The organism is Streptomyces sp. NPDC051104 (assembly GCF_040682835.1).
Lineage (GTDB): Bacteria > Actinomycetota > Actinomycetes > Streptomycetales > Streptomycetaceae > Streptomyces > Streptomyces cynarae.
The window spans coordinates 1-57,671 of the sequence record NZ_JBFBBS010000031.1 but is presented as its reverse complement, the minus strand read 5'-3'; the positions used below and the strand labels follow the sequence as shown (position 1 = coordinate 57,671).

General features: G+C 70.1%; 40 protein-coding genes, 1 pseudogene and 1 riboswitch (1 of these 42 running past the window's edge). Of the genes and pseudogenes, 30 read left to right on the top strand and 11 right to left on the bottom strand.

Annotated features, from left to right (window positions below; all coding sequences use genetic code 11):
- From AB0N14_RS30285 to AB0N14_RS30265, 5 genes are all read left to right on the top strand, one after another.
- On the top strand, nt 1-731 hold the 3' portion of the coding sequence (locus AB0N14_RS30285; RefSeq protein WP_366028880.1) for an Ig-like domain-containing protein. It extends 499 nt beyond the left edge of the window; the window shows 731 of its 1,230 coding nt (coding positions 500-1,230); the start codon falls outside the window, past its left edge; the stop codon is at nt 729-731.
- Between the two features lie 87 nt (nt 732-818).
- On the top strand, nt 819-1,586 hold the full coding sequence (locus AB0N14_RS30280) for an enoyl-CoA hydratase-related protein (protein ID WP_366028879.1): 768 nt from the start codon (nt 819-821) through the stop codon (nt 1,584-1,586).
- Nucleotides 1,587-1,898: 312 nt separating this feature from the next.
- Complete coding sequence (locus AB0N14_RS30275; RefSeq protein ID WP_366028877.1) at nt 1,899-2,402, top strand: ATP-binding protein; 504 nt, start codon at nt 1,899-1,901, stop codon at nt 2,400-2,402.
- Between the two features lie 62 nt (nt 2,403-2,464).
- Nucleotides 2,465-3,343: a polysaccharide deacetylase family protein gene (locus AB0N14_RS30270; protein WP_366028876.1), complete on the top strand. Its 879-nt coding sequence runs from the start codon at nt 2,465-2,467 to the stop codon at nt 3,341-3,343.
- The gene (locus tag AB0N14_RS30265) at nt 3,343-4,515 is read left to right on the top strand and encodes a beta-propeller fold lactonase family protein (RefSeq protein ID WP_366028875.1); all 1,173 of its coding nucleotides are present in this window, start codon (nt 3,343-3,345) and stop codon (nt 4,513-4,515) included. Before AB0N14_RS30270 ends, AB0N14_RS30265 begins: the two co-directional genes overlap by 1 nt.
- Nucleotides 4,516-4,725: 210 nt before the next feature.
- Here the strand turns inward: AB0N14_RS30265 and AB0N14_RS30260 are convergent, their stop codons facing one another.
- Entirely contained in the window at nt 4,726-5,361 is a 636-nt protein-coding gene (locus AB0N14_RS30260) for a GNAT family N-acetyltransferase (protein WP_366028898.1), read from the bottom strand.
- 54 nt (nt 5,362-5,415) lie between these two features.
- Between AB0N14_RS30260 and AB0N14_RS30255 the strand changes: the two genes are divergently transcribed.
- From AB0N14_RS30255 to AB0N14_RS30245, 3 genes are all read left to right on the top strand, one after another.
- Nucleotides 5,416-6,327, top strand: a complete 912-nt coding sequence (locus AB0N14_RS30255) for a MerR family transcriptional regulator (RefSeq protein ID WP_366028874.1) — start codon at nt 5,416-5,418, stop codon at nt 6,325-6,327.
- A 60-nt stretch (nt 6,328-6,387) separates the two neighbouring features.
- Nucleotides 6,388-6,600: an EF-hand domain-containing protein gene (locus AB0N14_RS30250; RefSeq protein ID WP_366028872.1), complete on the top strand. Its 213-nt coding sequence runs from the start codon at nt 6,388-6,390 to the stop codon at nt 6,598-6,600.
- A 173-nt stretch (nt 6,601-6,773) separates the two neighbouring features.
- Nucleotides 6,774-7,436, top strand: coding sequence for an NAD(P)-binding domain-containing protein (locus tag AB0N14_RS30245; RefSeq protein WP_366028871.1), 663 nt, complete (start codon nt 6,774-6,776; stop codon nt 7,434-7,436).
- Between the two features lie 31 nt (nt 7,437-7,467).
- Here the strand turns inward: AB0N14_RS30245 and AB0N14_RS30240 are convergent, their stop codons facing one another.
- The 6 genes from AB0N14_RS30240 to gcvT form a co-directional block, all read right to left on the bottom strand.
- Entirely contained in the window at nt 7,468-8,025 is a 558-nt protein-coding gene (locus tag AB0N14_RS30240) for a GH25 family lysozyme (protein ID WP_366028870.1), read from the bottom strand.
- Between the two features lie 98 nt (nt 8,026-8,123).
- On the bottom strand, nt 8,124-9,155 hold the full coding sequence (locus tag AB0N14_RS30235) for a phosphatidylinositol-specific phospholipase C domain-containing protein (protein WP_366028869.1): 1,032 nt from the start codon (nt 9,153-9,155) through the stop codon (nt 8,124-8,126).
- Nucleotides 9,156-9,280: 125 nt separating this feature from the next.
- Nucleotides 9,281-10,648: an L-serine ammonia-lyase gene (locus AB0N14_RS30230; RefSeq protein ID WP_366028868.1), complete on the bottom strand. Its 1,368-nt coding sequence runs from the start codon at nt 10,646-10,648 to the stop codon at nt 9,281-9,283.
- 105 nt (nt 10,649-10,753) lie between these two features.
- On the bottom strand, nt 10,754-12,016 hold the full coding sequence (gene glyA / locus AB0N14_RS30225; RefSeq protein WP_366028867.1) for a serine hydroxymethyltransferase: 1,263 nt from the start codon (nt 12,014-12,016) through the stop codon (nt 10,754-10,756).
- Between the two features lie 15 nt (nt 12,017-12,031).
- Nucleotides 12,032-12,409 (bottom strand): glycine cleavage system protein GcvH, encoded by a 378-nt coding sequence (gene gcvH, locus AB0N14_RS30220; RefSeq protein WP_103837998.1) that lies wholly within the window; start codon nt 12,407-12,409, stop codon nt 12,032-12,034.
- Nucleotides 12,410-12,518: 109 nt separating this feature from the next.
- Complete coding sequence (gene gcvT, locus AB0N14_RS30215; RefSeq protein WP_366028866.1) at nt 12,519-13,676, bottom strand: glycine cleavage system aminomethyltransferase GcvT; 1,158 nt, start codon at nt 13,674-13,676, stop codon at nt 12,519-12,521.
- Nucleotides 13,677-13,860: 184 nt separating this feature from the next.
- Nucleotides 13,861-13,972, bottom strand: a riboswitch (glycine riboswitch).
- A gap of 214 nt (nt 13,973-14,186) precedes the next feature.
- Here gcvT and AB0N14_RS30210 point away from each other — a divergent pair.
- From AB0N14_RS30210 to AB0N14_RS30170, 9 genes and pseudogenes are all read left to right on the top strand, one after another.
- On the top strand, nt 14,187-14,879 hold the full coding sequence (locus tag AB0N14_RS30210) for an AAA family ATPase (RefSeq protein WP_366028896.1): 693 nt from the start codon (nt 14,187-14,189) through the stop codon (nt 14,877-14,879).
- 66 nt (nt 14,880-14,945) lie between these two features.
- Entirely contained in the window at nt 14,946-15,737 is a 792-nt protein-coding gene (locus tag AB0N14_RS30205) for an enhanced serine sensitivity protein SseB (protein WP_366028865.1), read from the top strand.
- A 214-nt stretch (nt 15,738-15,951) separates the two neighbouring features.
- Nucleotides 15,952-16,746: an enhanced serine sensitivity protein SseB C-terminal domain-containing protein gene (locus AB0N14_RS30200; RefSeq protein ID WP_366028895.1), complete on the top strand. Its 795-nt coding sequence runs from the start codon at nt 15,952-15,954 to the stop codon at nt 16,744-16,746.
- A 326-nt stretch (nt 16,747-17,072) separates the two neighbouring features.
- The gene (locus AB0N14_RS30195; RefSeq protein WP_366028864.1) at nt 17,073-18,071 is read left to right on the top strand and encodes an ABC transporter permease; all 999 of its coding nucleotides are present in this window, start codon (nt 17,073-17,075) and stop codon (nt 18,069-18,071) included.
- 52 nt (nt 18,072-18,123) lie between these two features.
- Complete coding sequence (locus tag AB0N14_RS30190; protein ID WP_366028863.1) at nt 18,124-19,872, top strand: ABC transporter substrate-binding protein; 1,749 nt, start codon at nt 18,124-18,126, stop codon at nt 19,870-19,872.
- 71 nt (nt 19,873-19,943) lie between these two features.
- Nucleotides 19,944-20,951, top strand: coding sequence for an ABC transporter permease (locus AB0N14_RS30185; protein WP_366028862.1), 1,008 nt, complete (start codon nt 19,944-19,946; stop codon nt 20,949-20,951).
- Nucleotides 20,948-22,042 carry an ABC transporter ATP-binding protein gene (locus AB0N14_RS30180; RefSeq protein ID WP_366028861.1) on the top strand — a complete coding sequence of 365 codons (1,095 nt, stop codon included), beginning with the start codon at nt 20,948-20,950 and terminating at the stop codon, nt 22,040-22,042. Before AB0N14_RS30185 ends, AB0N14_RS30180 begins: the two co-directional genes overlap by 4 nt.
- Nucleotides 22,039-23,373, top strand: a complete 1,335-nt coding sequence (locus tag AB0N14_RS30175) for a dipeptide ABC transporter ATP-binding protein (RefSeq protein ID WP_366028860.1) — start codon at nt 22,039-22,041, stop codon at nt 23,371-23,373. The genes AB0N14_RS30180 and AB0N14_RS30175 overlap by 4 nt, the downstream gene beginning before the upstream one ends.
- Nucleotides 23,374-23,635: 262 nt before the next feature.
- A pseudogene (locus tag AB0N14_RS30170) lies at nt 23,636-24,427 on the top strand (AfsR/SARP family transcriptional regulator).
- A 90-nt stretch (nt 24,428-24,517) separates the two neighbouring features.
- Here AB0N14_RS30170 and AB0N14_RS30165 read toward each other — a convergent pair.
- Genes AB0N14_RS30165 through hppD form a run of 3 tightly spaced genes read right to left on the bottom strand, consistent with a single transcriptional unit; the run spans nt 24,518 to nt 29,279 of the window.
- Nucleotides 24,518-25,603: a prephenate dehydrogenase gene (locus AB0N14_RS30165; RefSeq protein ID WP_366028859.1), complete on the bottom strand. Its 1,086-nt coding sequence runs from the start codon at nt 25,601-25,603 to the stop codon at nt 24,518-24,520.
- The gene (locus AB0N14_RS30160; protein WP_366028858.1) at nt 25,600-28,098 is read right to left on the bottom strand and encodes an aminotransferase class I/II-fold pyridoxal phosphate-dependent enzyme; all 2,499 of its coding nucleotides are present in this window, start codon (nt 28,096-28,098) and stop codon (nt 25,600-25,602) included. The genes AB0N14_RS30165 and AB0N14_RS30160 overlap by 4 nt, the downstream gene beginning before the upstream one ends.
- Nucleotides 28,095-29,279, bottom strand: coding sequence for a 4-hydroxyphenylpyruvate dioxygenase (gene hppD / locus AB0N14_RS30155; protein ID WP_366028857.1), 1,185 nt, complete (start codon nt 29,277-29,279; stop codon nt 28,095-28,097). The genes AB0N14_RS30160 and hppD overlap by 4 nt, the downstream gene beginning before the upstream one ends.
- Before the next feature lie 72 nt (nt 29,280-29,351).
- Between hppD and AB0N14_RS30150 the strand changes: the two genes are divergently transcribed.
- From AB0N14_RS30150 to AB0N14_RS30090, 13 genes are all read left to right on the top strand, one after another.
- The gene (locus tag AB0N14_RS30150; protein WP_366028856.1) at nt 29,352-31,757 is read left to right on the top strand and encodes a non-ribosomal peptide synthetase; all 2,406 of its coding nucleotides are present in this window, start codon (nt 29,352-29,354) and stop codon (nt 31,755-31,757) included.
- Nucleotides 31,754-34,828, top strand: coding sequence for a type I polyketide synthase (locus AB0N14_RS30145; RefSeq protein WP_366028855.1), 3,075 nt, complete (start codon nt 31,754-31,756; stop codon nt 34,826-34,828). The genes AB0N14_RS30150 and AB0N14_RS30145 overlap by 4 nt, the downstream gene beginning before the upstream one ends.
- Nucleotides 34,821-41,801, top strand: coding sequence for an amino acid adenylation domain-containing protein (locus AB0N14_RS30140; RefSeq protein WP_366028853.1), 6,981 nt, complete (start codon nt 34,821-34,823; stop codon nt 41,799-41,801). Before AB0N14_RS30145 ends, AB0N14_RS30140 begins: the two co-directional genes overlap by 8 nt.
- A complete protein-coding gene (locus AB0N14_RS30135; protein ID WP_366028852.1) occupies nt 41,798-42,583 on the top strand; it encodes an alpha/beta fold hydrolase in 786 nt (261 codons plus the stop codon). Before AB0N14_RS30140 ends, AB0N14_RS30135 begins: the two co-directional genes overlap by 4 nt.
- Nucleotides 42,576-48,782, top strand: coding sequence for a condensation domain-containing protein (locus tag AB0N14_RS30130; RefSeq protein ID WP_366028851.1), 6,207 nt, complete (start codon nt 42,576-42,578; stop codon nt 48,780-48,782). Before AB0N14_RS30135 ends, AB0N14_RS30130 begins: the two co-directional genes overlap by 8 nt.
- Before the next feature lie 28 nt (nt 48,783-48,810).
- A complete protein-coding gene (locus AB0N14_RS30125; RefSeq protein ID WP_366028850.1) occupies nt 48,811-50,142 on the top strand; it encodes an MFS transporter in 1,332 nt (443 codons plus the stop codon).
- A gap of 69 nt (nt 50,143-50,211) precedes the next feature.
- On the top strand, nt 50,212-50,412 hold the full coding sequence (locus tag AB0N14_RS30120; RefSeq protein WP_366028849.1) for an MbtH family protein: 201 nt from the start codon (nt 50,212-50,214) through the stop codon (nt 50,410-50,412).
- The gene (locus AB0N14_RS30115; protein WP_366028848.1) at nt 50,409-50,657 is read left to right on the top strand and encodes an acyl carrier protein; all 249 of its coding nucleotides are present in this window, start codon (nt 50,409-50,411) and stop codon (nt 50,655-50,657) included. Before AB0N14_RS30120 ends, AB0N14_RS30115 begins: the two co-directional genes overlap by 4 nt.
- A gap of 8 nt (nt 50,658-50,665) precedes the next feature.
- Nucleotides 50,666-51,589, top strand: coding sequence for a thiamine pyrophosphate-dependent dehydrogenase E1 component subunit alpha (locus AB0N14_RS30110; protein WP_366028894.1), 924 nt, complete (start codon nt 50,666-50,668; stop codon nt 51,587-51,589).
- Nucleotides 51,586-52,599, top strand: a complete 1,014-nt coding sequence (locus AB0N14_RS30105; protein WP_366028847.1) for a transketolase C-terminal domain-containing protein — start codon at nt 51,586-51,588, stop codon at nt 52,597-52,599. The genes AB0N14_RS30110 and AB0N14_RS30105 overlap by 4 nt, the downstream gene beginning before the upstream one ends.
- On the top strand, nt 52,596-53,726 hold the full coding sequence (locus tag AB0N14_RS30100) for a 2-oxo acid dehydrogenase subunit E2 (protein ID WP_366028846.1): 1,131 nt from the start codon (nt 52,596-52,598) through the stop codon (nt 53,724-53,726). Before AB0N14_RS30105 ends, AB0N14_RS30100 begins: the two co-directional genes overlap by 4 nt.
- The gene (locus tag AB0N14_RS30095) at nt 53,723-55,345 is read left to right on the top strand and encodes a hypothetical protein (RefSeq protein WP_366028845.1); all 1,623 of its coding nucleotides are present in this window, start codon (nt 53,723-53,725) and stop codon (nt 55,343-55,345) included. The genes AB0N14_RS30100 and AB0N14_RS30095 overlap by 4 nt, the downstream gene beginning before the upstream one ends.
- The gene (locus AB0N14_RS30090; RefSeq protein ID WP_366028844.1) at nt 55,342-56,358 is read left to right on the top strand and encodes a 3-oxoacyl-[acyl-carrier-protein] synthase III C-terminal domain-containing protein; all 1,017 of its coding nucleotides are present in this window, start codon (nt 55,342-55,344) and stop codon (nt 56,356-56,358) included. Before AB0N14_RS30095 ends, AB0N14_RS30090 begins: the two co-directional genes overlap by 4 nt.
- Before the next feature lie 323 nt (nt 56,359-56,681).
- On the opposite strand, the gene AB0N14_RS30085 is transcribed toward AB0N14_RS30090, so the two are convergent.
- Nucleotides 56,682-57,554 carry an IS701 family transposase gene (locus AB0N14_RS30085; protein ID WP_366028893.1) on the bottom strand — a complete coding sequence of 291 codons (873 nt, stop codon included), beginning with the start codon at nt 57,552-57,554 and terminating at the stop codon, nt 56,682-56,684.
- Between the last annotated feature and the right edge of the window lie 117 nt (nt 57,555-57,671).

The window sequence follows — 57,671 nt, the reverse complement described above, 5'->3', positions numbered from 1 at the left end:
TCGGCATGCCGTTCTCGGTCCGGTTCAGCCGGGGCATCACCCACCAGGCCGACGTCGAGAAGGCCATCACCATCAAGACCGAGCCCGCCGTCGAGGTCCGCGGTCACTGGTTCGGCAACGACCGCCTCGACTTCCGGCCCGAGGACTACTGGAAGCCCGGCACCAAGGTCACCGTGAACCTGAACCTCGACGGCGTCGAGGGCCGCCCCGGTGTCTACGGCGAGCAGGCCAGGACGGTGAGCTTCACCATCGGCCGCAGCCAGGTCTCCACCGTGGACGCCAAGGCGCACACGATGGTCGTCAAGCAGGACGGCAAGGTGGTCAAGACCCTCGCGGTCACCACGGGCAAGCCCGGCTACGAGACCTGGAACGGCCAGATGGTCATCAGCGAGCGCCAGGTGGTGACCCGGATGAACGGCGAAACGGTCGGCTACGGCGGCGAGTACGACATCAAGGACGTACCGCACGCCCAGCGCCTGACCGACTCCGGCACCTTCATCCACGGCAACTACTGGGGCGGCGACGCCTTCGGCAACTACAACGCCAGCCACGGCTGCGTCGGCCTGCGCGATGTGAAGGGCGGCTACGACAGCTCGGTGGCGGCCGCCTGGTTCTACAACCACTCGATGCTCGGTGACGTCGTCGTCGTGAAGAACTCCCACGACGCCACGGTCGCGCCCGACAACGGGCTCAACGGCTGGAACATGCCCTGGGACCAGTGGATCAAGTAACGGCCGATCCGCAGTGACCGGGCTCGGTGTGCCGCTGTGAGCGAGCACACCGGGCCCGCAGTCGTTAGTCACCGTTAACCTCCTCCCATGACTGTGCATCTCGAAGTCGCCGAGGGCGTGGGCACCCTCCGCCTGGACCGCCCGCCGATGAACGCGCTGGACGTCGCCACCCAGGACCGGCTCAAGGAGCTCGCCGAGGAGGTCACGCGCCGCGAGGACGTGCGCGCCGTGGTCCTCTACGGCGGGGAGAAGGTGTTCGCCGCCGGCGCGGACATCAAGGAGATGCAGGGCATGGACCACACCGCGATGGTCCTGCGCTCCCGCGCCCTGCAGGACTCCTTCACCGCCGTCGCCCGCATCCCCAAGCCCGTCGTCGCCGCCGTCACCGGCTACGCCCTGGGCGGTGGCTGCGAGCTGGCGCTGTGCGCGGACTACCGCATCGCCGGCGAGAACGCCAAGCTGGGGCAGCCGGAGATCCTGCTCGGCCTCATCCCGGGCGCGGGCGGCACGCAGCGGCTGGCCCGGCTGATCGGCCCGTCCAAGGCCAAGGACCTGATCTTCACGGGACGGCAGGTGAAGGCTGACGAGGCGCTGACGCTGGGTCTGGTCGACCGGGTCGTCCCGGCCGAGCAGGTGTACGCCGAGGCGCACGCCTGGGCCGCGAAGCTCGCCCAGGGTCCGGCGATCGCGCTGCGCGCCGCCAAGGAGTCGATCGACACGGGTCTCGAAACGGACATCGAGACCGGTCTCGCGGTCGAACGCAACTGGTTCGCGGGCCTGTTCGCGACGGAGGACCGCGAGCGCGGAATGCGCAGCTTCGTGGAGGAGGGGCCGGGCAAGGCGAAGTTCCTCTGAGGACCCGCCTGGAGGGCATAACCTGAGAATTGTTCAGCAAGTCCCGCTGATCCACTCGCAGTTGACGCTGCGTCCCTTTTCGTGTCCCCCGATGGGACGGATTATGGAAGCCTTAAGGCAACCTTAAGGCTGTCGCGCCGACCTCACCCGGCGATTGCCCCAACTGGCCCGTTTCTCTAGGCCAGTTGGGGTGCGACAGCCCTCGGATTGCGGGTGGCATATGCCAGTCGAATGGTGAGGAATGTGTGCTTCCGGGGGGCGTATTCCGTCGTAACGACCCCGAGCCCCCTTCGGGACGGCCATGATGGGTCCATGGCGGGGCTGGAGGGTATGGAGCCGCCGCGGCGGCACGGGGGTGCCACCGCGGCACGCTGGTCGCCTGCGGTCGAGGACGAACAGGCGCTCAAGGCACTGGAGTTGTACGGCAACCCCGCCGAGGCCGATGTGCCGCTGCCGTCCCGGCCCGAATCCGCCGCCATCGCGCGCAGGCTCGCCCAGGTCGTGATCCTGCGGCAGTGGGGGCTCGGACCGCGCATGACCGAGGACGCCGTCCTGCTCGTCTCCGAACTCGTCGGGAACGCCGTACGCCACACCGGCGCACGTGTCTTCGGGTTACGGATGCGGCGGCGCCGCGGCTGGATCCGCATCGAGGTCCGCGACCCCTCCCGCGGACTGCCGTGCCTGATGCCCGTACAGGAACTGGACCTCAGCGGCCGCGGCCTGTTCCTCGTCGACAAACTCGCCGACCGCTGGGGCGTCGACCTGCTGCCGCGCGGCAAGACCACCTGGTTCGAGATGCGGGTCGCCGACCGGTGACCGCGACCCGCCCCTTCCAGGAAAAGGTCAAATCGTCGATTTCGGCATCGACCCGTCCTTAAATGGGGAGAGTGACCACCCCCGTCCCTCCCCCCTCGTCCGACCCTGAGACCGACCGCGAGACCGACCGCGAGACCGACACCGCGCGAACGGTGCCCGGCCGCCGCGCGGCTCTGCGCGCGGGCGCGGGGCTCGCCGCCGCCGGTGCCCTCGCCGCCGCCTGTTCCCCCGGCGACACCGTCGTCCACCGGCCCCTCCCGTCCCGCGCCACCGGAACCCCGCGCTCCGCCACCGGATCCCGCGTCCCGGTCGCCGCACCCGTCCCGCGCTCCTTCCCGGGGCAGCCCGCCCAGATCGCGAGCGGTCCACGCGACCGCCCCGCGGTCGCGCTCACCTTCCACGGCCAGGGCGACCCCTCCTACGCCAAGGCGATCCTCGAGGCGGCCGAGAAGGCGGGCGCCAAGGTCACCGTCCTCGCGGTCGGCACCTGGCTCGACGAGCACCCCGAGGTCGCCGGCCGCATCATCGAGGGCGGTCACGACCTCGGCAACCACACCCTGCGCCACCTCAACATCAACACCATGTCCGAGCCGCAGGCGTTCGCCGAGATCAAGGGATGCGCCGAGCGGCTGCGGCACCTCACCGGAGGCATCGGCGCCTGGTTCCGCCCGTCCCAGGCGCAGCGCGCCACGCCGCTCGTCGAACGCCTGGCCCGCCGCGCCGGCTATCCGCACATCCTGTCCTACGACGTCGACTCGCTCGACTACACCTCACCGGGCGCCGCCGCCGTCACCCGCAAGGTCACCGACGACATCCACAACGGATCGGTGGTGAGCCTGCACTTCGGGTACCCGGACACGGTCGCCGCCGTCCCCGACATCCTGCACGCCCTCAAAGACCGCGGCCTGGCCGCGGTGACCACCACGGAGCTGCTGAGCTGATGCATCCCTCGACCGTCACGCGTGTACTGATCGCCGGCGCCGCCCTCGCCGTGCTGGCCGGCTGCAGCAGCGGATCCCCCCACAAGAAGGACGAGGACACCGCCTCCAAGGCCCCCGTCCGGCGCGCCCAGCCGCAGGCCCCCGGACTGCCGGGCATGCCGCCCGTCCTGGACCCCAAGGACGTCTATGCCGCCGACCGCCCGGGGCAGCTCTCCCCGGTGGTCAAGGGCTTCCGGTCCCGGGTCTACGTACCCAACACCAACTCCGACACCGTCTCCGTCATCGACCCGAAGACCTACAAGGTCATCGAGACCATCCGGGTCGGCCGCCAGCCCCAGCACGTGGTGCCCTCCTGGGACCTGAAGACGCTGTGGGTCAACAACGACCTCGGCAACTCCCTCACCCCCATCGACCCGAGGACCGGCGAGGCGGGCAAGCCGGTCGCCGTGCACGACCCCTACAACCTGTACTTCACACCGGACGGCAAGTACGCGGTGGTGATGGCCTCCAAGGACCGCCAGTTGGTCTTCCGCGACGCGCACTCCATGAAGGTGAAGAAGGCCGTCCCGGTGAGCTGTTACGGCGTCAACCACGCCGACTTCTCGCTGGACGGACGCTACTTCATCGTCTCCTGCGAGTTCAGCGGGGAACTGCTCAAGGTCGACACCGAGAAGATGAAGGTGATCGGCCAGCAGAGGCTGCCCCACCGCGGTGCCATGCCGCAGGACGTCAAGATCTCCCCGGACGGCAGGAAGTTCTACATCGCCGACATGGTCGCCGACGGCATGTGGACCCTGGACGGCGACACCTTCGCCAAGCCGTCCTTCCTGCCCACCGGCAAGGGTACGCACGGGCTCTACGTCAGCCGCGACTCCCGCGAGATGTACATCTCCAACCGGGGCGAGGGCACCATCTCCGTCTTCGACTTCAAGGAGAACCGGCTGACCAAGAAGTGGCGCCTGCCGGGCGGCGGCAGCCCCGACATGGGTGGTGTCTCGACGGACGGCAAGGTGCTGTGGCTGTCCGGCCGCTACAACTCCGAGGTGTACGCCATCGACACGGAGACCGGCCGGGAGCTGGCCCGGATCAGGGTGGGCAGCGGCCCGCACGGCCTCGCCGTCTACCCCCAGCCGGGCCGTTACTCGCTCGGCCACACGGGCGTCTTCCGCTGACGCCGCCCCCTAAGGGTCCTTGCACTATGCCCGCCCGGGTCGCGCGTCCTGGCACCGCACCTCGCCGCCTTGCCGAAAAGCCCTGGTAGCTCCTCCCCCCAGCTCTCGGCTTCGCTCGAGCAGGGGGACCCCACCGAGGGCTCTCCGGCGCCTTGCGATGCACGGCACCGGACCACGCGACCTCATCGGGCGCTCATAGTGCAAGGACCCCTAAGGCGCGAGGAGCAGCGCCTCCGCGCCGACCGGCAGGTACCCCGCTGCCTGGAACGCCCGCATGCTGCGGGCGTTCCCCGGCGCGATCTGCGCCCACACCGGCTCGGCGGCCAACTGCCGGGCCGCACCCACCAGCCGCCGTCCCAGCCCCCGCTGCCGTACGCCCTCGTCCACCTCGACCGAGACCTCCAGCCGCCCGGCGACCCCGCGCCCCAGCACGAGGACGCCGCCGTCCGCCGCCCAGGCACGCACGTCGTCGCGCCGCCGGCGGGCGTAGACGACCCGGGGGTGGTCGGGCTCCTTGATCTCCTCCAGCGCGAGCGACGGCTCGCCCGGCAGGGGAGCCCCGACGAGGAGCGCGTCGATGGCCTCGGCCCCGCGTCCCGTCCGCTCCATGAGGGCGGCCAGGAACCGGGCGTTCATGGCGGCGGCCAGGGGGTCGCACTCGGCACGCCGCAACGTCTCCCGCACCCATCGCGGATCCTCGTCCGTGAACACGACGGAGTGCGCGGTGAAGGCGACGACCCCCGCGTCCCGGGAGGAGGGCTGCGGCACGACGGTCGTCCGGCCGTCCGGCGGCGGGAAGACGCCCCGTGCCGCCGCGTCCAGGATGCCCCGCAGACTCTCCGCCACCGCCACCGTACGCTCCTTGAGTCTCCACCCACTGGAAGGCCCAGACTCGCAGACGTGATCGACGAGGGCACCGGCCTTTTCACCATCGGCGACCTGGCCCGCGCCACCGGACTGACCGTGCGCACCATCCGCTACTGGTCGGACGAGGGCGTCCTGCCCCCGGTGGCCCGCTCCACGGGCGGCTACCGGCTGTACGACGCCGCGTCCGTGGCGCGCCTGGAGCTGATCCGGTCCCTGCGTGAACTGGGCCTCGGCCTGGCAGACGTGCGCGGAGTGCTGGCGGGCGAGCGGACGGTCGCGGAGGTGGCGGCCGCGCACGTGGCGGCCCTGGACGCGCAGATCCGGGCTCTGAAGGTGACCAGGGCGGTGCTGTCGACCGTGGCGCGACGGGGTTCGAGTGCGGAGGAGATGACTCTGATGAACAAACTGGCGCGGCTGTCGGCGGCCGAGCGGCAGAGGATCGTGAAGGAGTTCGTGGACGAGATGCTCCACGGGCTGGACACCGTGGACCCGGAGATCCGGGAGCGGATGCGCCGTACGGCGGCCGACCTGCCCGACGACCCGACGCCCGAGCAGGTCGACGCCTGGGTGGAGCTGGCCGAGATGATGCAGGACCCGCAGTTCCGGGCGCAGATGCGGAGGGCGGCCGAGTTCAACGCGGCCGACCGGGGGCCCGACGTCCCCGCCGGAGCGTCCCTGTGGTTCGCCAAACGACTCGTCGAACGGGCGGGCGGCGCCCGGGAGCGGGGCATCTCGCCCGAGGCGCCCGAGGCCGACGCCGTGCTGCGGGACCTGCTCGGCGACACCGACCGGGCCGCTGTGCTGGAACGCATGGAGGCGGCCTTCGACGAGCGGGTCGCGCGCTACCGCGAACTGCTGTCCATCGTCAACGACCAGCCCCAGCCTCCACACCAGGAGGAGTTCGCGTGGGTGGTCGCCGCACTGAGGGCTCGCGCGGGCCGTTAGTCTGACCTGCGTCAGTACGACGACACGACAGAACGAACGCGACACAAAAGGGGCGGACCGGTGGCGGACATCGAGGAAGCACGCAAGCACTTCGCACGGATCGACGCGGACGGTGACGGTTTCATCACCGCCGCCGAGTTCAAGACCGCCCTGGCTCAGGAGGGCGACTGGAACGTCACCGAGGCGGTGGCCGACGCCATCATCAAGTCCCGCGACCTCGACGGCGACAAGGTCCTGTCCTTCGACGAGTTCTGGGCGCACCTGAGCAAGTGACGCGACACGGGGCGCCGGCCGTGCGGGCCGGCACCCCCTTCGTCGTCCCGGGTCTCACCGACGGACGTCACCCGTTCGCCCGCGGACCGGAACAGTCCGCCGTGTCCGGTGGTTGGGGACAGCCGAAAGAGGCTGTGCACGAACACCGATCCCCGGAAGGGGCGAGACGAGTCATGAAGATCGGCATCATCGGCGCGGGCAACATCGGCGGCAACCTCACCCGGCGGCTCACCGCCCTCGGCCACGACGTCTCCGTCGCCAACTCCCGCGGCCCGCACACGCTCACCGAACTCGCCGAGGAGACGGGCGCGACCCCCGTCACGGTCGACGAGGCGGCCCGCGGCGCCGAGGCCGTCGTGATCACGATCCCGGTGAAGGCCGTACCGGACCTGCCGTCCGGGCTGCTGGACGGCGCGGCGGAGGGCGTCGCCGTGATCGACACCGGCAACTACTACCCGCAGCAGCGGGACGGGAGGATCGCGGCGATCGAGGACGAGGGCCTCACCGAGAGCCGCTGGACCGAACGGCAGATCGGCCACCCCGTGATCAAGGCCTTCAACGGCACCTACGCCCAGGACCTCCTGGAGCGCCCCCGCCCGGCCGGCGCCCCCGACCGCATGGCCCTCCCGGTGGCGGGTGACGACGAGTCGGCGAAGGCGAAGGTCAGGGGCCTGATCGAGGAGCTCGGCTTCGACACGGTGGACGCGGGCGGCATCGACGACTCCTGGCGCCAGCAGCCCGGCACCCCGGTGTACGGTCTGCGCGCCGGCGTCGACGAGGTCACCAAGGCGCTGGAGCAGGCGTCGCCCGAGCGCCCTGCGGAGTTCCGCGCGTAGGCGTCGCCTCATGGAAGCGGGCCGGTGGCGATCAGGCGTCCCCGGCCCACTCCTTGAGCGCCGCCTTGCTGGAGAAGTTCGCCACGTTCCGGTCCACCGGGTCCGATGTGTACTGGTGGAAACGCCACGGTGCCTCGATACGGGGCTTGCCCGCTGTGACGTAGTCGGCGATCCACAGGCCGTCCCCGGCGTAGGACGTGGTGTCGACGGTCAGCCAGAAGTGGCGGTTGGCGTAGAGGAGCACGCGGTTGTCCGGGCGGAGCTGCTTCACCTTGCGGATGAAGGCGTCCTTCTCCGCGTTGCTCGCGTGCGTCCCGTCGCCGGTGGTCTCCCAGTCCACGGCGAGCAGATCGCCCGCCCTCTCCGGAGCCTTGCCGACGAAGTACTCGGCCTGGGCGGTGATGTCACCCGGCCACAGGAAGTGGTAGAAGCCGACCACGCAGCCGGCGTCCCGGGCGGTCTTCGTCTGGGCGGAGAGTTTCGGGTTCACATACGAACGCCCCTCCGTCGCCTTGATGAAGACGAAGGAGAGGTCGTCCGTGTCGTACGCGGAGGACTGGTACGCGCTGACGTCGATGCCTCGCAGCATGGGGGCTCCCTGAAGAGGTAGTGGGGGGAACAGACATCGACACGGATCGATGCCTGTTGTCACCTTTGTACGGGTGGTATGCCCCCTGCGTTCGGACGTCAGCCCCGGTCGGCCGCCGAACTGAGGACCGACGCCGACTTCGCCGCCCAGTCGGAGGTGATCACACTGGCGTGGTCGTGGGCGAGCAGCGACAGGCGTGCCGCGACCTCGGCGTCCGTCGGGTTGGTGGACGAGATCGCCGGGGCGACGCCGGCCGCGTCGGTCATGATCAGGATGTAGTGGTCGGTGTCGTACCAGGACGTGTCGTAGCCGTTGTTGACGTACGTCGCCGCGTCCCCGTCGAAGAACACGAACCACGGGCGGATGGAGGCGTCGTAGCGGCTGGTGCGCGGGTCGCCGGACGCCGCGCCGAGGGCCGCGGGGAAGGCCTGAGCCTTGGAGATGCTGCCGGCGGCGTACAGGTCGCGCAGGTAGTCGCCGTACTCCCGGTCGGTCCAGTAGTGGTCGAACGGGTTGTTCATCTCGACCGTGCCGGGGATGAGTTCGAAGACGACCTTGCCCTTGAGGGAGTCCCGGGACGGCCAGGCGTTCGCCTTCGCGGCGGCGTCGAGCGTGGAATAGGAGGAGCCGAGCAGGTCGGACGGCTTGTAGACGATGCTGCCGAGCTTCTGCTGCACCAGCGCGTCGAATTCGTCGGGTCCGAGGCCGCCGTTGTTGTTGAAGCCGTTCTTCATCTCCACCTTGAAGACGATCGGCCGGTGGTCGGGGTGCAACTGGTGCCAGGCCGCGATGTTGTCGAGGCAGCTGCCGAGGTCCTGGTTGCGGTTCTTGCTGTACAGCTCGCTCGGGCTCTTCGCGGCCTCGCAGTTGTTGTCGTCGCCGAACGGATTGCTGTGACTGACCCGCCAGCGCTTGCTGATGCTGTCGGTGTAGACGTCCAGTTCCAGAAGTGAGGCCCCCGAGTCGAGGGCCTGAGCGAAGTAGGTGTACTTGTCCTTCTCGTACGCGTTGTGCGTCCCGATCGTGGTCGCGTCCGCGAACGTGGGCGACGCCGCGTGGGCGTTCCCCGGCACCACCATCAGCATCGCGGCGGCACCCAGCAGCGCCGCCGACCGTCTCACCACACGCATGGGCCAACTTCCCTTCGCTGTCGCCGAGTTGGCGGCAGCGTAAGAGAGAGTGGTTACCGTGTGGTAGCCCCTGGAGGAACCGCAGGGACTGGAAAAACAAGAATCACGTCAGATCGGATGGCGCCTCAGCACTCGATGATGTTGACCGCCAGCCCGCCCCGCGCCGTCTCCTTGTACTTGACGCTCATGTCCGCGCCGGTCTCCTTCATCGTCTTGATGACCTTGTCGAGGGAGACCTTGTGCGAGCCGTCGCCGCGCATCGCCATCCGGGCCGCCGTGACCGCCTTCACCGCGGCCATGCCGTTGCGTTCGATGCACGGGATCTGGACCAGACCGCCGACCGGGTCGCAGGTCAGGCCGAGGTTGTGCTCCATGCCGATCTCGGCCGCGTTCTCCACCTGCTCGGGGGTGCCGCCCAGCACCTCCGCCAGCGCGCCCGCCGCCATGGAGCAGGCCGAGCCGACCTCGCCCTGGCAGCCGACCTCCGCGCCGGAGATCGACGCGTTCTCCTTGAAGAGCATGCCGATCGCTCCGGCGGCCAGCAGGAAGCGCACGACCCCGTCCTCGTCCGCGCCGGGCACGAAGTTGATGTAGTAGTGCAGGACCGCCGGGATGATGCCCGCGGCACCGTTCGTGGGGGCGGTCACGACCCGGCCGCCGGCCGCGTTCTCCTCGTTCACCGCCATCGCGTAGAGCGTGATCCACTCCATCGCGCGGGCCGTCGCGTCGCCCTCGGCGCGCAGCTGGCGCGCGGTGACGGCCGCGCGGCGGCGCACCTTCAGGCCGCCGGGGAGGATGCCCTCCCGGGACATGCCCCGCGCCACGCACGCCTCCATGACCCGCCAGATGTCCAGCAGTCCGGAGCGGATCTCCTCCTCCGAACGCCACGCCCGCTCGTTCTCCAGCATCAGTGAGGAGATCGACAGTCCCGTTTCCTTCGTCAGCCGCAGCAGCTCGTCGCCCGTGCGGAAGGGGTACTTCAGGACCGTGTCGTCGAGCTTGATGCGGTCGGCGCCCACCGCGTCCTCGTCCACGACGAAGCCGCCGCCGACCGAGTAGTACGTCTTGGAGAGCAGCTCCTTGCCCTCGGCGTCGTACGCCCAGATCGTCATGCCGTTGGCGTGGTACGGCAGCGCCTTGCGGCGGTGCAGGATCAGGTCGTCCTCGAAGGAGAACGGGATCTCGTGCTCGCCGAGGAGCTTCAGACGGCCCTTCGCCTTGATCGCCTCCACCCGCTCGTCGGCCGTCTCGACGTCCACCGTGCGCGGGGAGGCGCCCTCCAGGCCGAGCAGGACCGCCTTCGGGGTGCCGTGACCGTGGCCGGTCGCGCCGAGGGAGCCGTACAGCTCGCAGCGCAGGGACGCCACCGACGCCAGCAGGTCCTCGTTGCCCAGCCGGAGGGCGAACATGCGGGCCGCGCGCATCGGGCCGACCGTGTGGGAGCTGGACGGGCCGATGCCGATCGAGAACAAGTCGAAGACCGAGACGGCCACGGGTGACTCCTCACTACGGGGGTGGTGCAAAAGGGGGTGGTACAGGTGTGCGGGCACCGCGCACGCAGGTACTCCCAGTGTGCGCGGTGCCCCGCAAAAGGTGACTTACTTGTTCAGCCCCGGGTACAGCGGGTGCTTCTCGGCCAGGGCCTTGACCCGGGCCTTGAGCCCCTCCGCGTCGCAGGACGGCTTCAGCGTCTCGGCGATGACGTCCGCGACCTCCGCGAAGTCCTCGGCCGTGAAGCCGCGGGTCGCCAGGGCCGGCGTGCCGATGCGCAGGCCCGAGGTGACCATCGGCGGGCGCGGGTCGTTCGGGACCGCGTTGCGGTTGACCGTGATGCCGACCTCGTGCAGGCGGTCCTCGGCCTGCTGCCCGTCCAGCTCCGAGTCGCGCAGGTCGACCAGGATCAGATGCACGTCCGTGCCACCGGTCAGGACGTTCACGCCGGCCTCGCGCGCGTCGGCGGCCGTCAGCCGCTCGGCGAGGATCTTCGCGCCCTCGACCGTACGGCGCTGGCGCTCGCGGAACTCCTCCGACGCGGCGACCTTGAAGGACACCGCCTTGGCCGCGATCACGTGCTCCAGGGGGCCGCCCTGGAAGCCAGGGAAGACGGAAGAGTTCAGCTTCTTCGCGAAGTCCTTCTTCGCGAGGATGATGCCGCCGCGGGGACCGCCCAGCGTCTTGTGGGTGGTGGAGGTGACGACATCGGCGTACTCCACCGGGTTCGGGTGCAGGCCCGCCGCGACCAGACCGGCGAAGTGCGCCATGTCCACCCACAGGTACGCCTCGACCTCGTCAGCGATCCGGCGGAACTCGGCGAAGTCCAGCTGCCGCGGGTACGCCGACCAGCCCGCGATGATCACCTTCGGGCGGTGCTCCTTGGCGAGCCGCTCGACCTCGGCCATGTCGACCAGGCCGGTCTCGTCCACGTGGTAGGCGACCACGTCGAACTGCCTGCCCGAGAAGTTCAGCCGCATCCCGTGGGTCAGGTGGCCGCCGTGCGCCAGGTCCAGGCCGAGGATGGTGTCGCCGGGCTGGGCCAGCGCGAACAGGGCGGCCTGGTTGGCGGAGGCGCCGGAGTGGGGCTGCACATTGGCGTATTCGGCGCCGAACAGCTCCTTGATCCGGTCGATGGCGATCTGCTCGGTGACGTCGACGTGCTCGCAGCCGCCGTAGTAGCGGCGGCCGGGGTAGCCCTCGGCGTACTTGTTGGTGAGGACCGAGCCCTGCGCCTCCATGACCGCCAGCGGGGCGAAGTTCTCGGAGGCGATCATCTCGAGGGTGGACTGCTGGCGGTGCAGCTCGGCGTCGACCGCTGCGGCGACCTCAGGGTCGAGCTCGTGCAGGGACGTGTTCAGAAGGGTCATCTGCGGGTGCGCTCCTCAGCCGGCGATGTGGGCGTCGTACTCGTCGGCGGACAGCAGGTCGGCCGGCTCCTCGGACACGCGCACCTTGAACAGCCAGCCGCCCTCGAACGGCTCGGAGTTCACCAGCGACGGGTCGTTGACCACGTCCTCGTTGACCTCCGTGATCTCGCCGGTGACCGGGGAGTACAGGTCGCTGACCGACTTGGTCGACTCCAGCTCGCCGCAGGTCTCGCCCGCGGTCACCGTGTCACCGACCTCCGGGAGCTGGACGAAGACGACGTCGCCGAGCGCGTTGGCCGCGTGCTCCGTGATGCCGACCGTCGCGACGCCGTCCTCGGCGTCCGACAGCCACTCGTGCTCCTTGCTGTAGCGCAGCTGCTGGGGGTTGCTCATGGCCTGAATTCTCCTGTACGCGGGGGAGTGGTGGTGAAGGGAGTACTGCTGGAGACGTGCGTGAGCACGGCGGAGGTGCGCGGGATCACGCCACCTGTCCGCCGAGTGCCTACTTCTGGCGCTTGTAGAACGGCAGCGCCACGACCTCGTGCGGCTCGTGGCTGCCCCGGATGTCCACCCCGACCCCGGGCGTGCCCGGCGCGGAGTGCGCGGCGTCGACGTACGCCATCGCGATCGGCCTGCCCAGCGTCGGGGAGGGCGCCCCGGAGGTGACCTCGCCGATCACCTCGCCGCCCGCGACGACCGGGTACCCGGCCCGCGGCACGCGGCGGCCCTCGGCGACCAGGCCGACGAGGACGCGCGGCGGGTTCTCCTCAGCACGGGCCGCGGCCTCCTCCAGCGCGGCACGCCCCACGAAGTCGCCCTCCTTGTCGAACTTCACCACCCGGCCGAGCCCAGCGTCGAAGGGCGTCAGCGAGGTGCTCAGCTCGTGCCCGTACAGCGGCATGCCCGCCTCCAGGCGCAGCGTGTCCCGGCAGGAGAGCCCGCAGGGGGTCAGACCGGCGGGCGCGCCCGCCTCGGTCAGCGCCTGCCACAGCTTCTCGGCGTGCTCCGGCGCGACGAACAGCTCGAAGCCGTCCTCGCCGGTGTAGCCGGTGCGCGCGATGAGGGCGGGGACGCCCGCCACCGTGCCGGGCAGGCCCGCGTAGTACTTCAGGCCGTCGAGATCGGCGATGGGGGCACCTCCCTGGTCGAGCGAAGTCGAGACCTTGGGGGAGAGGGACTTCAGGATGCCGGGGGACTCCGGGCCCTGGACGGCGATCAGCGCGTACGCGTCCCGGTCGTCGCGCACCGCGGCGGCGAAGCCCGCTGCACGCTCGGTCAGCGCGTCGAGGACCACCTGGGCGTTGGAGGCGTTGGCGACGACCATGTACTCGGCCTCGGCCAGCCGGTAGACGATCAGGTCGTCCAGGATGCCGCCGTCCTCCTGGCAGATCATGGTGTAGCGGGCGCGGCCCACGCGGACGGAGGCGATGTCGCCGGCGAGCGCGTGGTTGAGGAACCGGTCCGCCTCCGGCCCGGTCACCGTGATCTCGCCCATGTGCGAGAGGTCGAACAGCCCCGCCTTGGTACGGACGGCGACGTGCTCGTCGCGCTCGGAGCCGTACCTGAGGGGCATGTCCCAGCCGGCGAAGTCGGTCATCGTCGCGCCGAGCGAACGATGCAGGGCATCGAGCGCGGTGCGGCGCAGGGGGCTACTGCTCATCGGTTGTGCTCCCAGGGCGTGGGTCCCCCCGCGCGAGCGAATTCGAGCGTGGGGGAGGGCGAGGTCGGTCCTCCCCATCTGTCATCGGAACCTGAGAGGTTCGCCATGAACGCCCGCACGGCGGGGCGTCACGGCTTGCACCTTGGGTGGAGCCACCGAGAAGCGGCCCGCTTTCCAGATGTGCCTCGCCCGCGCGGTATCGGGGCCTGAGAGATTCAAGGGAGGGACTTGCTCCTTCGGCGCCCGGGCCCACGTACGTACCCCGTACGTCCCCGGAACTCTCCCGCGCGGATTCAAGCGGCCGGTATGCAGTTGGCGCGCACATCATTGCACGCCTCGCCCGATCGTGGCAGGCCGCGTGGCAACCGGCCCGGGGCCGCCCCCGTGGCCGGCTTCCGGACGTATCTGTGACCGGCTTGTGGCAGTACGCGAACGCCACCGGGAGAAACCGTCCATTACCTTCTCTTTACACTCGGCGGGGATGGGACTTCCTGACCGCAAGGGAGGACGATCACGGTGGACAGGACGACGGCGTACGCCATGACCACGGGCATCGCGGTACCCCGACAGCCCGCAGCCCCGGCCCGGGAGGCCGGCGCGCCGGTGCCGGCGCCGGTGGTCCGCGACCTGCGCGACCGCGGGGGCCACAGCCCGTACGGGCTCACCTTCGGCGCCCGCGACCTCGTCGTGGTCACCGGCCTGCCCGGCAGCGGCAAGTCCACGCTCATGCGGCGCACGGTGCGCGGCGCCCGCGTCGACTCCCAGGACACCCGCGACCGCTGGGACGCCCGCCTGGCCCGCTTCCTGCCGTACGGGGCCTACCGTCCGCTGGTCCGCCTCGCGCACTACGCGGGCCTGCGCCGCGCCGTGCGCGCCGGCACCGGAGTCGTCGTGCACGACTGCGGCACCCAGACCTGGGTGCGCACCTGGCTGGCCCGCGAGGCCCGGCGCCGCGGCGGCACGCTGCATCTGGTCCTGCTCGACGTCACCCCCGACACGGCCCTGGACGGTCAGCGCGAGCGGGGCCGAGGCGTCTCCGGGTACGCCTTCCTGCGCCACCGCCGCGCCACCCGCCGGCTGCTGCGCGCCGTCGAGCGGGGCCGGCTCCCGCAGGGCTGCGGCTCGGCGGTCCTGCTCGACCGGGACGCGGCGGACGTACTGCGCCGGATCGACTTCGCGGACGCTGCGGAAGCAGCGGAATGAATCGCGGTGCCCGCGCACCCGTTAGCCTTTTGGCCACACCAGTGGTACTCGGCAGGCGGTAGGCAGATGGACATCCCGGCGGACCTTCCCGCGGACTTCCCGGCACAGGCGCACCCCCATCCGCACGGCGGATGGCCGGGCAACGAGCTGGAGGAGGTGCTCTCCGCCTCGCTCGGCATCCCCTCGGCGGGCGGCCGGATCATCGAGGTGCTCGGCCGCAGCTTCCTGTGGGTGCCGCTGCCGAACGGCGGTGGCCCGCACAGCGGCCCCCTCGACCTGCCCACGCTGGAGATCGAGGGCCAGGCGTACGTCCCGGTGTTCAGCTCGGAGGAGCAGTTCCGCCACGCCGCCGGCGGTCACATGTCGTACACCATCGCGCCCGCCGCCGAGTTCGCCCGCGGGCTGCCCCCGCAGGTCGGCATCGCGGTCAACCCGGGCGGCGTGGTCGGCATACCCCTGCCCCCGGACGCGGTGGCCGAGCTGTGCCGCGTCGGACGCACCCCGCTGGACGGCCCCACGACCGGCGGCCGCGTCCGCCTCTTCGAACCGGACTGGCAGGACGACCCGGTGGACTTCCTCGCCGCCGCGTCCGCCGAGTTCACGGCGACCGGCGTGGTCCTCACGGCACGCCGCTGCCTCGCCGCCATCGAGACGGCGGACCCGGTGCTGTTCATCGGCGTGGAGCTCTCCCAGTGGGAGGGCGACCTCCGCACCCTCCCCATGGACGCCCTGGGCCGCGCCCTGGCCAAGGTGGCGGTCAAGTGGCCGGTCAACCTGGTCCTCCTGGACGTGGCCCAGGACCCGGTGGCCGACTGGATGAGAGAGAACGTCCGGCCGTTCCACCAGCAGGGGTACTGAGCAGGGCACCCCGTCAGGGGCGCCCTGCTCAGGGGCGCGGGGAACTGCGCGCCCAGCCACGAACGACCCGCACCCGCCGGCCGGCAGCAGCCCCGAGCTCTCAGGCACCCGCGGCCGGCGGCAGCCACCGCGCACCGGCTGTCAGCGGACCCGCCTAACCTGGTTTCATATGCGGAGCACATCGTCAGCGAAGGGGCGGTAAAGGGTGAGCGGGGTGAGCGCGAGCGGCACCACGGCCGGCCAGGTCGAACACATGCTGCGCCAGGTGACGCCCGGGCGTTACGACGCCTACGAGGCGCTCCTTCGCGCGCTGGCCACCCCGTCCACCGGCAGGGTCTGGATGCTGCTCTGGCACGGCCAGGCCGGCTCGCCCGACGCCCAGTACGCGACCATGGAAGTGGACGGCCACGGCTACACGCCGTGCGTCACCTCGGCACAGGAGCTCTCGGCCAGCGGCTGGACCCGCTCCTACGAGGTGATCGACGGCGCCGACGTGGCCCGCGCCCTCTATCCCGGCCACTACGGCCTGTGGCTGAACCCGCACGCGCCCGGCGGTGGCGTCGGCATCCCCTGGCTGGACCTGCGCCGCATCGCCGTCGGCCTGGAGCACCAGCCCGCGGGCCCCCTCAGGCTGTCCGAACCGGCCATCGAGATCCCGCAGTTCTACGCCCTGCTCACCCAGAACGCCCACCGCACCCCCGCCGTGCGCTCCCTGCGCCGCGCCTGGGTGCAACCCGCCCTCGGCGCCCCGTACCTGGCGATCGGCCTGGACGTCTACGACACTTCACCGGCCGCCGTCGACTCGGTGAGGACGATGATGCAGCAGTCGGTCACGGCCGTCCCGGAGGGCCTGCCGGTGTCGACGGTCGCGCTGTCCGACGAGGACGACCCGGTGGCGATGTGGCTGCGCGTCAACTCCCGTCCCTTCTACGACCGCGAGGCCCACGCCCCGGCACCGGCCCCTGCGGCGGGCGGCTACGGCTATCCGCCGGCGCGCGGGGCGTACTGAGTCCGTACTTCCCGTGCGGAGGACTGGCCTCGGCACCCGGAGCCCTTCTTCGCGCGTAGATGAGGGTGAATGGTCCCTCAATCAGGCGATGTTGTCCTGTTTGTCGACGTCCGCACGGCGTTACCCGCCGTCCGGATAACGGATCTCCCCAGTCCGCATCACGTTTATGCATCCTTTCACCGTCAAGTCTGGCGCTTGATCGCAGCGACGCTGAAGACTCCCGACTCAAGCGCGAGATGGAGATCTCGTGATCGATGGCAAGTCGACAAAGCCGCAAACCGCGGCAGGCGCAGGCCGGTCACCACCGGCGAGAGGGGTCGCTCACCGTGACCGCACCGATCGAGACCACCGGGGCGGCAGCCGAGGCACGGCCGGAGGCTGTGCTGGCGGGTGCCGGTAAGGGGCAGATCGAAGGTCGTTCCCTGGGGCAGATCGCCTGGTCCCGGTTCAAGCGGGACCGAGTCGCCGTGGCCGGCGGCGTCATCGTGATCCTGCTGATCGTCCTGGCGACCCTCTCCCGCCCCATCCAGGCCATGTTCGGCCTGGACCCCAACGCCTTCCACCAGGACCTGATCGTCCCCGACACATCCCTGCCCAAGGGCGGCTGGGGCGGTATGAGTTTGGATCACCCGCTGGGCGTCGACCCGAAGTTCGGCCGGGACATCGCCACCCGCATCCTCGAGGGCTCCTGGGTCTCCCTGGTCGTCGCCTTCGGCGCCACGATCCTGTCCAACGTGATCGGCGCGGTCATGGGTGTCGTCGCGGGCTACTACGGCGGCCGTGTCGACTCGATCGTCAGCCGGCTGATGGACATCTTCCTCGCCTTCCCCCTGCTGCTGTTCGCCATCGCCATCTCCGCCACCCTCCAGGGCGGCGCCTTCGGCCTGAACGGACTGCCGCTGCACCTGAGCGTGCTCATCTTCGTGATCGGCTTCTTCAACTGGCCCTACCTGGGCCGGATCGTGCGCGGCCAGACCCTCGCCCTGCGTGAGCGCGAGTTCGTCGACGCCGCCCGCGGTATGGGCGCCAAGGGCCCGTACATCCTGTTCCGTGAGCTGATGCCCAACCTGGTCGGTCCGATCATCGTCTACTCGACGCTGCTCATCCCGACCAACATCCTCTTCGAGGCGTCCCTGAGCTTCCTGGGCGTCGGCATCCAGCCCCCGCAGGCCTCCTGGGGCGGCATGCTCCGGGACGCGGTCACCTACTACCAGGTCGATCCCCAGTACATGATCGTGCCCGGGCTCGCCATCTTCATCACCGTCCTGGCGTTCAACCTGCTCGGCGACGGTCTCCGCGACGCTCTCGACCCCCGCAGCCGCTAGGCACCCCGAGAGCCCATCAAGTTTCCGATCAATGGAGGGGAAGCAGACCACCATGCGAAGGTCAGCACTGGCCGCGGTTGCGGCCATCGGCTCCGCCAGCCTGCTACTCGCAGCCTGCAGCAAGGCCGATGACAACAAGGACAACCCGAAGGCGGCCGGTGCGAACGCGGCGACCAAGGGTGTCGTCAACGCGTCCGACAAGAAGGGCGGCACGGTCGTCTACGAGATGTCGGACGTGCCGGACTCGTTCGACCCGGGCAACACGTACTACGCGTACATGTACAACTTCAGCCGGCTCTACGCACGCCCGCTGATGACCTTCGAGCCCGCCCCGGGCGAGAAGGGCAACACCCTCGTCCCGGACCTCGCCGCGAGCAAGGGCGTCTCCAGTGAAGGCGGCAAGACCTGGACGTACAAGCTGCGTTCGGGCCTGAAGTACCAGGACGGCACGCCGATCACCTCGAAGGACGTCAAGTACGCCGTCGAGCGGTCGAACTTCGCGCGTGACGTGCTCTCGCTCGGCCCCAACTACTTCCAGCAGTTCATGAAGGACGGCGACAAGTACAAGGGTCCGTACAAGGACAAGGACCCCAAGGGCCTGTCCTCGATCGAGACGCCGGACGACACCACGATCGTCTTCCACCTGAACCGCCCGTTCCAGGAGTTCGACTACCTGGTCGCCGCGCCGCAGACGGCTCCGGTGCCGCAGTCCAAGGACGACGGCGTCGACTACGTCAAGCACATCGTGTCCTCCGGCTCCTACCAGTTCCAGAGCTATCAGGAGGGCAAGCAGGTCGTCCTGGTTCCCAACAAGAACTGGGACCCGAAGACCGACCCGCTGCGCAAGCAGCTGGCGAGCAAGATCGTCGTCAACCTGAAGGTCAACGCCGAGACCATCGACAAGGACCTCCAGTCCGGCGATGCCACGGCGGAACTCACCGGTAACGGTGTCCAGGCCTCGACCCAGGCGAGCCTGCTCAACTCCGCGGACGGCAAGGCCAGCACCGACAACACCTACGGTGGCCGCCTCGTCTACGCGGCGATCAACACCAAGGCCAAGCCGTTCGACAACGTCGAGTGCCGCAAGGCCGTCGAGTACGCCATCGACAAGGTCGCCGTGCAGACGGCGCAGGGCGGCCCGATCCGCGGTGACATCGCCTCCACCGTCCTGCCGCCGGACATCACCGGCTACCAGAAGGCCGACGCCTACCCGAGCCCGGGCAACAAGGGCGACGTGACCAAGGCCAAGGAGCACCTGAAGGCCTGCGGCAAGACGTCGATCACGACCAACATCACTGCGCGTTCCGACCGTCAGCAGGAGGTCGACGCGGCCACGGCGATTATCAGCTCGCTGAAGAAGGTCGGCATCAACGCGACGCTGAAGCAGTACCCGCAGGGCAAGTACTTCACCGACTACGCGGGTGTGCCGAAGTTCACCGAGCAGCAGAACATCGGCATCATGATGATGCAGTGGGGCGCCGACTGGCCCTCCGGCTACGGCTTCCTGCAGCAGATCCTGAACAGCAAGGCGATCAGCCAGTCCGGCAACACCAACCTGTCGCAGTACAGCAACAGCAAGGTCGACGACATGCTGGCGCAGGCGATCGCGGAGCCGGACGTGGCCAAGCGCAACGCCCTGTACGCGCAGATCGACAAGCAGACGATGGACGACGCCGTTCTCGTTCCGCTGACCTACTTCAAGGTCCTGCTGTACCGCTCGCCGTACGCCACCAACGTGGTCTCCACGGCCGCCTTCAGCGGTCAGTACGACTACCTCAACCTCGGCACCACGAAGAAGTAGCAGCCCCGGAAGGCAGGTGAAGGCATTGGTGCCCGCGGGCTCCCCGCCCGCGGGCACCAGCGCCGTCCCCCGTGATCTCGTACATCCTCCGCCGGACGCTCGCGGCAGTGATCCTGCTGCTGGTCGTCACCGCGGTCACCTTCGCCATCTTCTTCCTGCTGCCGCGACTCGCCGGCCAGACGACGGACCAGCTGGCGCAGCAGTACCTCGGCAAGAGCCCGTCGAAGGCGGACATCGTCGCGGTCAAGCACAACCTCGGTCTGGACCAGCCCGTCTACGTCCAGTACTGGCACTTCGTCAAGGGGATCGTGGCCGGTGCCGACTACAACATCGGCCCCACCACGGTGCGCTGCGACGCACCCTGCTTCGGCTACTCGTTCAAGACGCATGAGGCGGTCTGGCCGCAGCTCACCTCCCGCCTTCCGGTGACCATCTCGCTGGCCGCCGGCGCCGCCGTGCTGTGGCTGGTCTCGGGTGTCGTCGTCGGTGTCATCTCCGCGCTCAAGCCGCGCTCGATCTTCGACCGCACCTTCATGGGCGTCGCACTCGCCGGTGTGTCGCTGCCCATGTTCTTCACGGGCAACCTGGCGATCCTGCTCTTCACCTACCAGTGGCCGATCTTCGGCCGCACCTACGTCCCGTTCACCGAGAACCCCTCGGAGTGGGCCAACACCCTGTTCCCCGCCTGGTGTTCGCTGGCCCTGCTGTACTCCGCCATCTACGCCCGGCTCACCCGCTCGGGCATGCTGGAGACAATGAGCGAGGACTTCATCCGCACGGCCCGGGCCAAGGGTCTAAAGGAGCGCGTCGTCGTCAGCAAGCACGGCCTGCGTGCCGCCCTCACCCCGATCGTCACCGTCTTCGGCATGGACCTCGGCCTGTTGCTCGGCGGTGCCGTGATCACCGAGACCGTGTTCTCGCTGCACGGGGTCGGCCAGTACGCGGTGCAGGCCATCGACGACAACGACCTGCCCCCCATCCTCGGCGTGACCCTGCTCGCCGCCTTCTTCGTCGTCATCGCAAATCTCGTGGTGGACGTGCTGTACGCCGCCGCCGACCCGCGGGTGAGGCTCTCGTGACCGAACTCTCCAAGACCGGCGCCGCAGTGGGCGAGCCCGCCCCGGCGTCCCAGCCCCCCAAGGCCTTCCTCGAGGTCCGTGACCTCCAGGTGCACTTCCCGACCGACGACGGCCTCGTCAAGTCCGTCGACGGGCTGTCCTTCTCGCTGGAGAAGGGCAAGACCCTCGCCATCGTGGGGGAGTCCGGTTCCGGCAAGTCGGTCACCTCGCTCGCCATAATGGGCCTGCACCGACTCGGCGCGCGCGGCAAGAACGTGCGGATGTCCGGCGAGATCTGGCTGGACGGCAAGGAACTGCTCTCCGCCTCCCCGGACGAGGTGCGCAGGCTCCGCGGCCGCGAGATGGCGATGATCTTCCAGGACCCGCTGTCCGCGATGCACCCGTACTACAAGGTCGGCGACCAGATCGTCGAGGCCTACCGGGTGCACCACAAGGTCGGCAAGAAGGAGGCGCGCAAGCGCGCCGTCGAGATGCTCGACCGCGTCGGCATTCCCGAGCCGGCCAAGCGCATCGACGGCTACCCGCACGAGTTCTCCGGCGGTATGCGCCAGCGGGCCATGATCGCCATGGCGCTGGTCAACAACCCCGAACTCCTGATCGCGGACGAGCCGACCACGGCCCTCGACGTGACCGTGCAGGCGCAGATCCTCGATCTGATCCGCGATCTGCAGAAGGAGTTCGGCTCCGCAGTCGTCATGATCACCCACGACCTCGGTGTGGTCGCTGAGATCGCCGACGACGTCTTCGTGATGTACGGCGGCCGGTGTGTGGAACGCGGCCCGGCGGACGAGGTCTTCGAGAAGCCGCAGCACCCGTACACCTGGGGCCTGCTGGGCTCGATGCCCCGCATCGACCGCGAGACCTCCGAACGCCTCATCCCGGTCAAGGGCCAGCCGCCGAGCCTCATCAACGTCCCCTCGGGTTGCGCCTTCCATCCGCGCTGCCCGTACGCGGACATCCCCAAGGGGAACGTCACCCGCACGGTGCGCCCCGAGCTGGAGCAGGTGAGCAGCGGGCACTTCTCCGCCTGCCACCTCTCGGCCGAGGACCGCGAGCGGATCTGGACCGAAGAGATTGCGCCGAAGCTGTGAGTGAGACGAAGAAGACGGACACCGTCGCCGAGGCGACGGTCCCGGAGCAGGCGTCGGCTCCCGAGGAGCGCGAGGTGCTGCTCAAGGTCGAGAACCTGACGAAGCATTTCCCGATCAAGAAGGGCATCCTGCAGCGCCAGGTCGGCGCCGTGAAGGCCGTCGACGGCATCGACTTCGAGGTGCGCAGGGGCGAGACCCTTGGCGTGGTCGGCGAGTCGGGCTGCGGCAAGTCGACCATGGGTCGGGTCATCACCCGCCTGCAGGATCCGACCGGCGGCAAGATCACCTTCGAGGGTCAGGACATCACGCGGCTGAACACCGGGCAGATGCGCCCGCTGCGCCGCGACATCCAGATGATCTTCCAGGACCCGTACGGCTCCCTGAACCCCCGTCACACCATCGGCTCGATCGTCTCGGCGCCCTTCCGGCTGCAGGGCGTGGAGCCCGAGGGCGGAGTGAAGAAGGAGGTCCAGCGGCTCCTCGAACTGGTCGGTCTGAGCCCGGAGCACTACAACCGCTACCCGCACGAGTTCTCCGGTGGCCAGCGCCAGCGCATCGGCATCGCCCGCGCGCTCGCCCTGAAGCCGAAGCTGGTCGTCGCCGACGAGCCGGTCTCCGCGCTGGACGTGTCGATCCAGGCACAGGTCGTGAACCTCATGGACGACCTCCAGGAGGAACTCGGCCTCACCTACGTGATCATCGCGCACGACCTGTCGGTCGTCCGGCACGTCTCGGACCGGATCGCGGTGATGTACCTCGGCAAGATCGTCGAGCTTGCCGACCGCGACTCGCTGTACAAGGCGCCCATGCACCCGTACACCAAGGCGCTGATGTCGGCGGTACCGATCCCGGACCCGAATCGGAAGAACGCCAAGAGCGAGCGCATCCTGCTCAAGGGCGACGTCCCCTCACCGATCGCCCCGCCGAGCGGCTGCCGCTTCCACACGCGGTGCTGGAAGGCGACGGAGATCTGCCGGACCACCGAGCCGCAGCTGCTGGAGCTGAAGCCGGGGCAGCGGGTGGCCTGCCACCACCCGGAGAACTTCGAGGACCAGGCCCCGCAGGACACGGTGCTGCTCTCCGACGCGAAGGAGGCGGCGAGGCTGGTCGCCAATGACGTCCTCTCCGACTCGGCGCCGGAGAAGGCCACCGACGAGGCCACCGAGCCGCAGGGCGAGATCGTCGGCGCCGGGACGTCATTGGAGCCGACGGCGGATTCAGCGGTTGCCGGTGACGCCGCCGGTTCGGCTGAGGCGCCGGAGAGCGTCCGCGGAGAACCGGCGGGGGCCGAGCCCGCTGCGCACGACCGGTCAAAGGACCCTGCGGACTGACGGATCAGCTTCCGCCGTCCACGCGGCCGATCACTTCGCCACCCTGTCGAGCCACAGACTCGGCGGGGTGCGGTGCGTTTCCCCGCTACAAGCCGGGCCGTCCTCGACCGAGATCATTTTGTGATGTCTTGAAGAATGCTCTGCAGTCGTTGAGCTACGCTGTGCCAGTGCTGGATTGTGCTCTAATAAGTCAAGGCTGGTCTGTTGCGAACAATCCGCATACGATGGGATTCGTTCCGGCGATGCACTGACGGGGGTCATTGTGGTCTTACTGGAAGATGAGCTGCAATTTCGCATCCTCGGATCTCTTGAGGTTCGGGCCGCAGGGAAAAGAGTGATTTTAACCGCCCCCAAACAGCAGGCGGTTCTTGTTTCCCTGCTTCTCGGGGCCAACGAATTTGTTTCCATCGACAGCCTCGCTGACTATGTGTGGGACGGCCGGCCTCCGACGGCCTACCGGACCACCCTGCAGGCCTACGTCTACCGACTCCGCCGGTTGTTCGAGCGAAGCCCCGGCGTCGAGCTTTCCACGGGAATCGCCGGATACATGCTCGAGGTGAATCCCGTCGCCATCGATCTGCCGGTTTTCCGACAAAAGGTACAGGCGGCGCGTGAGTTGGTGAGATGCAGGCAAATTGAACCAGCGACACGCGAACTACGCGGCGCGCTGTCAGTTTGGCGAGGAAATGCCCTGTCCGGAGTCCCCGGGGAGCTGTTGCAGCAGGAGGCTTGATTCCTCGAAAGTGAGCGGCTCGCCGCGTACGAGGAGGTGTTGAGCCTGGAAATATCGCTGGGGAATCACCGGCGTATCATTCCCGAACTCGCCAAACTGGTCATTTCCCATCCACTGCGCGAAACGCTGGCCGCTCAGTTGATGCTGGCTCTCTACCGTTCCGGGATGCAGGCCGAGGCGCTGCAGAGCTATGCGGCCGCCCGGAGTCGACTCCGTGAGGAACTCGGGATCGAACCCGGCGTAGAGTTGCAGGAGCTGCACAAGGATGTGCTGAGTCGCCTGCCTGCCGAGACGATCCCGATACCTGCCTGGCCGGAGTGACGCCTCCTGCTGCATGCTCCGACCGGGATGAGCCGGTGCGGAAGTACCCGCCTCATCCCGGTCGGCAGCGCCGTGTCACAGCCCGCGACCTCATGCCTGAACACGCCATCCGACGTTCCGTAGACTCGCGCAGAGGGACGCGGCGGCACTCCGCTCGACCATCAGCTCCACCAGCCCGCGTGGCGGGTCGGGGACGTGTTCGATGCGTACGTCCTCGATGTTGACGTCGGCTGCTCCCGCGTCCGCCAGCAACTGGGCGAGCACTCCGGGCTGGTCCGAGACCTCCACCGACACGACGGCCAGCTCGAAGAGCGGACGGCCTTCCTTCTGCGGAAGGCGCTCGCGCCCGGCGTTGCCGCGGCGCAGCAACTCCTCCAGGTCCCGGCGGCCCTGCTTGCGGGCCGCCTCATCGCTTCCCCCCAGCGTGCGCAGGGCCGAGACGGCGAAGGCCAGCTCGCCCGCGAAGGCCTGGAGAACCTCGGCGACTGCGGCCGCGTTGGCTTCCAGGATGTCGCTCCACAACCCCGGATCGCCGGCGGCGATTCTCGTCATGTCCCGCAGTCCCTGGCCGGAGATCCTGACCGAGGCGTCCTTCGCCTGCGCGAGACGTGACGCCATCAGGGCGGAGACCAGATGCGGGGCGTGGGACGTCAGCGCCACCGCCCGGTCGTGCTCGGTCGTGTCCATCAGCACGGGCACGGCGCCGCACAGCGACACCAACTCGAGCGTGTGGTTGAAGGCGCTCTGCTCGGTGCGGTCGGAGGGCGTCAGCACCCAGTAGCGGCCGTGGAACAGATCGGCCCGCGCGGCCAGCGGCCCGGAACGCTCCCCTCCGGCCAGGGGATGGCCTCCGACGTAGCTGGTGGGATCACCGCCGAAGGCGGCCAGCTCTTCGACCGGGCGGGCCTTCACACTGCCGACGTCCGTGTAGGCGTGCGCCAGTCCGCTTCGCTGCCAGCGGGCCACCTCGGCGCTGATACGGGCCGGCGGGACGGCGAACACCGCCAGATCCACCGGTTCCTCGGGCAGGTCGAGGGAGCCGGCGCCCATGGCGGAGGCCGTCCGGGCGCTGGCCGGATCCGCGTCACTGAGATGTACGCTCACCCCACGCCGGCTCAGCGCGAGTGCGACCGAGGTGCCGATGAGACCGGTCCCGATGACCGCGGCTGACCTCATCCTGCCGCTCCCTTCTCACTGGCCGGCCCCTCGGCCTGCGCGCGATGGCGTCCGGTCTCCGCCTCGATGAAGCGGGCGAGGCGTGCGATGCCTTCCTCGATCTCCCGCGGAGCGAGATAGCTGAAGGACAACCGCAGCGCGTGCTGGCCGTGGCCCCGCGGGTAGAAGTACGACATCGGCGTCCACAGGACTCCGAAGTCCTCGGCGGAGCGGGTCAGCGCCGCGTTGTCCGCCACGAAGCCGACGTTCATGGTGAGGAAGAAGCCGCCGCTCGGCTTGTTCCACCGCACGCCGAGTCGCGAACGCGCGTCTGCGGGGAAGGCGCGTTCCAGCGCGCGAAGGATCGCGTCCAGCCCCTCGCCGTAGTGGGCGGCGGAATGGACGTTGGCCTTGGAGAGCCGTCCGTCCGAGGCGAGCAGCACTCCGGCGACCGCGGCCTGGCTCAATGCCGGCGTATTGACCGTCACCATGCTCTTGATCTTGGCGAGTTCGGCGGCGAGCAGTCCGGTCTCTCCCTCGGCGTCCTGGACGCCCTGGTCGGCCACGACGAATCCGACGCGGGCGCCCGGAAAGACCGTCTTGGCGAAGGAGCCGATGTGGATGACCCGGCGCCCCTGATCCAGCGACTTCAGAGTCGGCAGTTGCGTACCTCGGCTGACCAGGCGGTAGGGGCTGTCCTCGATGATCGTCACCTGATACCGCTCGGCGATGCCGAGCAGCCGCCGGCGGTCCTGCAGGGACAGGGTGTTGCCGGACGGGTTGGAGTGGTCCGGGATCAGGTAGCACGCGGTGGGACGCCGGCCTGCGGCCGTCTCTCGCTGGAGAGTGGCTGCGAACTCCTCGCAGCTGAACCCGGCTTCGCCCTCCTCCACCTCGGCGACGGAGATGTCCAGCAGTGAGGCCGCGCCGGTGATGCCGACATAGCAAGGGCTCGACACCAGCAGCACCTGGTCCGGCTGCGAGAACAGCGCCCGGAGCACGAGGATCATGGCCTCCTGGGCGCCCACCGTCACCACGATCGACTCCGGTGCCACGTCGATCCCTTCGTCCGCACGAAGGGAGTCGGCGATCAGCTCGCGGATCTGACCCGCCGCCGGCCCGTACTGGTACAGAGAGTTGCGGATACGCTCGGGCGGGGCACCTCGCTCGGCGAGGTGATCGAGATAGCGCTGGACGGCGGCGAAGATGTGCTCCGTTTCGAAGAACCCTTCGAACGGGCGGCCCGGCGCGAAGGAGATCGCCTGCGGATAGCGGTCGGCGACCTCGTTGAGGAAGTTCATGGAGTCGAGCAGCGGGTCCGAGACGCTCGGGTGCAGGTCGCCCTTGCGCAACACGCCCGGCGGGGAGGGCAGGGCGGACCGTACCGGGCGGGTGTCGCGCACCACCGGATGCCGTACCTCACCGACCCTGTCCACGCGCTGGATCAGGGCCGGACCTGCCTCCGCGGGCGAACGGGTGCCGGTGAGAGCCATGGCGTCGACCAGTTCGGAGCGAAGGATGTCCAGCACCCGCTCGACGCCGGCCTGCCCGCCGGCCGCCAGACCGTGCAGGACCGGACGGCCCAGGAGCACCGCGTCGGCACCCAGGGCCAGCGCTGCCAGAACGTCAGTGCCGCGCCGGAAACCGCCGTCGATCAGCACAGGGCAGGAGCCGGCGACGGCCTGTACCACCTCGGCCAGCACGTCCAGGGTCGCGGGTGCCCCGTCCAGCTGGCGGCCGCCATGGTTCGAGACCACCAGGCCGTCGGCGCCCGCAGCACTCGCGAGTGACGCGTCCTCGGCCGTCATGATGCCCTTGACGAGCACCGGCAGAGTGCTGACCGAGCGAAGCCACTCCACCACCGACCAGTCGAGGGCCGGATCGAGAGCAGCGCGGCCGTGGTCCGCGGGGGACTCGAACCCCGACCCGGTCAGATTCGCCGGCCGGATCCCGGCCGGAAGCCGGAAGGAATTCCGCTCGTCCCGCAACCGTCGTCCGAGATGTGGAGCGTCGGCGGTCAGGACCAGGGCCTCGAAGCCGGCCTTCTCCGCCCGCTGTATCAGTTCCCGGGTGACGGCACGGTCGCGGAAGCAGTAGACCTGCAACCACAGCGGTGAGGTCGCCTCGGCGGCGAGTTCCTCGAAGGTGCGTCCGGCGAACGTGCTGACCGCGACGGGAAGTCCAGCCGCGCCGGCGGCCCGTACGGTGGCCAGTTCGCCGTCCGGATGGACGAGTGTGTGATAGGCGACCGGGCCGATTCCGAAGGGTGCGGCCCAGGCGCGGCCGAGGAGCTTGACCCCTGGGTCGGGCCGACCGGTGCCGGTCAGTGATCTCGGTCGCAGTCGCACCCCGTCGAAGGCCGACCGGTTCGCCGCGAGGGTGCGCTCTTCGCCTGCGCCGCCTTCGATGAAGTCCCACACGGGTGGTGACACCCGTGGTCGTGCCAGGCGTTCCATGTCGGCCAACGACAAGGCGGCACCCTCGGCATCGGCGGGGGAGAAGGCGGACCCGCTCACGCCGAAGCCACCCGCTCGCGCTCGACAGCCTCGTACAGTGCGCGGATGTTCGCGCTGCCGAAGCCCTGGGCTCCGCGGCGCTGTATCAGCTCGTAGAAGAGGGTGTTCCGCTCGTGCGGAGAACGTGAGAAGAGCTGCAGCAGATACCCCCACTCGTCGCAGTCGGCGAGGACATGGGTGTCGGACAGATTCGCTATCTGGTCGGCCATGCTGGGAATGCGCTCACGCAGCATCTCGTAATAGGTGGCCGGAGTGCTCAGGAACTCGACTCCGCGAGCCCGGTAATTCCGTACAGCGGCGACGATGTCATCCACCAGAAAAGCGAGGTGCTGGACACCGGAGCCGGAGTTGCGCCGGAGGAACCCGTCGATCTGTCCCGGTTCTCGGCTCGGGTCGGGTTCGATGATGGTGAATGTGACACCGCCCGAAGGGCTGCGCACCACTACCGAATCCATGGCCTGTGTTCCCACTTCGACGTATTCGCTGTAGAAGCGCTCACAGCCGAAGCCTTCGATGTAGTACCGCACGGCGTCCTGCAGGCTGCCGGCGTCGAGGCACACGGCGATGTGGTCGAGAGACAGGACCGCCTTCGGCTGCCCGCCGGCCGGCGTGCCGGGCTCCAGGCGGGTCCAGGTCCGATCGGCCGGCAGTTCACCGGCACCCTCGCGCTTCGCCTCCAGCAGGGTGTGCCGCACGTCGCCGAAGCCGGAGACGACCGTGGTACCGGAGTCGGCCGGCAGCACCCGGCCGCCGGCCGCGACGACTGCCGCTGCCGTGGCGGGCACATCATCGCAGCCGAGCGCGATATCGGCGACGCCGTCACCGTGCTCTTCGACGAACGACTCGGTGGCCGGGCCGCTCGACACGATCAGACGGACCTGCCCCTGGCACAGCAGCGAGGAACTCAGCCGAGGTGACTCGGAGACTGCCATTTCCTGGAATCCGAAGGAGGAGGTGAAGTATTCGACCGTCTTGTGGCGGTCGGCTGCGTACAACTCGACGAAGGGGATGTTCTGCGCAGACATGTCAGTCCTCCCGGGTTGAGCGCCAATTCCCGCATTGATGTTCCGAGGGAAGGCTGGCACGCGGTACGCGAGGGCAACAAGGGATTCCAATACTCCACCAATAAGGCGCCAGGAGGCTGCCAGCGAGATCCCACAAGCCGTCCACACGCCAGCCATCGGCGTCGTTGATAGTGACTTCGGTCAGCCGGGGTGATCACCCCTGGGTCACCGATCAGGTGGGGGAGTCGAATGATGGGAAAAGAGGGGCCGGGTACCACCGGAACTGCGGTCGCCCTGGAATTCCGGCTGCCGGACGACGCTCCGGCTCCGGCGTCCGGCGCCGGGCTCGCCCGGGCTGTGGCGGCGCTGGCCGCGGTGGTGCAGCGCAGGGAGGGGACCGAACGGGTGCCTGTCGCCTGGCGCGGCCCGGACACCGGCGGCGACCTCCGACACGCGGTACTCACGGTCTCTCCCGGCCTTCGTTTCGACGTACTCGCCGACCAGGTGAAGGACAGCCTCCGGAACGGCATCGGCGAAGCCCAGCCGGTGGCGCTCGAGGTGGAGGCCACAGAAGATCCCCTCTGCGTACGCGTCCCGCGCACACCCGCCGGTTACTCGACCGCTGATTCCGCACGCCTGCTGTCCCAGGCCGGCGCGCTGCTCTCCGACGCCGCACGCCGACCGCACGCGAACCTGGGCGAGCTCGTGATGACGGGCCCGGACGAAGCGCTGCTGACCCGTCGATGGGGCGCGGGCCGGCCCGTCGGCGACCGGACGGGGGCGGTGCCGGACCGCATCGCCGACCAGGCACGCAGGCGCCCCGACGCGGCGGCGGTCGTGTGCGGTGACACCGTGCTGAGCTACGGCGAGCTCCACCGGCGGGCTCGGGCGCTCGCCACCCGGCTGGTCTCCCGCGGGGTGTCGCCGGAATCGCTCGTAGCGGTACGGGCCGACCGTTCGCCCGAGCTGATCGTCGCTCTCCTCGGGGTGCTGACGGCGGGCGGCGCCTACCTCGCCCTCGACCCCGAGCAGCCCCGCGATCGGACCAGCCGCCTGCTCGCCGACGCCCGACCCGCGCTCATCCTGGCAAGCCGTGACCACCTGCCCGGCCTGCCTGCCGCCGAGGTCCCGGCGATCGAGCTGGAGAGCGAACTGACCGCGGCCGAGGACGAGTCGGCAGCGGCCCGCCTGCCCGGGATCCACCCCGCTCAACTCGCCTATGTCAGCTACACCTCGGGCTCCACCGGCGAACCTAAAGGCGTCGCTGTCCCGCACGGCGCCGTCGCTCGTCTGGTGGATCCCGACTGGGCCTCCTACGGCCCCGCCGACGTCTTCCTGCAGATCGCGCCCGTCGCCTTCGACGCGTCGACGTTCGAGATATGGACGTGCCTGGTGCACGGTGCCACGCTCGCCGTCTACCCGCCCGGCCGGATCACCCCGGAACTGCTCGCCGAAACCGTCCGGCGTCACGGCGTCACGGTACTGTCGCTGACCGCCGGACTCTTCCACCAGGTGGCCGACACCGCACCCGAGGTCTTCACCGGGGTACGACGGCTGATCGCCGGAGGCGACGTCGTCTCGGCCGCACACGTGCGCAGTGTCCTGCGCGCCCACCCCGGGCTGTCCTTCACCCACGCGTACGGCCCCACCGAGAACACCACGTTCACCACTGTGTGGACGACGGACGGTCCGCCGCAGCACGAACACATGCCCATCGGAGGCCCGATCAGGGGCACCGACGTGGCCATCCTGGACGAGTCGCTGCACCCGGTGCCGGTCGGAGTGGTCGGCGAACTCTACGCCTTCGGAGCGGGGCTGGCCCGCGGCTACCTGCGCAGGCCCGCGGCGACGGCCGAACGCTTCCTGCCCGATCCCCGCCCCGGCGCGCACGGCGCCCGGATGTACCGGACCGGAGACCTCGCCCGCTGGAGCGAGACCGGCGAGATCGAGTTCCTCGCGCGCGCCGACACCCAGGTGAAGATCCGTGGCTACCGGGTGGAGCTGGGCGAGGTGGAGGCCCGGCTGCGCGAGTTCCCGGGTGTCCGGGACGCCGTCGTGGTGGTGCGCACCGGTCCGTCCGGAGAGCGGGAGCTGGCCGCGTACCTGGTCCCGGCGGAAGACGCCGAAGAACCCGTGGAGTTGGCGCGTGAGGTGCGGCGGCTGCTCGGTGAGTCTCTGCCCTCGTACATGATCCCGCACCGCCTGTACGCGATCGACACCCTCCCCCTGAACGTCAACGGGAAGGTCGACCGCGCCGCGCTCGGGACCGGCCCCGGGGTACGGGAACTCGGTGCGGGGAACAGCGCGCACCCGGCCGTTCCCGGAACGGAACTAGAACGAACCGTCGCGGCTGCCTGGCGCGACGTGCTGGGCCGGGATGCCGGCCTGCACGACAACTTCTTCGAGGCAGGGGGCGATTCGCTGCTGCTGCTGCGGTTGCGCGCGCGGCTGGCTCAGCTCCTCGGCCGGAAGGTGGCGACCGTCACACTCTTCAGCCACCCCACGATCCACGGGCTCGCCGAGCACCTCGCTGGGGAAACCGCTCAGGTGCCTTCGCAGCCGGGCGGAACCGGCACGCGCGAGTCGGCCGAGCGAGGGCGCCAAGCGCTCAGGGACCGGGCGCGCCGACTCGGCGCCGGGCGGGAGGGACGATGACCACAGCGTTCGATGACGAGACGCAGGGCGGCACGACAGGGCTGGAAATCGCCATCGTCGGCATGGCCGGCCGTTTCCCGGGCGCCGCGTCCGCGGCCGAGTTCTGGGAGGTGGCCCGTACGGGGCGGGAGACCATCTCCCGTTTCACCGAAGAGGAACTGGTGGCTGCCGGTGTGCCCGCAGACGTCCGCTCACGGCCTGACTTCGTGCCCGCCGGCGGACTGCTGGCGGACGCCGACCGCTTCGACAACGAACTGTTCGGTTACACCCCCCGGGACGCCGCACTGCTCGACCCGCAGCAGCGTGTCTTCCTGGAGACGTCCTGGGCCGCGCTGGAGGACGCCGGATACGCCGCCGAGCCCTGCCGGGGCCTGGTCGGCGTGTACGCCAGTGCCAGCCTGAGCACCTACTTGCTGCACCACCTGAGCACCGATCCGGCCGCTCTGGGCGGTGCCACCCTGCACGAGCTGATGCTGGCGAACGACAAGGACAGCCTCGCCACCCGGGTCGCCTACCACCTCGATCTTCAGGGCCCCGCCCTCACGGTCCAGAGCGGCTGCTCCTCGTCCCTGGTGGCGGTGCACCTGGCCTGCCAGGCACTGCTCAGCCGCGAATGCGATCTCGCGCTGGCCGGCGGGGTGTCCGTGCACGTGCCCCAGCGCGAGGGCTACCGGGCCCGGCGCGGCGGTGTCATGTCGGCGGACGGGCACGTGTACACCTTCGACAGCCGGGCCACCGGCACGGTCAATGGGGACGGCGTCGGTGTCGTCGTGCTCAAACCGCTGGCCGACGCAGTGCGTGACCGCGACACGGTGTACGCGGTGATCAAGGGCTCCGCCGTCAACAACGACGGGGGACGCAAAGTCGGTTTCACCGCGCCGCGTGCCGAGGGCCAGGCGGCCGCGATCCGGATGGCGCACCTGGCTGCGGAGGCGGACCCCGCATCGATCTCCTATGTCGAGACCCACGGCACCGGAACCGCCCTCGGCGATCCCATCGAGTACGCCGCGCTGTGCGAGGCGTTCGACGCCGGCGACCCGCGTCCGGACAAGGGCAGCTGCGCCCTGGGATCGGTCAAGCCGTGCGTCGGTCACCTGGACGCCGCGGCCGGCGTCACGGGAATCATCAAAACGGCACTCGCACTCCACCACCGCACCATCCCGCCGAGCCCGTACTTCCGCCAGGCCAACCCGGAGATCGACCTCGACGCCGGCCCCTTCCGCATCCCCGTCGTACCGGAGCCCTGGCCACAGGGAACCGGGCCGCGGCGCGCGGGAGTGAGCTCCTTCGGCATGGGCGGCACCAACGCGCACGTCGTCCTGGAGGAAGCCCCCGCCCCCACGGCACCGGCTCCCACGCGCAACTCCGCCCAGCTGCTGGTGGTGTCCGGCGCGTCCCCGCGGGCGCTGGCGGACAACAGCGCCGCGTTGGAGCGTGCGCTGGCCGAACGGCCGGATCTCCCGCTGGCCGACGTGGCCTTCACCCTGCAACTGGGGCGCCGGTCACTGCCGTACCGCAGGGCGGTGGTGGCCAGGGACCGGGCCGAGGCCCGGGCCGGGCTGTCCGCACCGCTGGGCGCAGCCGAGACCGAGCGGCCGGCGGATGAGAGGCGGGTCGCCTTCCTCTTTCCGGGGCAAGGCGCTCAACACCCGAGGATGGCTGGAGAACTGTACGAGACCGAGCCGGCCTTCAGGGCCGCGTTCGACGCCTGCGCCGATCTGCTCGCCGGTGAACTGGCGACCGATTTGCGGGTGGCCGCGGAGCTCGTGCCCGGCCCGACCGGTGCGGCGGCGGACCTGCTGAGCCGCACGGAATTCACCCAGCCCGCCCTCTTCGCCACGGAGTACGCTCTCGCGAGCCTCTGGGCGGAGTGGGGCGTGCGTCAACATGCGATGCTCGGTCACAGCGTGGGCGAGTACGTGGCGGCGTGCCTCGCCGGAACGTTCCAGCTGGACGATGCGGTGCGCCTGGTGGCCGCGCGCGGCCGGCTGATGCAGCACCTGCCGTCCGGCCGGATGGTGGCCGTGCACCTGCCGGCCGATGAACTGACCGCGCTGCTTCCGGACGGGGTCTCACTGGCCGCGTCCAACGGTCCTCGGCTCAGTGTCGCCTCCGGACCGCCGGACGATGTGGCGGTACTTGTCGCCGAGCTGGCGGAGCAGGGCATACGCCACAGCCTTCTGCACACGTCCCACGCCTTCCATTCGGCCATGATGGACCCCGTCCTGGAGGAGTTCACCGACCTGGTGCGCGCGGCCCGGCCGCGGCCTCCCGAGACGCCCTTCGTCTCCAACCTGACGGGCCGCTGGATCACCGGGGAAGAAGCGACCGACCCCGCATACTGGGCCCGCCACCTTCGCCGGCCGGTGCGCTTCAGCGAGGGGCTGCGGCAGCTCCTCGACGGCCCCGACCCGTACGTGCTGCTGGAGGCCGGGCCGGGTACGACGCTCACCACCCTGGCCCGCCAGCACGCCCTGGCCGACGGGAACCATGTGGCCGTCTCCTCGCTCGGCCATCCCCGGCAGGCTGTCCCCGACGGTGTCGCCGTGCTCTCGGCGCTCGGCACGCTGTTCACCGCCGGAACCACTCCTGACTGGGAGGGCTTCTGGCGCCACGAGACGCGGGGCAGGGTGCCGCTGCCCACGTACGCGTTCGAGCGGCGCCGCCACTGGATCGGCGGCGGGCCGAACGCGACGCCGGACGAGCCTGCCGAGCAGCCGGCCGCCCGGACCGGCCCGGTGCCGGCCTCGGGGAAGCCGGTCGCCGACCGCGTGCGCGCGATATGGCAGGAACTGCTCGGCATCCCCGACATCCGTCCGGACAGCGACTTCTTCGCCCTGGGCGGCCACTCCCTCCTCGCCACTCAGCTGGTCGCCCGGGTGAGCGACGACCTGGCCGTGGAACTCTCCGGAGCCGCCCTCTTCGACGCCCCCACCCTGGGCGAGTTCACCGGTCTCGTCGAACGCGCCTCGGCCGACGCCGAGCAGCCGCTCGGGGATCTCATGGCCGAGCTCGACGAGCTCACCGCCGAGGAGCTGGAGCAGCTCCTGGGGGAGGTGAGCGATGGCTGAGGCCCTGGACCGGCGTGCGGCGGGTGAACCGGGGCGCCCGGGTGAGCCGGGTCGCCCGTCCTGCGGCACCCGCCCAGCCGGCCGGTCACCTCGCCGACCGGAGCAGTGGCAGACGGACGAGGTGACCGTCCCGGTGCCCGCGTCGATGGAACTGGCGGCACGCGAACTGGGGCAACCGACCCGGATCGCCGCCGAGTCGGTCGTCGTCGCGGCCGGCTTCCTCGCCCTGCTCGGCCGGTACACGTGCCGGGCGGACCAGGTCGTCGGCTGGCGCAGCTGGGACGGCCCCGCGGGCGCTGCCGGGTACCGCACGCTCCGGGTGCCGACACCCGCGGACGCCACGTTCCGCGCCTACCTCCACACCGTCGCCTCGGCCCTGGCAGAGGCGTACGAGTACCCCGCCCTGACGGAGGAGCCGGACACGGACGTCGGACCGGACATCTCCTTGCACATCGGGATGGGCCCTGCCCCCGTCGCCGCGTCCGAGGCGGCGCCCTACGACATGTTCCTGGAACTCGGCGCCCCGCAGGGCGAACGACCGACTGTACTGCGCTACCGCAGAGGCCTGCTGGACCGGGCGACCACGCACCGGCTGGCCGACCAGCTCAGCGGCCTGCTCGAGGCCGCGGCGGCCAACCCCGGCTGCCGCATCGCGGAGCTGCCCGTCATCACTCACATGGAACTGGAGACGGTCACCATGAGTCTGGCCCGAGGCCGGGAACTGCATCCCGAGCACACCAACGTGGCCGAGTTGTTCCAGCAGCAGGCGGCACGGACCCCCCAAGCGGTGGCGGTCGAGTGCGGTGAGCACCAGCTGACCTACGCCCAGCTGGACGCCAGGAGCACCGAGATCGCCACCCGGCTCACACGGCTCGGCGCCGGGCCCGGCACTCTGTGCGGCCTGCTGCTGGACAGGTCCGCGGAACGGATCGTGGCCCTGATGGGCATCCTCAAGACGGGTGCGGGCTATGTGCCGCTCGACCACGAGCATCCCGCCGAGCGGCTGGCCACCATCCTGCGGGACTGCCGGCCGGCCGCCGTCCTGACCCGCAAGGGCTTGCGGGAGCGTCTGCCGGACGGTGACGCGCCGGTCGTGGAGGTCGACGACAACGCCGTGCCGGTGCCCGGCCCGGCTCCGCTCCGGGCGCACCCGCGCGACCTCGCCTATGTCATCCACACCTCCGGATCCACCGGCCGCCCCAAGGGCGTCATGGTCGAACACCAGGCAGTGGTCAGTTTCCTCACCGGCATCCGCGACCGGCTCGACCTCGGTCCCGGGGTACGCATGCTGCAGTTCGCCGGGATCACCTTCGACGCGACGATCTGTGAGATCTTCGGGCCCTTGGTCAACGGCGGAACAGTGGTCGTACCACCGCCCGACGCCGACACCGTCGGCCCCGGGTTGCTCGACTTTCTGCGCACGGCGCGGGTGACCACCGCGCTGCTGCCTCCTTCGCTGTTGTCCGTGCTGCCCGACGACCATCCGCTGCCGGCGCTGAACACCCTGCTGGTGGGGGGCGAGGTGGTCTCCTCGGCCGTCTTCGCGCGCTGGGGCCGCCGCCGTCGCTTCCTCGTCGGATACGGCCCGACCGAGACCACCCTCATCGCCTGCACCGGGGACCGGATGCTGGAAGACCGGCCGCCCGCGATCGGCCGCCCGCTGCCCGGCGTGGAGATATACGTCCTGGACGAGGCCATGTCCCCGGTCGCCCCCGGTGTGACGGCCGAGATCTGGATCGGCGGGAGCAACCTGGGCCGCGGCTATCTGGGGGCGCCCGCCCTGACCGCGGACGCCTTCCGGCCGCACCCCTTCACGGACCGGCCCGGTGCCCGGCTCTATCGCACCGGCGACCTGGGCCGCTGGCTGTCGAGCGGGGAACTTGAATTCCTCGGGCGCGCGGACGGCCAGCTCAAGATCCGTGGACATCGCGTCGAACTCGGCGAGGTGGAACAGGCGTTGTCCGGACTGCCGGGTGTCCAGGACTGCGCGGTGGTGCCGCACGGCATCGGCGCCGACCTGAAGCTGGTCGCCTTCGCCGCCGGCATCGCGCTCGACCCCGCCGCACTTGCGCGTGGGCTCGCCGCGCGACTGCCGCGGCCCATGCTGCCCGCGCTGATCGTGCCGCTCGACAAGATGCCCATCGCCTCGCACGGCGGGAAGGTCGACCGTGGCCGGTTGCGGGAACTCGCGGAAACGGCGCTGCTCGGCGCGGCATCGGCGCAACTGCCGACCGATCCGCGGGAACGGCGGATGGCCGAGTTGTGGGCCGACGCGCTGGGCGTCCCGGCCGTCGGCCGGGACGACGGCTTCGTCGCCCTGGGTGGTACCTCGCTGCAGGCGGCCCGGGTGCTGGCCCGCCTGCGCGACGAGGACGGAGTGAGGATCGGCTTCGCCGACTTCTTCTCCGCCGCCACCCTGGCCGACGCCACCGCGCTCATGACGGCCGAGGAGGCCCACGTCCCCGCTCTGCCGGCACTGCAGGCCTCCTCCGCCGCGGAAGACCTCGCCTCGCCCGGGCAACAGCGGCTGTGGTTCCTGAGCACGCTGGGCAGGCGCGCCAGCGCCGCGTACAACGTGCCTGTCGTCACCCGGTTGCGCGGCCGGCTGGACCGGGGCGCCCTTGCTTCCGCGCTGACCGCGGTCGTCTCCCGGCATGTCGTGCTGCGCACCGGGTTCGTGCTGCGGGACGGCGCATTGCGGACCGTCGTGGCGGACACCGCCGATGTCATCCTGGAAACCCTGGACGTCGGCGCGGAACCGGAGCCGGAGCATGCTGCGCTGCGGGCTGCCCAGGCACGAGCCGCTACCCCTCTCGACCTCGACCAGCCGCCGCTGCTGCGGGCCACCTTGATTTGCGTCTCCGACGACGAGCACCTCCTCGTGCTGGTCATGTCCCATCTGATCACCGACAACGCGTCAGTGGACCTCCTGGACCGGGAACTGGCCGCCGCGTACGCCAGCACGGCTCTGCGTTCCGGTCCGCTGGAAGACGGTCCCACCTACCGTGACTTCGCCGCCTGGCAGCGCGCCCTCGCGGACAGCGAGGCCCGTGCGAACGACGAGAGGTACTGGCGCGGCCGGCTGGCCGGGGCTCCCAGCCGGATCCCACTGCCCTACGACAAGCCACGCCCGGACAAGCCGAGTTTCGCGGGACGGCGGATCACACGGGCACTGCCGGGTGCGCTCGCCTCGAGGATCGCCGGACTCGCCCGGGCCGAGGGCGCGACCCCGTACGCCGTCTTCCTGGCCGCGCTCGCTGCGCTGGTCGACCGGGTGACGGGCGAGGACGACATGGTGATCGGATCGCCGACCGCGGGCCGGCCGAGCCCGCAGTTGGACGAGGTCATGGGATTCTTCGTGAACACCGTTCCGCTGCGGCTGCGCACCACCGGCTCGCCGAGCCTGCGCGCCTTGCTGCGGGACGCCGCGCGCGTCGCAGGCGAGGCGTTCGAGCACCAGCACGTGCCTTTCGAATGGCTGGCGAGGGAATTCGGCGGTGGCGCCGACGCAATGTCGTCGCCGCTGGTGCAGCTCGTGCTGGCCTACCAGGGGCCACGGCGGCCCAACGCACGTCTCGGCGGGCTCGACTGCGAGGCGGTTTCCGTGGACAACGGGACCGCCAAGTTCGACCTCACCCTCGAGATCGAGGAGGTCGGAGACGGCCTGGTGTGCACCGCCGAGTACAGCACCGACGTGTTCGAGCCCGCGACGGCGGAGCGGCTGCTCGACTGGTACGTCCGCCTGGTCGAGACGGCGGTCGACGAGCCCGACACACCGCTGTCCGCGCTCCGGCTGTTCCGCGACGCCGAACTGTCCTGGGTACCGCCGTCCGCGACCGGCCGGACGGCGGCGGAGCGCTGCCTGCACACGTGGTTCGCCGAGCAGGCCGTGCGGCTCGCCGACCGGACGGCCGTGACCGACGGTGTGACGCCGCTGACGTATCAGGAGCTGAACCGGGCGGCCAACCGGCTGGCCCACCACCTGCTCCGGCAGGGTGCCGGTCCCGGCCGGCTGGTCGGCGTCTGCGCCGAGCGCTCGGTGGACACCGTCGTCGCCCTGCTGGCCGTGCTCAAAACGGGCGCGGGCTACCTGCCCCTTGACCCTGCGCACCCCGCCGAACGGATCCGGTCCGTTCTGGCGGACGCGGGCTGCGGCCTGGTCGTGGGCGAGGCCCGGCACCGCGGCCTGGTGGGTGACGACATCGCCGTTCTCGCGGTGGACACCCTGGACCTGGGCGGCGAACCCGACACCGACCCGGCGTCGGACGTGCGGCCGCAGGACGTCGCCTACGTCATCTACACCTCCGGCTCCACCGGCCGGCCCAAGGGAGTCATGGTCTCCCACGCCAACGCCACCCTGCTGTTTGAGAACACGTGGGACGCCTTCCGCCCCGGGCCCGACGACGTGTGGACCGCCTTCCACTCGTTCGCCTTCGACTTCTCCGTCTGGGAGTTGTGGGGCGCACTGCTGCACGGCGGCCGGCTCGTCGTGGTGCCGTATGCCAAGAGCCGCGATCCCGAGTCCGTCCTGCGTCTCCTGATCGCCGAGAAGGTCACGGTGCTCAACCAGACTCCGTCCGCGTTCCGTGGTCTCATCCGTGCCGCGGAGCGGACGGGGTGGCCGGAGACGGCCCTGCGGCTGGTCGTCTTCGGCGGCGAGGAGCTCGAACCCGCCATGCTCCGGCCGTGGTTCGAACGGTACGGCGACGCATCACCGCGCCTCGTCAACATGTACGGCATCACGGAGACCACGGTCCATGTGACACTGCGCCCGCTGTGCGCCACCGACGCCGCCTCGCCGTTCAGTCCGATCGGTGCCCCCCTGCCCCATCTCGGCATCGCCGTGCTCGACAAGCGGATGCGCCTGGTCCCCGCCGGCACCATCGGTGAGATGTATGTCAGCGGCGCCGGCGTGACGCACGGCTACCTGGGGCGGCCCGCTCTGACGGCAGAGCGTTTCGTACCCGACGCGTTCGGGTCCCCGGGCCGGACCATGTACCGCACCGGCGACCTGGCCGTTCTTCGACCGGATGGCGAGCTGGTCTTCTGCGGCCGTATCGACGACCAGGTGCAGCTGCGCGGCTTCCGCATCGAGCTAGGGGAGGTCGAGGCCGCGCTGCTCGCCCAGCAGGGGGTCCGTGAGGCGGTGGTGGTGCTGGGTGAGGACGGCGATGGCGAGCCCCGCCTGGTGTCCTACGTCGTCACGGAGTCCGGTGGGGCGTCCGCCGAGACACTCCGCACCGGTCTGGCCGACCGGCTTCCGGCCTACATGATCCCCTCGGTCTTCGTCGAGCTGGAACAGCTGCCTCTGACGATCAACGGCAAGCTGGACCGGGCAGCGCTGCCCGCGGCGCCGGTGCGGCCGGAGCCGGCCGGCCCGGCGCCCGTGACGGAAGCGCCGTCCACCCCTGTCGAACAACACCTCGCCCAGGCATGGTGCGCCGCGCTCGGCCTGCCACAGGTGGGCGTGCACGACAACTTCTTCTCACTCGGTGGTGACTCGATCACCGCCATCCGGATGATCGCCCATGCCCGGGAGGCTGGCCTCGCGATCAGCGTCGAGGAGCTGTACCTGCACCCCACCGTGGCCGAGCTGGCGACACGGTGCGGCGACCGGACACCGCTCGGCACACCCCTGTCCGGCCTGCCCGCCGAACCGCCCGCCGAGGCGGACAGCGACACGGAGCCCGGCAGTTACCCGGTCAGCAGTATGCAACTCGGCATCATCTACGAGTGCGAGGTGTCCGGCGATCCGACCCTCTATCACACCCTCACCAGTGTCCGGGTAGCCGGGCCGCTCGACCTCGTGGCCCTGCGCCGGGCGCTGGACCGGATCTCCGACCGGCACGAGATGCTCCGGACCTCATTCGACATCGACGCATTCCCCGAGCCGCTCCAGACGGTGCACAGCTCGGCACCCATGCCGCTCGTCCACGTCCTCGCCCCGGACGGCCCCGGCCACGAAGCAGCGCTGCGCGACTGGTGGTCCGCCGAGTGGAAGCAGCCCTTCGACCTCGCCGAGGCACCGCTGGCCCGCTGCCACGTCCTGGAGTACCGGGACGGTACGTACAGCATCGCGCTGTCCCTGCACCACGCCGTGGAGGACGGCTGGAGCATGGCGCTGATCATCAGCGACCTGCTGCTGGCGTACGAGGCGGAACTCGGCGGGGACATCCGCCTGGAGCCGCTGCCCCGCATCCGTTACCGGGACTTCGTCGCCATGGAACGCGAGGCCGCGGCCTCTCCGGGGACGGCCGCGTTCTGGGCCGAGCGCATCGCTGGGGCGAGGACCCGCACCGTGTTCCCGCCGGAACAGGGGGCGGGGGGCGACCCAGGAGTGGACCCCGAGGTCTGTGTGCCGGTGCCGCGCGAACTGGTTGAAGCGGCCCGGAACCTCGCCGATCGGCTCGGGCTGCCGGTCAAGAGTGTCTTCCTCACCGCTCACCTGTGGACTCTGGGCGCACTCACCGGCAGCAATGACGTCGCCACTGGCATCGTCGGCAACGGACGGGCGGAGAGGGAGGGCTCCGACCGGATCGCCGGTCTGTTCCTCAACTCCCTGCCTTTCTACCTCTCTCTGGAGGACGGGAGCTGGCGGCAGGCCATCAGGAAGGTGTTCGAGGCGGAGCGGGAGATGCTGCCGCACCGGCGTTACCCGATCGCGCGGATGCGAGCGGCGGCCGACGGTCCTCTCTTCGATGTCATGTTCAACTACGCCGACTTCCATGACTTCGACCGGCTGGGCGCGCTGTCCATCGTCCGCCCGCTCGACTGGTGGTTCTCGGCCCGGACCGCCTTCACCCTGGATGTGGAGTTCGCCGCCCGTCCGCAGTCCGACCAGTTCGACCTCTTCGTCCGCGTCAACCGCCGGCACGCGGACCCCGCTCTCGCGGAGAGGACGGCCGCGGTCTTCCTCGATACGCTCGGCGCGATGGTGCTGGACCCGGACGGCCCGGCCGGAGGTGAGCGATGAATCCCTCCGCCGTCACCGAATCCGCCGGACGCTGGTTGTCGCGCCAGGACAGCACCGGCCCTCGTGAGGTACAGCTGGTGTGTGTGCCGTATGCGGGCGGGGCCTCGTCGGTCTTCCGTGACTGGGCCGGGGCCCTGGCGCCCGGGGTCGAGCTGCTGGGCGTCGATCTGCCCGGCCACGGGCGGCGGTTCAGCGAACCGCTGTGCACGGACATGGCCCGCATCGTCCAGGCACTCGCCGACGAGATCCAGGCCGTACGATCGGGGACCCTGTGTCTGTTCGGGCACAGCCTGGGCGGCCTCATCGCCTACGAGACGGCACGGGAGCTGACGGCACGGAGCCACGGCCCCGACCACCTGTTCGTCTCGGCCGTCCGCCCGCCGGCACAGCGGGTCACCCGAACCCTGCACACTTTGGACGACACGGCGATGCTTACCGGGCTGATCCGCCTGGGTGGCATCCCGGACCAGGTGCTGGCCGACGAGGAACTCATCCGGGTCTTCCTGCCCATGCTCCGGGCCGACCTGATGCTGCGGGAGACCTACGTGGCCTCCGACGGACCCCTCCCGCGGTGTCCGCTCACCGTGTTCGCCGGCGCCGACGACGCGTCGGTCCCGCAAGCCGAACTGCCCCAATGGGCCGAGTGCACACGGGGCGACTTCGAACTCGTCAGCCTACCCGGCGGGCACTTCTTCCTCCATGACCACGAGCCCCTGCTCGCGCTGCTGGGCGATCGCCTCACGGTGCACCGGACGGCGGAGAGAGGCACGAACGATGACTGAAGACCTCGCGGCGCGGCTGGCGTCGCTCACGCCCGAGCAGCGGCGCGCCCTGGCACTGCGGGCACGCACGCGACGGGATGCGCAAGACCGGGCGGCGGGCGGACAGCACCCCACCGAAGCACCGCTCTCGCACGCGCAGGAACGCCTGTGGTTCCTCAACTCCCTTGATCCCGGAGACCCCGCGTACAACATCACCTTCGGGGTCCGGCTGCGCGGGCCCCTCGACAGGACGGCGCTCGAACAAGCCCTCACCACAGTGGTCGCGCGCCACCCGGCCCTGCGCACGGTCTTCGCCGAGACGGCGGAGGGCACCCGGCAGATCGTCCGCGACCCGGCTCCCGTACCGCTTCCGCTGACCGACCTGGGCACCGTCGCCGACCCGGCCGGCGAACTCGCCGCCGTCACCGCCGGGCACACCGGTCACCGGTTCGACCTGACCACGGGCCCGTTGCTCACGGCCCGGCTCGTCCGGCGGGCCGCGGAGGACCACCTGCTTCTGCTGGCCGTGCACCACATCGTCTTCGACGGCTGGTCGAGCGAGCTGCTGCTGGCGGATCTCGTCGCCTGCTACGGCTACGCGGCCGGTGGTGCCGAGCCACCCGTGGAGCCCGCCGCCCTCTTCACCGACCACGCGGCGCGTGAACGCAGCACGCTCACCGGCGAGCAGCTGCACCGGGACCTCTCCTTCTGGAAGGCCGAACTGGCCGATGCCCCGACGCTGTCCACTCTTCCGGCGGACCTGCCGCGGCCGGCGGTCCAAAGTCACCGCAGCGGCTGGCGCGCTGTCGTCGTGCCGAGCGAGCTGACCGACCGGCTCGACCGTCTGGCCCGTGGCGAACGAACCACCCTCAACGTCATCGTCCTCGCGGCCGCAGCGGCGGCGCTGCACCACTCAGGTGCTCCGTCGGATCTCCTGCTCGGCGTGCCCGTCGCCGGGCGGACGCGGGTCGAGCTGGAGGCGGTGATCGGCTGCTTCGCCAACACTCTGGTACTCCGCAACCGGCTGGAGCCGCAGGTCACCGTCCGTGACCTGCTGGCCCGCACCCACCGCTCGCTGCGCGAGGCCTACGCCCACCAGGACGCGCCGTACGCCCAGGTGGTCGAGGCGGTTTCCCCGGCGCGAGGCCGGGGACACAACCCGCTGTTCCAGGTCATGGTGAGCGTGAACGAACTGGCCGAGCAGACGCGGCGGCAGGCCGGCGGTGTGGAGTTCGCACCGGAGGAACTCGAGCTCGGCAGCACCGACTTCGACCTCTTTCTCGCGCTGCGCCGGGACGGGGAGGAACTGCGCGGCGATCTCACCTACAGTTCCGATCTCTACCTGGACGAGACCGTCGACGGCTTCGTCACCACGCTGCTCGCGACCCTCGACGCGTTCACGCGTGAACCGGACGGTGCCCTGGCCGAGCTGGCGCCTCTGAGCCGGCGCCGGCTGGCCACCGCGGCCTCCTTCACCGTCGACCCGGTGCACGATGTGATCGGCTTCTGGTCCGGTTTCCTGAGGTGCCCGATCGACATCCGGGCCGCGCCCTACAGCCAGTTGCTGCAGCACCTGCTGTCCGGTGACCCGGGCGACGCCACCACCGTGTACCTGCGGTGGGCGGACTGGCTACGGCACTGGGACGGCGGGGACAGGACCGCGTTCCTGACCGGGGTTCTCGACGACCTGGTCGCTGCCGTGCGCTCCTTCCGGGACCGCACCCAGGCGCCGCTCCTGCTCGTCGTGTGCCCGGCCGCACCCGGCGATCGGGAACTCGACGCCCTCTTCGGACGGTTGGACGATCTACTCGTGCGCCGGATCGGCGGGATCCTCGGTGTGGAGGTCGCGTTCGCCGTGGAATGGGCGCCGCGGGCACAGGTGCGAGACTGGTTCGATCCCGGAGCGGACGAGTTGGGACACGTCCCGTACACACCCGAGTTCTATGCCGCGCTCGGCACCTTCGTCGTCCAGCGGCTGGACCGCGTCTGGGCGGCCGGCTTCTGGCCCACGGAGGGCGCGCGGGCTGCCCACATCCAGGACCGGCTGGCCGATGCGGCTGCCGTGGCGGAACGGGTCGTCGTCTCCTCCGGTGGAGGAAGACAGGCGGGGCAGCCCCAGGTGCCCCCGCGCACGCCGGCGGAGGAACGGCTCGCGGCCATGTGGGCCGAGGCCCTGGGGGCTGCCGAGATCGGCGTCACGAGCGACTTCTTCGCGTGCGGCGGCCACTCGTTGCTGGCCACCAGGCTCGTGTCCCGCATCCGCAGCGAGATGTCCGCCGACATCTCTCTGCACGACTTCCTCTCCCACCCGACGGTCGAGCAGCTGGCCCGCCTGCTGGACGAGAGCGGCCGGCCGACCGGCTCCGGGCAGCGGATCCGCCCCGTGCGCCGCGACCGGGCTCTGCCGCTCTCCTCCACCCAGCGCCGCATGTGGACCCTTGCCCAGCTGACGGAGGAGTCCGCCGTACACAACACGCTCTACGCGGTGACGCTCTCCGGTCCGCTGGACGCCGCAGCGTTGCGCCGGGCCCTCGCCGTGGTGACCGACCGGCACGAGGTGCTGCGGAGCACGTTCGTCTCCACCGACGGCGTTCCCACGGTGCGGATCCACGAGACCGTCTCCCCGTGGCTGCCGGCGGTCGACCTGGGGGACCGGCCCGAGCCGGAGCGCGCGGACATGGTGCGGGACCTGGTCCGCCAGGAGATCCGTACACCGTTCGACCTCGCCGAGGGGCCGCTCCTGCGCGCCCGGCTGATCCGGGCGGAGGAGGAGATCCACCACCTGGTGATCACCATGCACCACGCGGTGTGCGACGGCGAGTCGTGGAATCTGTTCCTGACCGAGCTGGCCGAGGTCTATGGTGCGGCGCTCGCGGGCCGCGAGCCCTCCCTGCCGGCTCTGAGCGTCCAGTACGCCGACTTCGCGGCCTGGCAGGAGCAGTGGCTGTCCAGCGCCGAGGCGAGGCGGCAGACCGAGTTCTGGCGCGAGACGCTGGGCGGCGCCCCCACGGTGCTCCGCTTGAGGGACGCCCGTCCACGCCCGGACCAGTGGTCGGGCTGCGCCGGCAACGTACGGCACCGCCTGGCCCCGGAGGCGGCCGAGGCGCTGCGTGCGATCGGCCGCCGGGAAGGCGTGTCCGCCTTCACGGTGCTCCTGGCCGCCCTGGCCGTGACCCTCCAGCGGGCCGGAGCCGGTGACGATCTGGTGCTCGGCGTTCCCAGCCGTGGGCGTGACGTGCCCGAACTGGAGCCGGCCATCGGCTACTTCGCCGACCTTCTGCCGCTGCGCCTGGACCTGAGCGGTCGGCCGGGATTCCAGCAGCTGCTCCACCGGGTTCGTGGCACCACCACGGAGGCCACGGCCCGGCAGGGGATTCCCTTCGCGGGCATCCTCGACGCCGTGCGCCCGCCCCGGAGCCCCGGACACCACCCGATCTTCCAGTGGGTCGTCAACTACATCGAGCGCCTGGAACCGGAGCCCGGTCTCCCGGGACTGGTGACGGAGCACCTGCCGGCCCACGACACACAGATCGACTTCGACGTCTTCCTCAATGCCGTCTGGGAGGACGGACAGCTCCTGCTCGACGCCACCTACGCCGTCGACCTCTTCGCCTCCGAGACGGTCCAGGGGCTGCTGCGGTCGGTGGAGTCGGTGGTGCTGACGGTCCTGGAGGATCCGGCCGCCGCCCTGACCGAGGCGGACGGGGCGGCGGCCGCTGCCCCGGTGGCACGGCTCGCCGCGGCGAGCACCTTCCCGGACGGCGTGCCCGACGCCACGGTGGCGGACTGGCAACGCCGGCTCGGCCTCACCGTGCGGGTGACCCGGGAACCGGCTGGTTCGGTGCTCCGACCGCTCGCCGATCCCGACTCCGCGTTCCGCACGGACGAACAGGATCTCGGCGCCGTCATCCTGCGCTGGGAAGACCTGTTGCCTCCGGTGGTGATGCCCGAGGACGGCCTGCGCGAGGTGCTGTGGCACGCCGACGAGGCGCTGTGGGACCTTGTCCGCGCCGTGCGGGACTTCCGCACCCGGCAGCCGCTGGTCCTGGTGATCTGCTCGGCCTCACCGGCCTGGTGTGCCCTGGCCGGTGTCTTTGCCGGACTTGGTGACCGGCTGACTGCCGCCCTGGCCGATCTCGCCGACGTGGAGGTGGTTGTCCTGCCCTCCGGACACGGTGCGGAGGCAGCCGCCGAGCACGTGCTGCGGCGACTTCCGCACAGCTCCGGATTCTCGCCACGGTGGGTGGCGATCGACGGGGCGGCGATGGACAGCCTGCAGCTGCTGCGTACGACGGCCGAACAACTGTCGTACGGTCGGCGTGTGCTGGTCGCAGCCGGCTCCGGGCCACTGCAGGACGGCGGTGTGCCGGCCGGAGCCACCCGCCTCGGCGACCTGACCGAGGACGTGCCGCGGCTCGTGGCCGACGGGGAACTCGCGCCGTCCGCCGGCCTGGTGCTCGTGGACGATGCGGAGGAGACGCGCCGCAGGATCCCCGGGGCCCTCGTCATGGCGGCGAGGACGGCACGGGACGAGGCCGCGTCCTGGCCGCTCGATGCTCCGCTCGGCCGTCGGGAGCACCGCCCCTGGCCGGACTCCATGACCGCTGTCCCGGCGGCCGGAGCAGCCCCGGCCGCGGGGAGCGACACGGTCTCCGGCGTGGCCCGGCTCCTCATGGAGATCTGGCGGGACCTGCTGCATGTCGATTCCGTCGGGCTGCACGACAACTTCTATGAGCTGGGCGGCGACTCGATGCTCGCCATCGAGCTTGCCTATCGTGCCGTCGAGGCCGGGTTCGAGCTGACCCCACGCCACGTCATCGACCACCCCACGGTGGCCGCGCTCGACGCCCTGCTCGCCGGTCAGGAGAACACCTCGGCGGCACAGGAGACCGACGACGCCGACGAGATCGCCGCACTGGGAGCAGGACAGCACTGGTTCATGGCGGAGGTCGCCGCGCACATGCAGCGGCCCGGCCATTTCAATCACCCCTACTACCTCCAGCTGCCCGGACCGATCGACCCGGACGCGGTCCGGGAAGCAATGGACACGCTGGCAGCCGCCCACGACTCCTTGCGGATCGAGCTGCGCCAGGACACGGACGGCGGCTGGTACCTGAAGCGGAGGCAGCAGGAGGAGGGGCTGCCGTTCGAGACCGTCGACGTCTCCGGTCTCCCGGCCGAGGAGCGGGATCGCACGGTCGAGACGCTGACGGCCCGCGCCCAGGCGTCACTGGCACTGGGCGGCCCCCTGTCACGCGCCTTGCACCTGCGCATGGGCGAGGGCGGAGACCGGATTCTCCTCGTCAACCACCATCTGGTGACGGACGGCGTGTCGCGAGGCGTCATTCTGGAGGACCTCAGGCGGCTGCTCATGCGGGCACCGGACCAGTCGGCGCGGCTCACCACCACCACGTCCTACGTCAGCTGGGTGCGCGCGTTCGACGCGTACGCCCAGTCCCCGCAGCTCCGGACGGAACTGCCCTTCTGGCTCGAGCAGCGGACGACCGCGGCGGCCCTGCCCATGGACCTCCCCGGCCGGATGACCTTCGGCACCCTCCGGCACGAGGGCTTCCACCTCACGGAGGAGGAGACGAGGGGCTTGCTGGAGACGGCCCGGCGCATGCGGTTGAAGACCAACGACCTGCTGGTGTGGGCCGTGGCCGGCTTCCTCGCGGACTGGACCGGACAGCCGGAATGCGCCCTCGCCATGACCGGCCACGGCCGCGACGACCTGGCGGAGGGAATGGACCTGTCCCGGACGACCGGCTGGTTCCAGGTCTTCTATCCGCTGCGTCTGACGTTGCTTGGCCGTCACCAGGAGGTGGCCGCGGCCACCGACCTGGCCCGTCAGGTCGCTCGCGTACCGGGCTCCGGAATGGGCTGGAGCGCACTGCGCTACGCCTGCGCCGACCCCGAGGTACGCGCGGCCATGGCCGAGGTGCCCCTGCCACGCGTCAGCTTCAACTACATGGGCCACTTCAACTTCGAGGAATCCCGGCAGGGCGCGGACGTCTTCAGCCTCTGTCATGAGCCGTACGGCCTGGAGCAGGACCCCGAGGGCACGGCACCGTTCGACATGGACTTCGTGGCGTCGATGACCGGAGACCGGCTGCGCATCGACGTCAACTACGGGCTCCACTGCCACAAGCCGGAGACGGTCGAGTGGATCCTCGCCGAGCTCCGCGACCGGCTGCGCCGTGCAGCCGGTGCACTCCGATGAACGATCCCGGAAGGAAACAGGTGACCTGATGCGCAGGCCACAAGGGTTTGCTGCGTTCACCATCATTTGGCTGGGCCAGATCGTCTCGGCGGTGGGTACCCGCATGACGGCCTTTGCTCTGGGGCTCTGGGTCTGGGAGCAGTCGGGGCATGTCTCGGACGTTGCGCTGCTGTCGTTCTGCTCCTTTGCCGCGACGGTGGTCTTCAGCCCGATCGCGGGTTCCCTGATCGACCGGTGGAACAGGCGTCTCACCATCGTGATGAGCGACCTCGGTTCCCTCGCGGCGACCGTGGGGCTGCTGCTGCTCTTCCTGAGCACCACGGTGCATCCCTGGATGCTCTATGTGACGTCGATCGTGACCGGGGCCTTTCTCGCGTTCCAGTACCCGGCGTATGCGGCGGCCATCACACAGATGATGCAGCGTGGCCATTTCCCGCGAGCCAATGCGATGATGTCCCTCGTCCGCTCGCTGCCGGCGGTGGCCGCGCCCACCCTCGCGGCGCTGCTGCTGTCCGTGACCGACATCAAGGTCATCGTCGCCGTCGACGCGGCGAGCTACGTCTTCGCCCTGGCCACGGTGTTCCTCGTGGCCGTTCCGCAGAACGAGCGGAGCACATCGCACACCGAGCGCCCGAGCATGTGGCGGGACTCGGCGTTCGGCTTCCGCTACATCCTGCGCCGTCCCCCGCTGCTGGGCCTGCTCGGTCTCAGCTTCGCCGTGGGTCTGACGGCAGCGGTGACGTGGACGGTGATGATCCCGTTCGTTCTCTCGGAGACCGGTAACAGCACCGCTCAGGCGGGTGTCGTCCAGACGGTCGGCGCGGTGGGCGGCGTTCTGGGCGGCCTGCTGGTCGGGGCCCTCGGAGGACGCGCCGACAAGATGAAGTTCGTCCTCGGCGGGGTGATCGGCCTGGGGCTGCTCGGCCGGGTGGTGTTCGCGCTGGGCGACTCGGTGCTGGTCTGGTCCCTGTCCCTGCTGGTCGGGTGGGGTGCCATTCCGCTCATCGACGGCTACACCCAGTCGATCTGGCAGGAGAAGGTCGACAGGGCGGTACAGGGCCGGGTCTTCGCCGCCCAGCAGTTCGTCGAGAACCTCTCGATGCCGCTGGCCCTGGGACTCTCCGGCCTGCTGGCCGACCACTTCTTCGTGCCGGGCATGAAGAAGGGCGGCAACCTGACGGCCTACTTCAGCGGCCTGGTCGGTACGGGACCGGCAGCCGGCATGGCACTGATGTGCGTGCTCGGTGGCGGGCTGCTGGTGGCGATAGGCGTGGTCGGTTATCTGGTGCCGCTGATCCGGAAGGTCGAGGTGATCATGCCCGTCCCCGAAGAACACGTCGACGCGGTCGATGTCGCCTGAGCCGGCACCGGCCGTGGGGCCAGGACGGCCCCGCTCGATGTTCTGACAGTCAATCGGTTCAAGGAGTCGATGGTGGACAAGAGCACGACCGAGTTGATGCATCTCGTCGTCGTCAATGACGAGGAGCAGTACTCACTGTGGCCCGGTGACCGGGAACTGCCCGCCGGATGGCGAGCGGAGGGCCACTCGGGCACCAGGAGCGAATGCCTGGAGCACATCGAGCGGATCTGGGACGACATGCGGCCGCGCAGCCTGCGGGAGGCACGATGAGCGACATCACGGAGACCGCGGACCTCCGCGACGTCATGGCACAGGTCTTCGGCGTCGACGCCGGCGAGCTGGGCGACGACTGCGGGCCGAACCAGGTCGCCACCTGGAGCAGCCTCAAGCATCTCGAACTGGTGGTGACGCTGGAGGAGGTCTACGGAGTCTCCCTGTCCCAGCAGGACATCAAGGCCATGCGCACCGTCGGCGCGGTGCGCGACATACTCGCCGGACACGGGGTGACCGCATGACCGCACAGATGGTGGAGCAGGCCGGCCCCGGCGAGGCCCTGACCCGGCTGGGCGACCGGGACCTCGACGACCTGCTGATGATCCGTCACTTCGAACTGGCCCTGCTCGACCTGTTCTCCCAGGGCAGGCTGAACGGCACCACGCACACCTGCCTCGGCCAGGAGTACGTGCCCGTGGCGCTGTACTCCCTGCTGGACAACGGCGACTACGTCTTCAGCAACCACCGTGGCCACGGTCACTACCTCGCCCGCTTCCGCGACCCACTCGGCCTGCTGGCCGAGGTCATGGGTCGGGAGGGAGCGGTGTGCCACGGCGTCGGCGGCAGCCAGCACATCTACCGGGACCGTTACCTGTCCACCGGTGTCCAGGGGCAGAGCCTGCCGGTCGCCCTCGGGGTCGCCCTGCACCTCAAGAGTGCCGAGCCGGGGCGGATCGCCGTCGTGCACATCGGCGACGGCACATGGGGTGAAGGGGCCGTGTACGAGGGCCTCAACATGGCGGCTCTGTGGGACGCGCCGGTCCTTGTCGTCGTGGAGAACAACGGAATCGCCCAGTCGACGCCCACCGAACGGGAGATGGCGGGCACGATCGGGGCCCGCGCCGCGGCCTTCGGGGTGGATCACCACCTGATCGACTCCGTGGACGTGGACGTCGTCCGGCGTGAACTCGCCCCCGTCGTGGACCGGGTGCGTGACCTGCGGCGGCCCTGTGTCGTCGAGTTCCTCACCCACCGGGTCGGTCCGCACAGCAAAGGCGACGACTCCCGGCCGCCCGAGGTGGTCGAGCGGGTCGCGGAACAGGACTGGTACCGCCGGTACCGGCTGGACCACGCGGAGCAGTTCGCGGCAGCGGACCAGCGGCAGCGGGAGCGGATCGCCGCCATCGTCCGCGAGGTCGAGGAGCGTCCGGTGGCGCGCTGGGAGGAACGATGAACAGACGAGAGCGAGTGGCCGAGAACCTCAACCGCGCTCTGCACAGCCTGCTGGACACCGACCCCTCGGCCTATGTGCTCGGTGAGGACATAGCCGATCCCTACGGCGGTGCGTTCAAGGTCACCAAGGGCCTGTCCGAGCGCCATCCGGAACGCGTGATCACGACGCCGCTCAGCGAGGCCGGCATCACCGGTGTCGGAGCCGGCCTCGCCCTGGCCGGCAACCGCCCGGTGGTCGAGATGATGTTCGCGGACTTCGCCGCCCTGGCATTCGACCAACTGCTCAACTTCGCCAGCAAGTCGGTGTCGATGTACGGCAGAAGGATTCCGATGAGCATGGTCGTGCGCTGCCCCACGGGTGGTAACCGCGGTTACGGCCCGACGCACAGCCAGAGCATCCAGAAGCACTTCATCGGCATTCCGGAACTGAGCCTCTACGAGACCACGCCTTTTCACGACAACCACGACGTCTTCACCGCCATGCTGAGCCGTGAGCAGCCCTGTGTCCTGTTCGAGGACAAGGTGTTGTACACCCGGACTCTGTTCACCGACGGGATCGTGGACGACCTGTTCCGTTACGAGTGGACCGGGGACGACGAGCCCACGGCGCACGTCCGGTCCGTGGACGACACCGACCCGGACTGGGTGGTGATCGCCCCGGGCGGCCTCTCGGAGCGCGTCATCGGGGCGATGCGGTCGCTGCTGCTGGAAGAGGAGCTGAACTGCGAGCTGCTGGTGCCCTCGCGGCTGTATCCGTTCGACCTCGCGGCGCTGCTTCCCGTGCTCTCGCGGACCGGCCGGCTCTGCGTGGTCGAGGACGGTACGGCCGACGGTACCTGGGGCGAGATGCTGGCACAGCAGGCGCACACCCTGCTGTGGAAGCGGCTCAGCCGTCCCGTGCTGGTCCTGAGTGCGGAGCCCAGCATCATCCCCACTGCCGCTCATCTGGAGCGCGAGGTCGTCCTCCAGAGCGAGACCATCCACCGAGCGATCGCGGAGGCGACCAGGTGATCGACATCGAGCTGCCGAAACTCAACAACAACGACACGAGCTATGTCCTGGTCGAGTGGCTCGCGCAGAACGGCGACCAGGTGGATGCGGAGCAGCCACTGGTCGTCATCGAGACGTCCAAGGCGCAGGAAGAGATCGAGAGTCCGGGCGCGGGTGTGCTGCACGGCCTGGTCAAGCCGGGCCAGGACTGCCGCCCGGGCCAGATCATCGCCCATGTCTTCGACACCCCCGAGGAACGTGAGGAGTTCCTGCGGACGAGCGCCACTCAGGCGGAGAAGCCTGCGCAGCCGGCCTCGGATCTGGTGCTCACCCAGGGCGCACAGGCCCTGGTCGATGAACACGGCGTCTCCGAGGAGGTGTTGCGCGGTCTGGGCCGCAAGGTGATCCGTCAGGCCGATGTCGAGGGGCTGCTCGACCGGACACAGTCGGCCCCTGAGGCCGGTGGCCGCGAGCTGCCTGCCTGGCAGCGAGCGGTGGGTGCCGTCGTGTCCGAGTCGATGCGGACCATTCCGGCGGCGGCCGCGTACGTCCGGGTCGACGTGGACGAGGCGCTGTCGCTCGCCCAGGACGTCTCCGAGCGCGAGAGCAGTTCGTTCTCCCTGCCCGAGCTGCTGGTCAAGGCGGTGGCCCGGCGTCACGCGGAGCAGCCGCTGTTCTTCGCCCGGCTGCTCGACGACGGCAGCGTGCGGCTCCCCGACTCCGCGGACGTGGGGGTGACCATGGACCTCGGCAAGGGGCTCTTCGTGCCGGTGGTCCGTGACGCGGCCGCGCTCGGCATGCGACAGCTCGGCGAGCTCATGATGGACTACCGGGTCAAGGCTCTGCGCGGTGCCTTCCGGGCGAGCGAGCTGGACGGCGCGAACATCATGGTGGCCTTGCACAACGCCGAAGGCCTGGTGCTCGCGACCCCCATCATCTTCCCGGGCCAGACCTGCGTGGTCTCTCTGGGCGGGACCGAGGAGCGTCTCGTCCTCGATTCCGAGGGCCGGCCCGTCGCCCGACGTCACGTTCACATCGGTCTCGTCTACGACCACAGGGTGGTCAACGGCCGTGACGCGATGGCGTTTCTGCAGAGCCTGAAGCAGGATCTCGAGTTGCCCGCGGTCCTCGACACGACGGCCGGGTGACCCGCGTGTCAGTCAACACCTCGGGCTCCGCGAATCTGTTGTCCCTGCGTACCCGATGGTCGCGCCTGGCCCGTGCCGGTGCCGGGACCGGCGCGACCACTGTGCGGCTGCTGGCCAGTTACACGATCGACCCGCTGGTGCCGTATCTGGGCGTGCGCCTGCACGACGCCGGTGTGCCCAGCGCGCTCAGCGTCGGCCCGTACCACCAGATTCTGCAACAGTGTCTGGACGACACGTCCGAGACCGGCCGGATGCGGCCCGCCGTCCTGGTCGTGGCAGCGCGGTTCGAGGACTTCGCCGACGACGGTGACGGCCGGGACCTCGTGCACATCGCGGACGCCGCGCTGGCCGCCGCGGCCCGCTGGCGCTCGTGCCTGCTGTTCGTGCTGCCCGCGGTGCCGGAACAGCGGCCGTACGGCGTAGGCGACGGCTGCCACAGCGCCGGTACCGTGGCGGCGGCCGGAGCCGTGCGGGAACGTCTGCGCTCGATGCTCTCCGGACGGCCGAACGTACTGCTGGCCGATGCCGAGGAGGCGGTACGCGCGGTCGGCGCGCGCAACACACACCGGCCGGCGATGTACCGGTTCGCCCGTGTCCCCTACACCGAAGCCGTCTTCGACCATCTCGGTGAGCAACTGGCCGGACTGCTGCGGCTCAGGAACGGGGCGGGACGGCGCGCGGTGGTGGTGGACACGACCAGCGTGGGTGCCGAAGGGCTGGCAGAGCTGAGGCACCCCCTGGAGGCGTTGCGGCGGCGGGGCATGCGCCTGGCACTCGGGTCCGCGGGACCGGCGGCGGAGCTGGGCCGGATGCTCGCCGACGCGGCCCCGGAGTTGCTGGCCGACCCGCGCGTCGCACTGATCGCCGACACGGCCCCGCTGAGCGAGCAGCTCGCCGTGGCCGGCGCGCGCTTCGCGGTGCCGGCCGACGTGACGGTAGTCCTGACCGCGGCACCCGCACCTGCCGGCACGGGGGCGGCCGAGGTGGTCGTGCTCGGGGAGGAACCGGCAGGGTGGGAATCGCACCTGGCGGCGGCCGGGCTGCTGGATGCTCTGCCGGTACCGGACGGCTCCGTACGGAGTTCTGAGGAACAGCCGGGTGCGGTGGAGGAACCGGTGCCCGGTGGGCGTTCCGATGGTTCGCTGGCGGAGTTCATCGCGGGTCTCGGCGTCACCGCGACGTTTCACGAAGTGGCCCGCGACCTGGATGAGCAGACGGCGGAACTCGTGGCGCGCGCACACGACTTCACCCTCGGCGAGAGCCGTGCCGTCCACGCGTCCGGACCGGGGTTCGCCGTCGCGGCGAGCGTGCGCGACCGGCTGGGGGACTACGGCGTGAGCGCGGTGGCGGCGGTGCATCTCGTGGGCGGTGTGGCACGGGTCGACGTCTTCTCCGTGTCGTGCCCCGCACTCGGCCGGGAGGTCGAGGACAGGGTGTTGCGGGAGATCGTCGCGCGAGCCGACCGCGACGGCTGCCACACCGTGCTCATCGAGTACGAGGAGACGGGACGCAACCAGGTGGCGGTGGACTTCCTGCGCGCAGTCGCGGAGCGCACATGGACCGCACCTTCCGGCAGGGAGATGCGGATGGTGATCGAGCGGACGGAGACCGGCCGATGACATACGGAATCGTGGCGCTCGCCCACACCCTGGGCGCAGCGGAGAGCGTGTCCGAGGCCGCCCCGCGGTACACCGCCGACCTGGAGCGGGTCCGGGACTGGGGTTACCGGAACTTCCACCGCACCGACCAGGGCACCGGCGTGACCGATCTGGCGGTTTCCGCCGCAGCCGCGGCGCTGGCGAAGGCAAGCTTGTCGGCCGAAGAAGTCGATCTGTTCGTCCTGGCGATACCGGATGTGGCGGAGTACCTGTACTGGGATGCGGCGGCGGCTTGTCAGGCCTCCCTTGGCGCCCATCAGGCCGAGGCCGTCCTGGTCAACCAGGCATGCAGCGGCGGCGTGATGGCCCTCGACCTGTTGGCGGGTCGGTTCGCCACACACCCCGATTACCGGGTCGCCGTTCTCGTGACCGCGAACAGGGTATGCGAGACGTACAAGAACCGTATGGAGTCGGACACCTCCATCGCCTCCGACGGCGCCGTCGCCGCCGTCGCCGTACGCGATCACGACGCCTGCCGCTGGCTGGTCACCGAGACGATCTCCGATGGCCGGTATGCCCAGTTCGCGCGGTTGCCCGGAGGTGGCACCGTGCAGCCGTTCTCGTCCCGGCACCCCGATCCAGGGATGGTCCGGAGTCCGTTCGACCAGATGCAGGACCACTTCGGACGGGACGTGCGGACGATGCTCGCGTACGCGCGCCGCATCCAGTCCAACACCCGGGAAGTGGTGGACCGTGCGTGTAAGCGCGCGGGTGTGGACATTGGTGAGATGCGCCGGATCCTGCACCTCAACGAGAACCACAAGGCGCTCACTGCTTTCGCTCGCGACCTGGGTGTGAGCCTCGATCAGACCAATGCCGAACTCGGCATGGAGCACGGTCACCTGGGCACTGCCGACCAGTTGTTCGCTCTGGAGCGGCTGCTCGACGAGGGCGGGGTGGACAGCGGTGATCTGGTCGCTCTGACCAGTACCGGCACAGGTATGCACTGGTCGTGCACACTGCTGCGTATTTAGCGGAACCATGACAGCTCGGCAAAGTCATGCACATGACCGAACGGGAGAGTGCAGAGTCTGGCGTGACCGTCCGATCGACTGATCGGCGCACGCTCGAAGGGATGACTCCATGGCACTCTCCCGTTCGGCACGTTCGGCGCGCTTAGTACTCCAGCCGCACTTCTGTATTTCTCCTGGTCAACGGCCTGGCGGTGGGGAGTGTAGCGGGGGTTTGGCATGGGTGGAGCGGTCTTGGGCCGACCGTCCCACCAACGTGTGCCCGCGCCGCATGTAATGACAGCGTCGGGCACGTGCCTGGTGGCGACGCCGCCATCGGGACCAGTTCACCGCGTGGTCGCGGCGTGCAGGAGAGCGGCGGGGTTGAGCTGCCAGCAGACGACGGACCTCGGCTGGTGTGAGGTCCACGAGGTCGGGTGTGTCGGCCTCGACACCCCTTTTTCGCGTTCCTGGGCGGCCATCGCGGCGAGGAAGGCGTGGGCGAGCATGGCGAGCGTGATGTGCCGGTACCATCCCACATAGCGGCGGACCTCGTACTGGTCCAGGCCGCATTCGTTCTTCGCGCTCTGGAAGCACTCCTCGATCTTCCAGCGGCATCCGGCGACTCGGACCAGGTCGGCGACGGTGGCGTCCAGCGGGGCGCAGGCGAGGTAGTAGGCGATCTCGTCGGGCTTGCTGATGCTGCGGCGGGCCAGCATCCATCGCTGCCGGGTGGGCTCGTCGCCGTCGAACTCGGCCACGGTAGGCAGGCGGGCGGCGGCCCAGTCGTAGAGCCGTTCGCCCTTGGCCCCCTGCCCCGCGGACAGGCGCTGCCATGCCTCGGGCGGGCTCTGGGCGACGAGATGGTCGATGCGCGGGCCGTGGACGGGCTGCGACTTGGGGACGGCAACGACGTAGGAGAGACCGACGTCTTCCAGGAAGCGTCGGAAGTGCGAGTCCTGTCCGTAGGCGGAGTCCGCGGTGACCCAGGCGATGGGCAGCGGGGAGGCCAGGGCGCGAAGGATCATGTCGCGGGCGAGGTCACCTTTGGTGGCGAAGGTGCGCTGGTCGGGGATGCGCGTCGCTCGGCAGCGTTCCCGGTCGCCTGTCCAGGACTTGGGCAGGTAGAGCTCGCGGTCGACCAGGGCGTGGCCGCGGATGGTGGCGTAGGCGGCGAACACCCCGATCTGGCAGTTCTCTGTCCGTCCGGGGGCTTGTATTTCAATTACTGCTTGCTCAGGTGGAGTTGATGGGATGGTGGACCATGAGTGTGCGCCCGCCTGTCGCGGTGTTACGGGCCAAGTTCGATCGGATCCTGCCGCATCTCGATGAACGCC

Excerpts from the sequence above, each read along its gene's own strand:
- gcvT (WP_366028866.1), bottom strand. The coding sequence starts at position 13,676 with ATGAGCAGTAGCCCCCTGCGCCGCACCGCGCTCGATGCCCTGCATCGT.
- AB0N14_RS30110 (WP_366028894.1), top strand. The coding sequence starts at position 50,666 with ATGGTGGAGCAGGCCGGCCCCGGCGAGGCCCTGACCCGGCTGGGCGAC.
- AB0N14_RS30240 (WP_366028870.1), bottom strand. The coding sequence starts at position 8,025 with ATGCTGCGAGGCATCGACGTCAGCGCGTACCAGTCCTCCGCGTACGAC.
- AB0N14_RS30235 (WP_366028869.1), bottom strand. The coding sequence starts at position 9,155 with ATGCGTGTGGTGAGACGGTCGGCGGCGCTGCTGGGTGCCGCCGCGATG.
- AB0N14_RS30280 (WP_366028879.1), top strand. The coding sequence starts at position 819 with ATGACTGTGCATCTCGAAGTCGCCGAGGGCGTGGGCACCCTCCGCCTG.
- AB0N14_RS30135 (WP_366028852.1), top strand. The coding sequence starts at position 41,798 with ATGAATCCCTCCGCCGTCACCGAATCCGCCGGACGCTGGTTGTCGCGC.
- hppD (WP_366028857.1), bottom strand. The coding sequence starts at position 29,279 with ATGGCTGGCGTGTGGACGGCTTGTGGGATCTCGCTGGCAGCCTCCTGG.
- AB0N14_RS30270 (WP_366028876.1), top strand. The coding sequence starts at position 2,465 with ATGGGGAGAGTGACCACCCCCGTCCCTCCCCCCTCGTCCGACCCTGAG.
- AB0N14_RS30090 (WP_366028844.1), top strand. The coding sequence starts at position 55,342 with ATGACATACGGAATCGTGGCGCTCGCCCACACCCTGGGCGCAGCGGAG.
- AB0N14_RS30115 (WP_366028848.1), top strand. The coding sequence starts at position 50,409 with ATGAGCGACATCACGGAGACCGCGGACCTCCGCGACGTCATGGCACAG.
- AB0N14_RS30205 (WP_366028865.1), top strand. The coding sequence starts at position 14,946 with ATGGACATCCCGGCGGACCTTCCCGCGGACTTCCCGGCACAGGCGCAC.
- AB0N14_RS30265 (WP_366028875.1), top strand. The coding sequence starts at position 3,343 with ATGCATCCCTCGACCGTCACGCGTGTACTGATCGCCGGCGCCGCCCTC.
- AB0N14_RS30120 (WP_366028849.1), top strand. The coding sequence starts at position 50,212 with ATGGTGGACAAGAGCACGACCGAGTTGATGCATCTCGTCGTCGTCAAT.
- AB0N14_RS30150 (WP_366028856.1), top strand. The coding sequence starts at position 29,352 with ATGATGGGAAAAGAGGGGCCGGGTACCACCGGAACTGCGGTCGCCCTG.
- gcvH (WP_103837998.1), bottom strand. The coding sequence starts at position 12,409 with ATGAGCAACCCCCAGCAGCTGCGCTACAGCAAGGAGCACGAGTGGCTG.
- AB0N14_RS30105 (WP_366028847.1), top strand. The coding sequence starts at position 51,586 with ATGAACAGACGAGAGCGAGTGGCCGAGAACCTCAACCGCGCTCTGCAC.
- AB0N14_RS30140 (WP_366028853.1), top strand. The coding sequence starts at position 34,821 with ATGGCTGAGGCCCTGGACCGGCGTGCGGCGGGTGAACCGGGGCGCCCG.
- AB0N14_RS30145 (WP_366028855.1), top strand. The coding sequence starts at position 31,754 with ATGACCACAGCGTTCGATGACGAGACGCAGGGCGGCACGACAGGGCTG.
- AB0N14_RS30275 (WP_366028877.1), top strand. The coding sequence starts at position 1,899 with ATGGCGGGGCTGGAGGGTATGGAGCCGCCGCGGCGGCACGGGGGTGCC.
- AB0N14_RS30165 (WP_366028859.1), bottom strand. The coding sequence starts at position 25,603 with ATGAGGTCAGCCGCGGTCATCGGGACCGGTCTCATCGGCACCTCGGTC.
- AB0N14_RS30130 (WP_366028851.1), top strand. The coding sequence starts at position 42,576 with ATGACTGAAGACCTCGCGGCGCGGCTGGCGTCGCTCACGCCCGAGCAG.
- glyA (WP_366028867.1), bottom strand. The coding sequence starts at position 12,016 with ATGACCCTTCTGAACACGTCCCTGCACGAGCTCGACCCTGAGGTCGCC.
- AB0N14_RS30245 (WP_366028871.1), top strand. The coding sequence starts at position 6,774 with ATGAAGATCGGCATCATCGGCGCGGGCAACATCGGCGGCAACCTCACC.
- AB0N14_RS30125 (WP_366028850.1), top strand. The coding sequence starts at position 48,811 with ATGCGCAGGCCACAAGGGTTTGCTGCGTTCACCATCATTTGGCTGGGC.
- AB0N14_RS30190 (WP_366028863.1), top strand. The coding sequence starts at position 18,124 with ATGCGAAGGTCAGCACTGGCCGCGGTTGCGGCCATCGGCTCCGCCAGC.